At 54.4% G+C, this 57,671-nt stretch carries 51 protein-coding genes, 1 tRNA gene and 1 pseudogene (2 of these 53 only partly in view); 18 read left to right on the top strand and 35 right to left on the bottom strand.

The genetic code is table 11. The features are described from left to right. The 18 genes from H8696_RS09005 to spoVT form a co-directional block, all read right to left on the bottom strand. Window positions 1-302, bottom strand: partial view of a metal-dependent hydrolase family protein gene (locus H8696_RS09005; protein ID WP_249316869.1) — the 5' portion only. 988 nt of this gene lie to the left of the window's left edge; 302 of the gene's 1,290 nt are visible here — the first part of the coding sequence; the start codon lies at window positions 300-302; its stop codon lies beyond the left edge, outside the window. A 70-nt stretch (window positions 303-372) separates the two neighbouring features. Continuing rightward, entirely contained in the window at window positions 373-1,344 is a 972-nt protein-coding gene (locus H8696_RS09000; RefSeq protein ID WP_249316867.1) for a sugar phosphate isomerase/epimerase family protein, read from the bottom strand. Window positions 1,345-1,489: 145 nt separating this feature from the next. Next, complete coding sequence (purD, locus tag H8696_RS08995) at window positions 1,490-2,752, bottom strand: phosphoribosylamine--glycine ligase (RefSeq protein WP_249316865.1); 1,263 nt, start codon at window positions 2,750-2,752, stop codon at window positions 1,490-1,492. Window positions 2,753-2,806: 54 nt separating this feature from the next. After that, window positions 2,807-4,351 (bottom strand): bifunctional phosphoribosylaminoimidazolecarboxamide formyltransferase/IMP cyclohydrolase, encoded by a 1,545-nt coding sequence (gene purH, locus H8696_RS08990; protein WP_249316862.1) that lies wholly within the window; start codon window positions 4,349-4,351, stop codon window positions 2,807-2,809. After that, a complete protein-coding gene (gene purN, locus H8696_RS08985) occupies window positions 4,344-4,982 on the bottom strand; it encodes a phosphoribosylglycinamide formyltransferase (protein WP_249316891.1) in 639 nt (212 codons plus the stop codon). The genes purH and purN overlap by 8 nt, the downstream gene beginning before the upstream one ends. Next, window positions 4,979-5,998 (bottom strand): phosphoribosylformylglycinamidine cyclo-ligase, encoded by a 1,020-nt coding sequence (purM, locus tag H8696_RS08980; protein ID WP_249316859.1) that lies wholly within the window; start codon window positions 5,996-5,998, stop codon window positions 4,979-4,981. Before purM ends, purN begins: the two co-directional genes overlap by 4 nt. Window positions 5,999-6,009: 11 nt before the next feature. Next, complete coding sequence (gene purE / locus H8696_RS08975; protein ID WP_249316856.1) at window positions 6,010-6,507, bottom strand: 5-(carboxyamino)imidazole ribonucleotide mutase; 498 nt, start codon at window positions 6,505-6,507, stop codon at window positions 6,010-6,012. Between the two features lie 72 nt (window positions 6,508-6,579). Further along, window positions 6,580-7,896: an NCS2 family permease gene (locus H8696_RS08970; RefSeq protein ID WP_249316853.1), complete on the bottom strand. Its 1,317-nt coding sequence runs from the start codon at window positions 7,894-7,896 to the stop codon at window positions 6,580-6,582. A 98-nt stretch (window positions 7,897-7,994) separates the two neighbouring features. Beyond that, the gene (larC, locus tag H8696_RS08965) at window positions 7,995-9,287 is read right to left on the bottom strand and encodes a nickel pincer cofactor biosynthesis protein LarC (protein WP_249316850.1); all 1,293 of its coding nucleotides are present in this window, start codon (window positions 9,285-9,287) and stop codon (window positions 7,995-7,997) included. Window positions 9,288-9,301: 14 nt separating this feature from the next. After that, entirely contained in the window at window positions 9,302-10,063 is a 762-nt protein-coding gene (gene larB / locus H8696_RS08960; RefSeq protein WP_249316848.1) for a nickel pincer cofactor biosynthesis protein LarB, read from the bottom strand. Further along, the gene (gene larE / locus H8696_RS08955) at window positions 10,060-10,881 is read right to left on the bottom strand and encodes an ATP-dependent sacrificial sulfur transferase LarE (protein WP_249316834.1); all 822 of its coding nucleotides are present in this window, start codon (window positions 10,879-10,881) and stop codon (window positions 10,060-10,062) included. The genes larB and larE overlap by 4 nt, the downstream gene beginning before the upstream one ends. Window positions 10,882-10,976: 95 nt before the next feature. Then, window positions 10,977-12,347, bottom strand: coding sequence for a DNA repair protein RadA (gene radA / locus H8696_RS08950; RefSeq protein ID WP_249316833.1), 1,371 nt, complete (start codon window positions 12,345-12,347; stop codon window positions 10,977-10,979). Next, window positions 12,347-13,597: a 2-C-methyl-D-erythritol 4-phosphate cytidylyltransferase gene (ispD, locus tag H8696_RS08945; RefSeq protein WP_249316832.1), complete on the bottom strand. Its 1,251-nt coding sequence runs from the start codon at window positions 13,595-13,597 to the stop codon at window positions 12,347-12,349. Before ispD ends, radA begins: the two co-directional genes overlap by 1 nt. Continuing rightward, window positions 13,594-13,836: an RNA-binding S4 domain-containing protein gene (locus H8696_RS08940; protein ID WP_249316831.1), complete on the bottom strand. Its 243-nt coding sequence runs from the start codon at window positions 13,834-13,836 to the stop codon at window positions 13,594-13,596. Before H8696_RS08940 ends, ispD begins: the two co-directional genes overlap by 4 nt. A 56-nt stretch (window positions 13,837-13,892) precedes the next feature. Beyond that, window positions 13,893-14,165, bottom strand: a complete 273-nt coding sequence (locus H8696_RS08935; protein ID WP_249316830.1) for an HU family DNA-binding protein — start codon at window positions 14,163-14,165, stop codon at window positions 13,893-13,895. 112 nt (window positions 14,166-14,277) lie between these two features. Next, entirely contained in the window at window positions 14,278-15,723 is a 1,446-nt protein-coding gene (gene mazG / locus H8696_RS08930; RefSeq protein ID WP_249316828.1) for a nucleoside triphosphate pyrophosphohydrolase, read from the bottom strand. Between the two features lie 13 nt (window positions 15,724-15,736). After that, complete coding sequence (locus H8696_RS08925; RefSeq protein WP_249316826.1) at window positions 15,737-17,356, bottom strand: putative polysaccharide biosynthesis protein; 1,620 nt, start codon at window positions 17,354-17,356, stop codon at window positions 15,737-15,739. A 139-nt stretch (window positions 17,357-17,495) separates the two neighbouring features. Beyond that, complete coding sequence (spoVT, locus tag H8696_RS08920; RefSeq protein WP_283244954.1) at window positions 17,496-18,050, bottom strand: stage V sporulation protein T; 555 nt, start codon at window positions 18,048-18,050, stop codon at window positions 17,496-17,498. Window positions 18,051-18,259: 209 nt separating this feature from the next. Between spoVT and H8696_RS08915 the strand changes: the two genes are divergently transcribed. Further along, a complete protein-coding gene (locus tag H8696_RS08915; protein WP_249316824.1) occupies window positions 18,260-19,735 on the top strand; it encodes an MBL fold metallo-hydrolase in 1,476 nt (491 codons plus the stop codon). On the opposite strand, the gene H8696_RS08910 is transcribed toward H8696_RS08915, so the two are convergent. Continuing rightward, the gene (locus H8696_RS08910) at window positions 19,732-20,184 is read right to left on the bottom strand and encodes an Lrp/AsnC family transcriptional regulator (protein ID WP_249316820.1); all 453 of its coding nucleotides are present in this window, start codon (window positions 20,182-20,184) and stop codon (window positions 19,732-19,734) included. The genes H8696_RS08915 and H8696_RS08910 overlap by 4 nt on opposite strands. A gap of 268 nt (window positions 20,185-20,452) precedes the next feature. On the opposite strand from H8696_RS08910, the gene H8696_RS08905 reads away from it, so the two are divergent. Beyond that, on the top strand, window positions 20,453-21,847 hold the full coding sequence (locus tag H8696_RS08905) for an aspartate ammonia-lyase (RefSeq protein ID WP_249316818.1): 1,395 nt from the start codon (window positions 20,453-20,455) through the stop codon (window positions 21,845-21,847). 61 nt (window positions 21,848-21,908) lie between these two features. Here H8696_RS08905 and H8696_RS08900 read toward each other — a convergent pair whose 3' ends face one another. From H8696_RS08900 to purR, 8 genes are all read right to left on the bottom strand, one after another. Then, window positions 21,909-23,141, bottom strand: coding sequence for a peptidylprolyl isomerase (locus H8696_RS08900; protein ID WP_249316816.1), 1,233 nt, complete (start codon window positions 23,139-23,141; stop codon window positions 21,909-21,911). Between the two features lie 74 nt (window positions 23,142-23,215). Further along, the gene (gene mfd, locus H8696_RS08895) at window positions 23,216-26,686 is read right to left on the bottom strand and encodes a transcription-repair coupling factor (protein WP_249316814.1); all 3,471 of its coding nucleotides are present in this window, start codon (window positions 26,684-26,686) and stop codon (window positions 23,216-23,218) included. Further along, complete coding sequence (gene pth / locus H8696_RS08890) at window positions 26,683-27,306, bottom strand: aminoacyl-tRNA hydrolase (protein ID WP_249316811.1); 624 nt, start codon at window positions 27,304-27,306, stop codon at window positions 26,683-26,685. The genes mfd and pth overlap by 4 nt, the downstream gene beginning before the upstream one ends. 79 nt (window positions 27,307-27,385) lie before the next feature. Then, complete coding sequence (locus tag H8696_RS08885) at window positions 27,386-28,096, bottom strand: HAD family hydrolase (protein WP_249316809.1); 711 nt, start codon at window positions 28,094-28,096, stop codon at window positions 27,386-27,388. Between the two features lie 9 nt (window positions 28,097-28,105). Beyond that, window positions 28,106-29,062, bottom strand: a complete 957-nt coding sequence (locus tag H8696_RS08880) for a ribose-phosphate diphosphokinase (protein ID WP_249316807.1) — start codon at window positions 29,060-29,062, stop codon at window positions 28,106-28,108. Continuing rightward, window positions 29,059-30,435: a bifunctional UDP-N-acetylglucosamine diphosphorylase/glucosamine-1-phosphate N-acetyltransferase GlmU gene (gene glmU / locus H8696_RS08875; RefSeq protein ID WP_249316805.1), complete on the bottom strand. Its 1,377-nt coding sequence runs from the start codon at window positions 30,433-30,435 to the stop codon at window positions 29,059-29,061. Before glmU ends, H8696_RS08880 begins: the two co-directional genes overlap by 4 nt. Before the next feature lie 184 nt (window positions 30,436-30,619). Next, window positions 30,620-30,892 (bottom strand): septation regulator SpoVG, encoded by a 273-nt coding sequence (gene spoVG / locus H8696_RS08870; protein WP_249316803.1) that lies wholly within the window; start codon window positions 30,890-30,892, stop codon window positions 30,620-30,622. Window positions 30,893-31,068: 176 nt separating this feature from the next. Then, complete coding sequence (gene purR, locus H8696_RS08865; RefSeq protein ID WP_249316797.1) at window positions 31,069-31,887, bottom strand: pur operon repressor; 819 nt, start codon at window positions 31,885-31,887, stop codon at window positions 31,069-31,071. A 144-nt stretch (window positions 31,888-32,031) separates the two neighbouring features. Here purR and murC point away from each other — a divergent pair, with 144 nt between their 5' ends. Both murC and H8696_RS08855 read left to right on the top strand, forming a co-directional pair. Then, window positions 32,032-33,420 carry a UDP-N-acetylmuramate--L-alanine ligase gene (gene murC / locus H8696_RS08860; protein ID WP_249316794.1) on the top strand — a complete coding sequence of 463 codons (1,389 nt, stop codon included), beginning with the start codon at window positions 32,032-32,034 and terminating at the stop codon, window positions 33,418-33,420. A 75-nt stretch (window positions 33,421-33,495) separates the two neighbouring features. Then, window positions 33,496-34,701: a CynX/NimT family MFS transporter gene (locus tag H8696_RS08855; protein WP_249316791.1), complete on the top strand. Its 1,206-nt coding sequence runs from the start codon at window positions 33,496-33,498 to the stop codon at window positions 34,699-34,701. 85 nt (window positions 34,702-34,786) lie between these two features. On the opposite strand, the gene H8696_RS08850 is transcribed toward H8696_RS08855, so the two are convergent. The 3 genes from H8696_RS08850 to H8696_RS08840 are packed head-to-tail and all read right to left on the bottom strand — an operon-like array spanning window position 34,787 to window position 37,783. Then, window positions 34,787-35,779, bottom strand: a complete 993-nt coding sequence (locus H8696_RS08850) for a ribose-phosphate diphosphokinase (RefSeq protein WP_249316788.1) — start codon at window positions 35,777-35,779, stop codon at window positions 34,787-34,789. Between the two features lie 26 nt (window positions 35,780-35,805). Then, window positions 35,806-37,188 carry a VanW family protein gene (locus H8696_RS08845; protein ID WP_249316786.1) on the bottom strand — a complete coding sequence of 461 codons (1,383 nt, stop codon included), beginning with the start codon at window positions 37,186-37,188 and terminating at the stop codon, window positions 35,806-35,808. Window positions 37,189-37,243: 55 nt separating this feature from the next. Then, window positions 37,244-37,783 (bottom strand): flavodoxin family protein, encoded by a 540-nt coding sequence (locus tag H8696_RS08840; protein WP_249316784.1) that lies wholly within the window; start codon window positions 37,781-37,783, stop codon window positions 37,244-37,246. Between the two features lie 150 nt (window positions 37,784-37,933). On the opposite strand from H8696_RS08840, the gene H8696_RS08835 reads away from it, so the two are divergent. From H8696_RS08835 to H8696_RS08800, 5 genes and pseudogenes are all read left to right on the top strand, one after another. Continuing rightward, window positions 37,934-38,009 (top strand) — tRNA-Arg (locus H8696_RS08835). 146 nt (window positions 38,010-38,155) lie between these two features. Further along, a pseudogene (locus tag H8696_RS11415) lies at window positions 38,156-40,563 on the top strand (response regulator). 265 nt (window positions 40,564-40,828) lie between these two features. After that, window positions 40,829-41,377, top strand: coding sequence for a hypothetical protein (locus tag H8696_RS08810; protein ID WP_249316770.1), 549 nt, complete (start codon window positions 40,829-40,831; stop codon window positions 41,375-41,377). Between the two features lie 304 nt (window positions 41,378-41,681). After that, complete coding sequence (locus tag H8696_RS08805; RefSeq protein WP_249316768.1) at window positions 41,682-43,223, top strand: ABC-F family ATP-binding cassette domain-containing protein; 1,542 nt, start codon at window positions 41,682-41,684, stop codon at window positions 43,221-43,223. Next, window positions 43,220-44,410, top strand: a complete 1,191-nt coding sequence (locus tag H8696_RS08800; protein WP_249316766.1) for an MFS transporter — start codon at window positions 43,220-43,222, stop codon at window positions 44,408-44,410. Before H8696_RS08805 ends, H8696_RS08800 begins: the two co-directional genes overlap by 4 nt. On the opposite strand, the gene H8696_RS08795 is transcribed toward H8696_RS08800, so the two are convergent. The 4 genes from H8696_RS08795 to H8696_RS08780 all read right to left on the bottom strand — a co-directional run bounded on the left by H8696_RS08795 (window position 44,352) and on the right by H8696_RS08780 (window position 46,937). Beyond that, window positions 44,352-45,104 (bottom strand): helix-turn-helix domain-containing protein, encoded by a 753-nt coding sequence (locus H8696_RS08795; RefSeq protein WP_249316765.1) that lies wholly within the window; start codon window positions 45,102-45,104, stop codon window positions 44,352-44,354. The genes H8696_RS08800 and H8696_RS08795 overlap by 59 nt on opposite strands. A 20-nt stretch (window positions 45,105-45,124) precedes the next feature. Next, the gene (locus H8696_RS08790) at window positions 45,125-45,298 is read right to left on the bottom strand and encodes a hypothetical protein (RefSeq protein ID WP_249316764.1); all 174 of its coding nucleotides are present in this window, start codon (window positions 45,296-45,298) and stop codon (window positions 45,125-45,127) included. A gap of 224 nt (window positions 45,299-45,522) precedes the next feature. Next, on the bottom strand, window positions 45,523-46,488 hold the full coding sequence (locus H8696_RS08785; protein WP_249316763.1) for a hypothetical protein: 966 nt from the start codon (window positions 46,486-46,488) through the stop codon (window positions 45,523-45,525). 62 nt (window positions 46,489-46,550) lie between these two features. Further along, entirely contained in the window at window positions 46,551-46,937 is a 387-nt protein-coding gene (locus H8696_RS08780) for a hypothetical protein (protein ID WP_249316762.1), read from the bottom strand. Between the two features lie 313 nt (window positions 46,938-47,250). Here H8696_RS08780 and H8696_RS08775 point away from each other — a divergent pair, with 313 nt between their 5' ends. The 8 genes from H8696_RS08775 to H8696_RS08740 all read left to right on the top strand — a co-directional run bounded on the left by H8696_RS08775 (window position 47,251) and on the right by H8696_RS08740 (window position 54,279). Next, window positions 47,251-47,622 (top strand): helix-turn-helix domain-containing protein, encoded by a 372-nt coding sequence (locus H8696_RS08775; RefSeq protein ID WP_249316760.1) that lies wholly within the window; start codon window positions 47,251-47,253, stop codon window positions 47,620-47,622. Between the two features lie 472 nt (window positions 47,623-48,094). After that, the gene (locus H8696_RS08770; RefSeq protein ID WP_249316758.1) at window positions 48,095-50,608 is read left to right on the top strand and encodes an RNA dependent RNA polymerase; all 2,514 of its coding nucleotides are present in this window, start codon (window positions 48,095-48,097) and stop codon (window positions 50,606-50,608) included. Next, window positions 50,598-51,203, top strand: coding sequence for a hypothetical protein (locus tag H8696_RS08765; RefSeq protein ID WP_249316756.1), 606 nt, complete (start codon window positions 50,598-50,600; stop codon window positions 51,201-51,203). Before H8696_RS08770 ends, H8696_RS08765 begins: the two co-directional genes overlap by 11 nt. Window positions 51,204-51,398: 195 nt before the next feature. Continuing rightward, on the top strand, window positions 51,399-51,854 hold the full coding sequence (locus H8696_RS08760) for a beta/alpha barrel domain-containing protein (protein WP_249316754.1): 456 nt from the start codon (window positions 51,399-51,401) through the stop codon (window positions 51,852-51,854). Next, complete coding sequence (locus H8696_RS08755; protein ID WP_249316752.1) at window positions 51,851-52,564, top strand: hypothetical protein; 714 nt, start codon at window positions 51,851-51,853, stop codon at window positions 52,562-52,564. The genes H8696_RS08760 and H8696_RS08755 overlap by 4 nt, the downstream gene beginning before the upstream one ends. 21 nt (window positions 52,565-52,585) lie before the next feature. Continuing rightward, a complete protein-coding gene (locus tag H8696_RS08750; RefSeq protein WP_249316750.1) occupies window positions 52,586-53,311 on the top strand; it encodes a hypothetical protein in 726 nt (241 codons plus the stop codon). Between the two features lie 63 nt (window positions 53,312-53,374). Next, window positions 53,375-53,950, top strand: coding sequence for a hypothetical protein (locus H8696_RS08745; protein WP_249316747.1), 576 nt, complete (start codon window positions 53,375-53,377; stop codon window positions 53,948-53,950). Window positions 53,951-54,009: 59 nt separating this feature from the next. Continuing rightward, a complete protein-coding gene (locus H8696_RS08740) occupies window positions 54,010-54,279 on the top strand; it encodes a hypothetical protein (RefSeq protein WP_249316745.1) in 270 nt (89 codons plus the stop codon). A 447-nt stretch (window positions 54,280-54,726) separates the two neighbouring features. On the opposite strand, the gene H8696_RS08735 is transcribed toward H8696_RS08740, so the two are convergent. Then, a complete protein-coding gene (locus tag H8696_RS08735; protein WP_249316744.1) occupies window positions 54,727-54,996 on the bottom strand; it encodes a hypothetical protein in 270 nt (89 codons plus the stop codon). Between the two features lie 164 nt (window positions 54,997-55,160). On the opposite strand from H8696_RS08735, the gene H8696_RS08730 reads away from it, so the two are divergent. Further along, window positions 55,161-57,671, top strand: partial view of a peptidoglycan-binding domain-containing protein gene (locus H8696_RS08730; RefSeq protein WP_249316741.1) — the beginning only. It continues 3,021 nt past the right edge of the window; 2,511 of the gene's 5,532 nt are visible here — the first part of the coding sequence; the start codon lies at window positions 55,161-55,163; the stop codon falls past the right edge of the window.

Here is a 57,671-nt window from a genome sequence, read left to right as displayed (position 1 = left end):
GCGGCACGCCGATAGGACACCATCGCCCGGTAGGCGGGCCCGAATTCATCCACCTTGTAATCCTTGTAGGGCAAGTTTAGATCAAGATGAGCATGGCAGTTGAAGAGCCCCGGCAGAAGCGTCAATCCACTGACATCCACCACTGAATCCTCCGCCGCTGGCTCCGGCGCCCCTTCTGCCGTCCCCGCATAGAGAATTCTGCCCTCCCTTACGGCCAGCACCCCGTTCTCCACGGCTTTTCTGCCGGTGCCATCCACCAGTCGTCCGCCCCGATAATAGGTTGTCTTTGCGATCCGTTCCATAGCCTTCTCCTTCCTAATAAAAAGGGCAGGAAATGCAAGCGCATTTCCTGCCCACGGGTCCTGAGGTAAATTAGGCCCAGAAAGCTACGCCGCGATCCTCGTAGATCAGGCACTGTTTCATGAAGGCCACAGCCTTTTCGAGACCCTCGGTGGGGCTCATCAGGGCATCCTCGTGCTCAATGGAGATCACATCGTCATAGCCGACCATGCGCAGGTTGGAAATGATATCCCTCCAAATCTGCATGTCGTGGCCATAACCGATGGTCCGGAAGATCCAGGAACGATGACGCTCGTCAGCCAGGTTCTTCGTATCCAGTACGCCATTCTGCGCGCAGTTGATGGCGTCGATCTTGGTGTCCTTGGCATGGAAATGATACAGCGCGCCGGCATCGCCCAGGGTGCGGATGGCCGCCAGAATATCGATGCCCTGCCAGAACAGATGGCTGGGATCCAGGTTGGCGCCCAGGATCGGGCCCACGGCGTCACGGAGTCTCAAGCAGGTCTCAGGATTGTACACACAGAAACCGGGATGCATTTCAAAGGCGATCTGCTCGATACCATGATCCATGGCGTACTTGCCCATCTTCTCCCAGTAGGGGATCAGCACGTCGTTCCACTGATACTCAAGAACCTTGGGATAGTCGTCCGGCCAGGCGCAGACCACCCAGCTGGGCATTTTGCCGTCGGGATCGGTGCCGGGGCAGCCGGAGAAACCGACGATACGCTTGATACCCAAGCGCTCAGCCACCAGGATAGCCTCTTCCATGTCGCGGTGATAGGCCTCGGCAATTTCCTTGGTGGGATGCACCGGGTTGCCGTGGCAGGCCAGCGCCGCAATATGGATGTTGTATTTCTTGGCCAGTTCACCGATCTTATCGATGTCGCTGGGGTTTTTGAGCAGTTCAGCAGGATTCACGTGGGCCTTGCCCGGGAAACCGCCGGAACCAAGCTCCACAGCGTCAACGCCGATCTTATTGAAGTACTGGAACATTTCTTCCATGGTCATGTCAGCCAAAGCGGCCGAGAGAACACCTAGTTTCATTGCACATTCCTCCTTCGATTCTTGTCCCCACTATTATATACCACCCCGGTCCATTTTCAAAGCCTTTTCTTGTTTCGAAAACCATAGAAAAAGAGCGAGGGCGGCTTCTCAAAAAAAACGAACATTTTTGCCCAATCATTCCCTTTTAGGCCTTGGCCCCGATATCCCGGCGGCAGAAGGCGCCCTCAAAACGGATGCGGTCCGCGGCCTCATAGGCCCGCCCGATGGCGTCCGCCATGGTTCTGCCCCGGGCCGTAACGCCCAGGACCCGGCCGCCGGAGGTCAAAATCTTTCCGCCGTCCAGCTTCGTTCCGGCATGGAAGACGATCACACCCTCCATCGCCATCGCCTCCTCAAGGCCTTCGATGGGATAGCCGGTCTTGTAGCTGACCGGGTACCCGCCGGAAGCCATCACCACGCACACCGCGGGTTTTTCCTCCCAGTCGATCTCGGCCTCGTCCAATCTGCCCTCCGTGATCTTCCAGAAGATATCAAAGAGATCGCCTTTCAGCCTTGGCAGCACCACCTGGGTCTCGGGATCACCGAACCGGGCGTTGTATTCCAGGACCTTGGGACCATCCTTTGTCAGCATAAGGCCAAAGAACAGAATGCCCTTGAAGGGGCAGCCTTCCGACTCCATGGCTCTCAGGGTGGGCAGAAAAATCTTTTCCATAGCCTCGTCGGCCAATGCCCTGGTATAGTGGCGGGTGGGGGAGAAAGTACCCATGCCGCCGGTATTGGGGCCCTTATCTCCATCCATTGCCCGTTTGTGGTCCTGGGCGCTGACCATGGGCACCAAATGCTTGCCGTCGGCAAAGGCCAAAACGGAAACCTCCGGCCCTTCCATGAACTCCTCCACGATCATGCGGTTCCCCGCCGCGCCAAAGGCCTTGTCCACCATCAGGCTTTGGACGCCGGCCTTGGCCTCCTCATAATCCTGGCAGATGAGAACCCCCTTGCCAAGGGCCAGGCCATCCGCCTTGAGGACCGTAGGATAGCTCGCACTTTTCAGATACTCCACCGCTGCATCGGGGTCCTCAAAAACCTCGTAGGCCGCCGTGGGGATGTGATATTTTTTCATGAGCTCTTTGGAGAACACCTTGGAGGCCTCAATTTGAGCTGCCGCCTTGTTCGGTCCAAAGGCGCGAAATCCCGCCGCCTCGATGGCGTCCACCATGCCAAGGGCCAGCGGATCGTCGGGTGCGACCACCGTGAGATCAAATTTTTCCCGCTTCACCAGCTCCACCATGCCCTCGATATCCGTGGCCTTCACGTCCACGCAGGTGGCCAAGGAAGCGATGCCGCCGTTACCCGGCGCACAGTAGATCTCATTCACCCGAGGGCTTTGGGCCAGCTTCCATACGATGGCGTGCTCCCGGCCGCCGGAGCCCACAACTAAAACCTTCATGTTTTTTCCCTCCTCAGAAATAAAGGGCTTCATTCGAAGCCCTTTTGCATGAACTCAGTGTTTGAAGTGCCGCATGCCGGTGAAGACCATGGCGATACCCGCCTCGTCGCAGGCATCGATGGAATCCTGATCCCTGATGGATCCGCCGGGCTGGATGATGCAGGTGATGCCCGCCTTGGCCGCCGCCTTGGCACAGTCATCGAAGGGGAAGAACGCGTCGGAGGCCAGCGCCGCGCCCACGACCCGCTCGCCGCTGCGCTCAATGGCCGATTCAGTGGCCCAGATCCGGTTCACCTGACCCGGCCCGATGCCCAGAGACTGACCGTCCTTGGCGATGGCAATGCCGTTGGACTTGGTGTGCTTGACGATCTTCATGGCGAAAAGCATGTCCGCCATCTGTTTTTCCGTGGGCTGGGTCTTGGTGACCACCTTGAGATCGTCCTCATTCAAAAGCACCCGATCCCGCTCCTGGACCAAAAGCCCGCCGGAGACCTTCTTCATATCGTAGCCTTCGGGCTGACGCTCGCCTATGGACGCGAGCTGCAAAACCCGAAGATTCTTCTTCTTTTTGAGGACCGCCAGTGCCTCCTCGGTGTAGGAGGGCGCCACGATGATTTCAAGGAAAATTTCCGCCATCTTCTTTGCCGTGGGTTCATCCACCTCGGTGTTGGTCACCACGATGCCGCCAAAGATGGATACGGGATCCGCTTCATAAGCCTTGGTGTAGGCCTCAAAAACCGTGTCCGCAACGCCCACGCCGCAGGGATTGGCGTGCTTGCAGCCCACCACGGCGATCTCGCCATCGAATTCCTTCAAAAGATCCAGCGCGCCGTTGGTGTCGTTGATGTTGTTGTAGGAAAGCTCCTTGCCATTCAGCTGCACTGCATCAGGCAAACAGGCGGGAAGCTTTCCGATTTCCTTATAAAAAGCTGCCTTCTGGTGAGGATTCTCACCGTAGCGCATGCCCTGTGCCAGCTTATAGGTGAGGGTGAGCCGCTCGGGGAAGGAGTCGTCGCCCCGCACCTTCTTCAGATAATCGGCGATCATGGCGTCATAGGCCGCCGTGGTCTCAAAGACCTTGTAGCAAAGATCCAGCTTGGTCTTGGCGGAAACATCGCCGGTCTGTTTGATCTCCTGGAGCACCACTTCGTAGTCCGCCGGGTCCACCACCACCGCCACATCCTGATGATTTTTGGCCGCAGCACGGATCATGGTCGGCCCGCCAATGTCAATGTTTTCGATGGCCTCCGCAAAGCTCACGCCTTCCTTCATGATGGTGGCCTCAAAGGGATAGAGGTTGACGACCACAAGATCGATGGGCGTGATGCCAAGTTCCTCAATACGCTTCATGTGCTCCGGATTGCCGCGCATGGCAAGAAGGCCGCCGTGAATGGCGGGATGGAGGGTCTTCACCCGTCCATCCAGGCATTCGGGGAAGCCGGTCACCTCGCTGATGCCGATCACCGGAATACCCGCGTCCTTTAAAGCCTTCGCCGTTCCGCCGGTGGAGACGATTTCAATGCCAAGACCCGAGAGTTCCCCGGCCAATTCAACAATGCCCGTTTTGTCCGAAACGCTGATGAGTGCTCTTTTAACCATGATGTTCCTCCTTTGGTAATACCGTCACTTTCCGGCCCTCCACATGGAGCCGGTCCTCACAAAACAGTCTGACTGCCCTGGGCAGCAGGCGGTGTTCCACGCCCATAACACGCTCCTGCAGGCTTTCCGCAGTGTCTTCATCCGCCACGGGCACCACGCCCTGGAAGATAATGGGGCCCGTATCGGTGCCCGTATCCACAAAGTGGATGGTGCATCCCGACACCTTGCAGCCGTAATCCAGTACCGACTGATGCACCTTCAGGCCGTAAAACCCTTTTCCGCAGAAGCTGGGAATGAGTGCGGGATGGGTATTGATGATGGCGTTCGGATATTGGGCCACCGTAACCCCCGGCACGATCCCAAGATAGCCCGCCAGCACAATAAGATCGGGCTTCAGCCGGGTCAGCGCCTCGTGACGGGCAGCCTGACATTCCGCCATCGACGCAAAGTCCGCTTTGGGAATGGCCTCCCCCGCTATGCCGTGCTTTTTCGCCCGTTCCAGCGCGTAGGCCCTGCGGCTTGAAGAAATGACGCCCACGATCTCGCCGGGGATTTCTCCTTTCTCACAGCCATCGATCAACGTCTGCAGATTGGTTCCGCCGCCGGAGACCATCACCGCAATTCGTTTCATGCCCATATTACTTCTCCATCACCGCAAACCACATCGCCGATGATATAATTTTTGAGATTCAGTTCGCTGAGCGCCTCGCAGATGCCGTCCACATCCCGGGGCGCCACCGCGGCAACCATACCGATACCCATGTTGAAGGTATTGTACAGCACATCGTCCGTCAGATCCCCGGCCTTTTTGAGCACATCGAAGATGGGCAGAATATCCCAGCTGCCCTTTTTGATCCGAGGCGACAAGCCCTGCGGAATCATCCGGGGAATATTTTCAATAAAACCGCCGCCGGTGATATGGGCGAGACCCTTCACCTCCGCCGCAGCCATCATGGCGGTCACAGCGTCCACATAGATGCGGGTGGGCGTGAGCAGCGCCTCCCCTACGGTGCAGCCCAGCTCATCCACTTTTTTAAAGAGGTCCTTATCCTCCTTCATCATGAGCTTTCGCACCAGGGAAAAACCGTTGGAATGGACGCCCGTGGATGCGATGCCGACGAGCACGTCCCCTTCCCGGATATTTTTGCCGGTGACGGCGCGGGGCACATCCACTAGACCCACTGCAAATCCGGCAAGATCGTATTCACCTTCGGGGTAGAAGCCGGGCATTTCCGCCGTCTCCCCGCCGATGAGGGCACAATGGGCTTCGCGGCAGCCTTCCGCCACGCCCTTCACGATGTCTGCCGCCTTGGCAGGCTCCAGTTTGCCCGTAGCTAAATAATCGAGGAAAAACAGCGGCCTCGCACCCTGGCAGGCCACATCGTTCACGCACATGGCCACACAGTCGATGCCCACCGTGTCATGCTTATCCATCACGAAAGCCAGCTTCAGCTTGGTTCCCACACCGTCGGTGCCCGCAACCAGCGCCGGTTCCGATCCGAGTCCGTCCAGGCGATAGATGCCGCCAAAGCCGCCAAGATCGGTGAGCACATTGTCATTCAGCGTTTTTTTCACATGCTCCTTCATGAGCCGAACCGCTTCGTATCCCGCGTGGACGTCCACGCCCGCGTCCTTATAGGTTATCATGGAAATCCTCCTTACAGTTCGCTGATGCGGCGGTCCACAGACTCCTGCGCCGTGACCATGGCCTTTTTCATGGAGGCCCGATGCTCGGCCAGTTTGCCCGCCAATTTTTCATCCCGGATGGCCAACATTTCAATGGCCAAAAGCGCCGCGTTCTCCGCACCGTTGATACCCACCGTCGCAACGGGAATTCCGGTCGGCATCTGCACGATGGAAAAAAGTGCATCCATGCCGTCCAGTACCGACGCCTTGACGGGAATACCAATGACGGGCAGCGTGGTGTGGGCGGCCAGAACGCCGGGCAGATGGGCAGCCTTGCCGGCGGCCGCAATGATCACGTCGATTCCATTCTCCCGAGCACTCTTGGCATAGGCCGCCGCCTCATCGGGCGTGCGGTGGGCCGAAAGCACCTTCACCTCAAAATCGAGCTCAAACTTTTTCAGCAGCCGAATCATGCCTTCCAGCGTTGTCAGGTCACTTTGCGAACCCATAACCACAGCAATTTTGGACATTGAATCATTTCCTCCTTTAAGGCTGAAAAGCCCGGCGGCTTGTCCCACCGCCGAGCTTCTCGCCATTATTCATTACACATTGATCAAAATATACCGCAGGATAAAGATTGCTGAGAGGATATACATCAGCACGGGAATCTCCTTGAACTTGCCGCGGCACATCTTCACCACGGTGTAGGAGATGAAACCAAAGCCGATACCTTCGGCGATGGAGTAGGCCAAAGGCATGATCGCGATGGTCATGAAGGCCGGGAATGCATCCTCAAAATTGTGCCAGTCAATGTTCTTCACTACAGCCAGCATCAGCACACCCACGATGATGAGGGCGGGAGCGGTGGCGGCGGAAGGAATGATGCCCGCGATGGGAGCCAGCAAAATGGCTACCAGGAACAGCACACCCACGATTACGGAAGTAAGGCCCGTGCGGCCGCCTTCACTGATGCCGGTGGAGGATTCCACAAAGGTGGTCACCGTGGAGGTGCCCAGGCAGGCGCCGGCCATGGTGGCGATGGCGTCAGCGATAAGCGCACGGTCACCGCGGGGCAGGTTGCCGTCCTTATCCAGCATACCGTTGCGGTTGGCGGTGCCGATGAGCGTGCCCACCGTATCAAACATATCCACAACCGTGAAGGAGATAATGACCGTGATCAGCGCGAGCAGACCTTGGCTCATCAGGCCGCCGAAATCAAACTGGAAGAAGGTGGGGGCCAGCGAAATATCCGTCATCGTCAAAGAATCCGGGAAAACCGTAACCCCAAGAGGAATACCAATGATAGTGGATGCAACGATGCCAATGAAGATGGCACCCTTCACCTTAAAGGCCATCAAGACGCCGGTGATCAGAAGGCCGATCACCGCAAGCAGGGGTCCGCCGGCGGTGATGTTGCCAAGACCGGGCGTGGCGCTGGCGGCATCCGCACCGCTAAAGGCGATGATGCCCGCGTTTTTAAGACCGACATATGCGATAAATAGTCCAATACCGGCGCCAATCGCGTTCTTCAAAACCATGGGGATGGAACGGATCAAAGCCTTGCGGAAGGGGCTTACGCTCAGAACGAAGAACAATGCGCCGGAAATGAGCACCAGCGTCAACGCCTGCTGCCAGGTATAGCCCATACCCAGGCACACCGTATACGTAAAGAACGCGTTGAGGCCCATGCCAGGCGCCTGTGCGAAGGGAAGGTTGGCCATGAATGCCGTCAGGAAACAGCCGATGGCAGCGCCGATACAGGTCGCCACCATGACAGACGAAGCACTCATACCCGTGGCTTCAAGCATACTGGGGTTGACGAAGATGATGTACGCCATTGCAAAGAAGATCGTGACGCCGGCCAAGATCTCTTTGCGTACCGTGGTGTTGTTTTCTTTGAGTCGAAACAATTTTTCCACCGCAATTTGCCTCCCTTTTTATATAGTGTAGAACATAGATTTATGATAACAAAACCCGCCGCCGTTGGCAACAGGTTTTGCTAACTTTTTATGAATTTCTACAATGAATGTTCGTCTTTACCCAGCGTTTTTTCTCCATAAGCGTAGAGCCTGCGGTAAATTTCCGGCAAAGGCAGATTTTTCTCCTGCGCGATGCGTTTAAGGTCCTCGTATTCCAAAGTGAATCCGTCCTTGGCCAGCTTGGCCCGGACCATACCCCAGGGCGTATCCAATTCCTTGAAACTTCGGGGAGCCACCTCCCGTTCCCATATGGAACTACGCACGCCCAGAGTGGTGCTCTCCTCCATCAAAATTTTTGTCAGATAAATCCTTTGCCCGGGCTCACAAACCACCGAGACCAGTACCCCAGGCCGGTTCTTCTTCATCATGACCTGCTGAAAGGTCACGTCGAGGGCGCCCTCCTCCATCAGCCGGTCCATCAAAAAGCCGAACATTTCGCCGGTCATATCGTCCAAATTGGCTTCCAGTACGGCCACCGTGCGGCCGGGAACCTCCTCTGTCTCCTCCGCCAGGGCAACCCGAAGGCAGTTCGCCACCTCAAAATCCTTGTGTCCGATACCGTATCCAAAGGCCTTCACCTGCATCACCGGCATGGATTCAAACTTGCCACAGTAGTGGGTCAGGATGGCCGCGCCGGTAGGTGTGGTCCGTTCACCCCTGCCTCCGGCATAGGTGGGCACGCCGATAAGAAGCTCCGCCGTGGCCGGCGCCGGAACAGGCATGATGCCATGGGCGCACTTCACGGTACCGCTGCCCACATTGACCGGTCCCGAGATCACACGCTCAATGCCAAGCATATCCATTAAAATAGCGCTGCCCACAATGTCCACCAGGGCGTCCACCGCACCCACCTCATGGAAATGCACCTCCTCGGGCGTGGTTCCATGGACATGCGCTTCGGCGTGCGCAAGTCTAAGAAAGATCGCGGAAGCGTGAACCTTTACCGGTCCGGGCAGACCGCTGTTCTCAAGAATCCGCAGGATATCGCTTAGGCCGCGATGCTGATGGTGATGATGGCCTCCATGCTCATGAGCATGCTCGTGCTCGTGTTCATGGCTGTGCGCATGCCCATGGTGGTGTTCTTCATCATGTTTTGCAATATCCACGTCCACACCGCCGTTCACCTGGCCGTCCAGAAGATCCACCCGCACCTTGGTGCCGGTAATGCCCATCTTCACATCCTTGCGGATGGTGATGCGGTATTCGTCCTCCAGCCCCAGCTGGGAAAGCCGCTTTAAGAACTCAGCCTGATCCGCGCCCAGGTCCAGCAGTGCGCCCAAGGTCATATCCCCGCTGATCCCGGAGTAGCAATCCATATATAGTGTTCTCACCCTCAAACCTCCTTTTATTTGGGTTCCGCCATTCGTCCTATGAGAGCCGCCTGATAGCCGCCTCCAAAGCCGTTGTCGATGTTGACCACACTGATGCCCGAAGCACAGCTGTTGATCATCGTAAGCAGGGCGGAAAGCCCGCCGAAATTTGCGCCATAGCCCACACTGGTGGGCACGGCGATTACCGGCGCCTCCACCAGGCCCGCAACCACCGAGGGGAGCGCTCCCTCCATGCCGGCCACCACCACCAGGCACTTGGCCTCCCGAAGCTTAGGCATTTGGGCCAGCAGACGGTGCAGACCCGCTACACCCACGTCGTAAATCCGTTCCACCTTCTGACCCATCGCCCAGGCCGTCACCGCCGCCTCCTCGGCCACGGGAAGATCGCTGGTGCCCGCCGCCACCACGGCAATAGGTCGCTCTGATTCCGCGATCTTGCCCTTCAGCACATGACAGATGCGTGCGGCTTCATGATAATGGGCCCAGGGATACAAAGCAGCCACCGCGTCATAGACTTCCCGGGAAGCGCGGGTCATCAAAATATTGTCCGTTCCTCCGGCCACCATATGAGAAGCGATGGCCGCACACTGCTCCACCGTCTTGCCCGCGCAGTAGATCACTTCGGGAAAGCCTACCCGAAGGCCTCGGTGGTGATCGATCTTGGCAAAGCCCAAATCCTCATAGGGCATGTTCCTGATTCGTTTCACCGCCTGGTCCAGGCTCACATGGCCCTCCTGATAGTCCTTCAGAAATTTCTTAAGCTCCTGTTCCGTCATGAACGTTCCTCCTTTGCCAAAGCGCTATTGAGGCTGCCCATGCGGTAACCCAATAGGTCCAGTGCTCCATATTTAAATCCAAGGCTTTTAAGGTAAGCGCCCGTTTCGTCAAGGAACTGCTCATTGAAGAAACGTCTGCGATCCCCCGGGTCCACCTCGATGCGGGCAATGGTGCCGTGATGGCGCACCCGTACATTGGAAAAGCCCTTCTTGAAAAAGTAGGCTTCCGCTCTCTCCACCTGCTCCAGGTTCTCCCTTGTCAGCGCTGTTCCATAGGGAATGCGGGAAGCGAGGCAGGCAAAAGCAGGCCTGTCCCAGGTTGGAAGATTCAGCCGTTTCGAGTTTGCCCGGATCTCCTCTTTGGACATGCCCACGGCTTCAAGAGGACTAAACACCGCCAGCTCCCGCACGGCTTGTCTGCCCGGCCGGTAATCGGACAAATCGTCCACATTACCGCCGTCCAAAAGATGGGAAAAGCCCGCCTTCCGGGCCTCCTCCCACAGGCGGGAGAAGATGGCCTTCTTGCAGTGATAGCAGCGGTCCGCTGGATTGGATGCGACCGCGTCCCTATCCAGCACGTCCAAATCCACTCTTTGGTGCTTTACGCCCAAGCGTCCGGCCAGTTCGCAGGCATCCCGCCGCTCCCATGCAGGCTGCAGCGGCGTCACCGCGCTCAGCGCCAGCGTCTTCTCCCCCAGCGCTTCCTTGCAGGCCGCAAGAAGATAGGTGCTGTCCACCCCGCCGGAGAAGGCTACCGCCGCATCGCCCAATTCTCTCAAATAGGTGATCAATTTCCCATGTTTATCCCATGCTTCCAAGTTCAAACCCTCCCTGAACAAGCATACCACAATCCCAGCCTTTTGCGTAGAGGGGAAACCAAAAAGAGGAGGCTTCCGCCTCCTCCGATAAAGCTCTATTTTTTAAAGATTGTGGCAAAGGCCTGGGCCACATGGCGTACCGAGAAAAGTTCCACGCCCTCCACCTTTTGGCTTGCGTGATGATGGGGCAGATAAATACGGTTGTAGCCCATCTTCCTGCATTCCATCACCCGCTTGTCCCCGTTCGGCACACCCCGGATCTCGCCGGTGAGGCCGACTTCGCCCAAAAACACCGTATCGTCGGGCAGCGGCTGATCCTTGAGGCTGGAAGCGATGGCCGCCAGGATGGCGAGATCCGCCGCCGGCTCGGTGAGCCGCATGCCGCCTGCCACGTTGATGTAAACATCCTGGCTGTTGAGCGGATAGAGGAGTTTTTTCTCCAGCACCGCCATCAACAGCATGGCACGATTGTAGTCCACGCCGTTTACCGTCCGCCGGGGCGCGGGGAACGCGGTCTTTGCCACCAGCGCCTGGACCTCCACCAGCATAGGCCGTGTGCCCTCCAGTGCGCAGAACACCGCCGAACCCGATGCCCCCCGGGTATGACGGGATAGCATCATGGCCGAGGGATTTTTGACCTCCACCATGCCCGTATCTACCATCTCAAAGACGCCGATCTCATTGGTGGACCCAAAGCGGTTCTTAACGCTGCGCAGGATGCGGTAGAGCTGGTGCCGCTCGCCTTCAAAGTAGAGCACCGTATCCACCATATGCTCAAGGACTCTGGGGCCGGCAATTGCACCCTCCTTGGTCACATGGCCCACCAAAAACACCGTGATCCCCTCGCCCTTCGCAATCCGAAGGAAGAAGGAGGTCACCGCCTTCACCTGGGACACACTGCCCGGTGCCGAGGTGAGGTTTGGGTCGTACAGAGTCTGAATGGAGTCGGCCACCACATAGTCGGGTTTCATGGAGGCGATGGCCGCTTCCAGCACGGTGATGTCCGTCTCAGGGAGGACATAGATCTTTTCGGCGTCGGCGCCCAGCCGTTCCGCCCGAAGCTTCACCTGGCGGGGTGATTCCTCGCCGGTGATATAGAGCACCGTTTTGCCCTGATTGGCAAGATTATGGGAGACCTGAAGCAGCAGCGTGGACTTGCCGATGCCGGGGTCGCCGCCCACTAGGACCAGCGAGCCGGCCACCGCACCGCCGCCCAGCACCCGGTCCAGTTCTCCAATCCCGGTGGATGTGCGGATCTGTTCCCCTGTTTCCACCTGGCTGAGACGCTGAGGCGCGGTGAAATTGACCGGCAGAGGACTCCTCTTTCCCGCACCGGATGGTGCCTCCGGCGCCCGAACCTCCTCTTCCAGCGTATTCCAGGCGCCGCAGTCCGGACATTTGCCCATCCACCTTGGCGTCTCGTAACCGCAGGCATTGCAAACAAAAACGGTCTTGGCCTTGGCCATCAGCTTTTTCCTCCCGTAATCAGGGCCGCAGCCTCCGCAGCGATGCCTTCCTCCCGGCCGGCAAAGCCCATTTTTTCCGTGGTGGTAGCCTTGACCGAGATGCGATTTTCGTCCACGTCCAAGGCCTCCGCCATATTTTTTTCCATAGCCTCCCGATAGGGCGCAAGTTTGGGCCGTTGCGCAATGATGGTCGCGTCCACATTGCCAATCTCATATCCAGCCCTCCGAAGCAGCTCACCCACTTCCCGCATCAGCTTAAGGGAGGATATGCCTCGATACCGTTCATCGCTATCAGGAAAAAGCTTGCCAATATCGCCAAGCTTGGCGGCGCCAAGCAGCGCATCCATCACCGCATGAGCCAGGACATCCGCATCGGAATGGCCCAAAAGGCCCCACTCATGAGGAACCTCCACGCCACCCAAAATAAGCTTCCGCCCTTCCGTCAGCTTATGGGCATCATAACCCAAACCAATCCGCATTCTGGCCCCCCCCAGCAAGCCTTCCGCCCGGAGCAGGTCCTCCGGCGTGGTCAGCTTAAAATTGTTTTCATCTCCAGCACAAAGGCGCACCCTGTGACCTGCCTTTTCCATGACGGCCGCATCATCAGTGGTCTGCCATCCCTCCCGCTCCGCTCTTTCATAAGCAGCAGCAAGCTCGCTGTATCGGAAGGCCTGAGGCGTCTGCATTGCCCAAAGAGCTGTGCGGTCCAGCGTTTCCGTCACCTGTCCGTCGGCCACCATTTTCACCGTGTCTTTAACGGGCACTGCGGCCACCGCGGATCCGTGATCCGCCACACCGTCAATACAGCGGCTGATCACCTCCGGAGTTACCATGCACCGGGCGCCGTCATGCACCAGAACACCCCGCACCCGCGGCATGATCCCAAGCCCGCGTGCCACCGACTGTTGGCGAGTAGCGCCTCCTTCGGCCATAATCTCCACCTTGCTGATACCGAATTCACGCAGAAAACGTTGACAGATCTCCGCTTCTCCCGGCCCATAAACTAACGCGATACCATGGATCCCCGGATGTCTCTCAAAAGCCAGCAGGGTGCGCACCAGCACCGGGACTCCCGCAACACCCAAAAAAACCTTGTTGACCGGCGCACCCATGCGTTCGCCCCGGCCTGCAGCTACCACCAGCGCCCAGATCTCCCGCTCATAATCCCGACAAAAGGCCCCATGTCCCTGAGGCCCATGGGCTTCAGCATTTCTGGCGCTGTCAGAGGCTATAGCTTCGTTAAAAATCATGACAGCACCCGATAAAGATCGGCGGCCTGGGCCTTGCCAGCGTTTTCTATCACCTGCAAAATTTCATAGCGGGTGGTGCGCTCTCCCAGGGTAATCTCCAAAATATCACCCGGTTTGACTGCGGTCGACGCCTTGGCGGACCGACCGTTCAGCGAAACCTTGCCTGCATCACAAGCTTCGTTCGCTACGGTTCTTCGCTTAATGATTCTAGAAACCTTCAAAAATTTATCCAGCCGCATGTGAACCTCCTCGAAAAAAAAGGCCAGGCAATGCCTGACCTTTTATTCTGCACAAATTATTGTACGGAATCCTTCAGCACCTTGCCTGCCTTGAAAACGGGAGACTTGGAAGCAGGGATGATGATCTCTTCCTTGGTAGCGGGGTTACGGCCCTTGCGCTCGGCACGCTCACGCACTTCGAAGGTACCAAAACCCACCAGGGATACTTTTTCCTGCTTGGCCAGCGCTTCGGTTACAACAGAAACAAAAGAGCTAACAGCCTTTTCAGCATCCTTTTTGGACATACCGGCCTTCTCAGCGACGGCCACAACCAGTTCAGCTTTGTTCATTCGTTTGCCCTCCTTAAACTACTATCAGAAATGGTGAATCATTTATGATTCTTTCATAGAATGAGGTTATTATACACCATGGAACTCCCTTTGTACAAGCATTTTTAGCCATTTAGTGTTCAAATTCCTTGATCTTGTCCCAATAACCATCCAATTCCTCCAAAGAGCAGGCTTCCATGGCCTTTCCATCAGCTAAAACGGCCTTTTCCACGGCCTCAAAGCGGCGGATAAATTTGGCTACCGCCCCATCCAATGCCAATTCCGGCTCAATCTTCAGTTTTCTAAATACATTGACCACCGCAAACAGCAGATCCCCCAGTTCCTCCGTCAGGCGATTCCGATGCTTTGCGGCTTCCGGCAAAAGCTCAGCAACCTCAGACAGCTCCTCTTCGATTTTGGGGAAGGCCCCCTCCACATCCTGCCAATCAAAACCCGCCTGGGCCGCCTTTTTCTGCACCTTGTAGGCATACATGAGGGCGGGGAGATTCTTTGGAACCGATTCGATCACCTCGCTGTGCGTACGATGCCCGTAGCTCGTTTTCTTAATTTCTTCCCAGTTTTTAAGCACCGCATCCGCCGTCTCAGCGGTGACGCTACCAAAGATATGGGGGTGGCGTTCGATCATCTTCTTGCAGACCGCCGTGGTCACGTCACCAATATCAAAACCCTCCCGCTCCCGGCCGATCTCAGCATGGAATACCGCTTGAAGCAGCACGTCACCCAGTTCGTCAGCCAGCTTCATGTCATCCTTGCGGTCGATGGCATCCAGGGCCTCGTAGCACTCCTCAATCATGCAGGGCTTCAAGCTCTCGTGGGTCTGTTCCCGATCCCATGGACAGCCGCCCGGAGCTCGGAGCTTGGCAATAATGGCAACCAGATCGTAGAAATCATAACGCTGCCTTTCCCCTTCACTAAGTTTGGGTACGCCGATATGGGCGGTATGATCCAAATCCTTCTGCCGGTCCAAATCCTCAAGAGCGATGAGCCTAAGCTGATAACCGGACCCGTAAGCGATCCTGTGGCCTGCAGGATAGGTCTCCAGCAACTTCACCTTCACATCCCCCGCCAAAAGGGGGTTGTCCAGTTCGCGCACGAACAGTGTCTCCCGGCCGTCCAAAATGGCGTCCTTCACGTCCATGGCATTCATCACCCGATAAGCCCCCGAGCACCCGGCAAGAGCGCCAGCCCCAGCCAAACTGTCCACACCGGCCACAATGCCCACCGGAATGTCCCGCCGGCGAGCCACCTCAAGAAGGCGTTCAGCCACACCGTCTCCGTAGACGCCGCTTCCCAGCGCCCCGTACACCACGTCGCCATCCTCCACCGCTTCCATCACCCGAAGCGCTCCATTTTCCGCCAGAGTATCAAAATCTTCCGAGTCTCGATAGAGATCATCCAACGTCTCAAAGCCGATCCCCCGGGTGATGAGAGCCGCCGCTACAGGCAGCCTTCCGCTGTGCAGGATAATCCGCTTGTCCGTCTTCAAAACATCCAGCGCGCCCATCGTCAAACTGTCGCGGTCTCCCGCACCCAAACCCACAATCACAATCTTACCCACGGCTTCTACCCCCTTATTCTTTACGCAATAGATGGGTCTTTTCCAGAACCCTCGCCAGCTTGCCGCCGCCGGGCATGGCTTTCAAATCTCTGCGATTCACACCACCGGTGACCAGCAGCAAAAAACCATAGACAACGATGCCCACACAGATAGCCGCAGACGTGGCAACAGCGTTCCCCAAGGAGCCAACCAAAAGCTTATGGCATAACCACACCACCAGCCCCATACCCGCGGAAGCCAACAGCGGTCTCAGCAGCACTCGCTTCAGCCGAAAACGGGTGCGGGTTGCACTTTTTACGGCATACACGTTCAAAAGACCGGCTACACCATAGCATGCCGTGGAACTGATAGCAGCGCCCAAAATATTGATCTGCGGAATGCCAATTAAAATAAAGCTTAAAATGACCTTGACGATGCCTCCCATCAACAGATTCCTTAGGGGCACTCTCACCCTGCCCAGGCCCTGCAGAAAACCGGTCATCGTATGAAGCAGCGCCAAGAAAATGGTGCCTAGAGACATGATCTTAAGAAGATTGGCCGCCGTTTGATCCATCACCGGATCACTGGCACCAAACAGCAGCAGCATGATGGGCTCCGCCAGCACGAAAAATCCCATGGCTACCGGCAAAGAGATCATCATCGCAAGGCGCACACCCTGAATGGCGTTGCGCCGAATACCCTTAATGTTGCCCTGGGCCCGGTATGCGGAAATCGCGGGAACAAGGCTCATGGAGAGCGAGGTGGTCACCACAGCGGGGATGTTCACCAAAACATTGACCTTGTTGCCCATCAGCCCGTTCAGCGTGGTAGCCTGTTCGGCGCTGTAGCCCAAAAGATTCACCAGGCGGTTGGCCACGATACCCCCGTCGATCATGGTCACCAGCGGCATGATCACACTGGCCACAGTGGCCGGTATGGCCAATTTGGCCAGCCGGATAGCGATGCTTTTGGTGGATTCCTGACTCCTTCTTGGCATGGGCTTGGCCAGTTCATGAATGATGGAATGGCGCTGCTTAGCTTGTACCAGCATAAGATATAAAAGAGCCACCACCTCGCTCAGGGTGACGCCCACAAAGGCGCCGGCCACACCGTACTCCACACCCTTCGTCTGCCAGGCCGTGGCGAGCACCATGCCCATGCCCAGCTTGACCACCTGCTCCACCAGCTGGGAGATGGCCGTGGGCGCCATGTGCTGCCGGCCTTGAAAATAGCCTCGGTAGGCCGAGATGAGGGATACAAAAAACAAAGACGGTGCTAAAGTGATCAGCGAAAGGACCACATCCGGGTCCTTGTAGATGGTGGCAATGGTGTTTCGGAAGACCACGAGCAGTACGGTGGTGATCACACCGATCCAGAAAAGCAGATGGAAAGAAATCCGGAAGACGCGCCAGGCGCCCCGCTCATCATCCTTGGTGAGATGCTCCGCCACCAAAAAGGCGATGGCGGTAGGAATACCGCTGGAGGAAAGACCCAGCAAGATAGCATAGATGGGCGTGGCATGCTGATAAACTCCCATGCCGTAGTTGCCCAGAATCTGGGTCATGGGTATGCGGTAGAACATGCCGATGAACTTGCAGATGATGCCCGCGACGGCCAAAACGGCGGCGCCTCGGACAAAGGACTTTTTACTCATACGCACCTCACAAATCCATTGTATTATACCAAAGTTTAACGGGAAGCCAAAGCTTTTTTATGGGAAACTTGTCCTTTCCTAAGAAAAAGAGCCGACGGAAGAGTTATTCTCCTCCGTCAGCCCCCTTATCAAGCGGTCTTCAGCTCTCCATTTGACGGCCCATAAAACCCGCGGCTGTCTCCGCCACCTTCTGCTCCATGCTGCCCAGCTTGGTGCCGGAATCCTTCGTCAAAAGGACGACCGAACCGATGGCTTCGCCCTCGGCGATGATGGGCACGATCACTTCACCCTGGTAAGCCGCGTTCTCGTCCTCATCGCTGGTAATGTCATGAAAAGTACCTTCGTTGCGGTTGACAACGATGCTTTTGCGGCCCTCCATGATCTGTTCAAGATCGGTGGAGATGGCTTTGTCCCAAAGCTCCCGTTTGGGGGCGCCGGAAACGGCGATAACCACGTCCTTGTCGGTAATGACGGCAATATGCCCCATCGCCTGGTACAGCGACGCCGTGTACTCCTTGGCGAAATCAGCCAATTCCCCAATGGGCGAGTACTTCTTTAAAATAACCTCGCCGTCCCGATCGGTGAAGATCTCCAGCGGGTCGCCCTCGCGAATGCGCAGGGTGCGGCGGATCTCCTTGGGAATCACCACCCGGCCCAGTTCATCGATTCTGCGTACAATTCCTGTTGCTTTCAAATTTACGCCTCCTATTGCAAGTTCATCATGCACTTAGTATTGGACCAGCCCGGCATTTTATGCGCCTGAATCTTGAAGTTTTACCATGGGCTCATGGGCCAGCTCAACCTTATTATGGCGCGGCCTTCCAGATTTTATTGAGCCAAATCCTAGCAAAAAGTTGCCAATAAACGGATCTTTGCCTATGATGAGGAAAGGAGGGATTGTCCATGACCGTCAAAACTTACATGACCACCATGCCCAACAAATCCGGCGCCTTTCTGCTCGCGTCCAGGATCATTTGGAAACAGGGCGGGAACATCGTTCGGGTGAGCTACAACAAGGCCGTGGACATGCATGCTCTTTTCCTGGATATCCGGGCGGAGGAAGCCGCCCACGCGGCCATCGAACGGGAGCTGAGAGCCGTTGGATATTTGAGTAAAGCCGCTTGTGATGCGCGGGTGGTGATGGTGGAGCTGACTATCCCCGACGTGCCCGGCGCCGTGCTGCCCGCCCTCAAGGTGCTGGATCGTTACGACATCAATATCTCCTACATCAATTCCGAGGAAAACGGGACGGGCGTTCAGCATTTCCAAATGGGCCTTCTCATTGAAAATCCGGAGGTCATCAAAATGCTGCTGGACGATCTGGGCGAACTTTACCCCATCGATATCCTGGAATACGATGATGCAAAAATCCCACTGGACAACACCATCTTCTACATCCGGCTCGCCAGCGAAATGCGCACTCTTTTCGATCTTCCCCCCGCGGAGACCCAGGCATTCATCGCTGAAGCCAACCGTATTTTACAGCTGCTGCAAAAATCCGGTGAGAATCCTGGCAAGGTATTTGAATACATCCGCCGTTTTGCCCATTTCATAGCCGATCACCGCGGCCGTGCCTTTCAGCCTGAGATTGAGCGTATTCATCTTTCGCCCAAAGTCACCCTCCACAGCATCCAGCCGCCCTGCGGCAGCAATACCTATGTGCTGGAAACGGACAATGAGCTCGTGCTCATCGATACCGGCTATGCCCGCTTTTGGCCGGAAATGCAGGAGATCTTCCACACCCTTTTCGATAATTTTGAAAATCGGCTCTCACGCATTTATATCACCCATCCCGATGTGGACCACTGCGGACTTTTATCCATTCTGCCGGCACCCATTCATATCAATGAAAAAAGCGCCCGATTCTTCAGGCGCCAACGGCAGGGTCAACCCGATTACCGGGAGGCGAAAGGGTTTTGTTATGGATACACCAAACTGAACCGCATCATCTCCGGCTATGCTCCGCCGCCGGAGGAAAGAATGGTGCTGATGGATCAAAACACTCCGGAAGAGCACGGGGAACTCTATCCCCTTGGAAGTTTTGCCGTAGGAGATCTCATCTTCGACGTCCTTGAGGGCAGCGGCGGTCACGTTTATGGAGAAATGATCTTTTGGGAGCGGGAGGGCCGTGCCATTTTCACCGGAGACAATCTTGTAAATATCCAAGGGTTTTCCCCGGAACAGGCCGAATTTAACGCTCTTGCCCCCTATCTGATGACCAGTGTCAACGTGGATTCCCAAAAGGCCACCGCCATCCGCAGGGAGCTCATAACCCGCATCACCGCAATGGAGATTCGGACGGGAAAATCCTGCTTCATCTGCGGCGGGCATGGCCCGCTCTCCTTCCTGAAAGAAGGAAAACCGGTCAAGCTGGGTTAATTGGACAGCTCATGAGCCGGTTTTGCCAGCTCCCGCGGCTCCACCGCTGTTGAAAAAACGATCTGCGTCTCCGTGTCCCCAAAGCGCTGAAGAATACCAATAAAGGCGTCCAGCTCCTGGGTGCTCGGAAAGGCCACCTTGATCAGCATGGAATAGTGTCCCGTCACACAGCAGCATTCCAGCACATTGGGACAGGCTTCAATGAAAGGATAAAATTCTGGCTTCTGATCAGGCCGCACTCTGAGGTTGATGAAGGCCTTGACCGGATAATCCAGCTTCTGCAAATCCACCGAGGCATGGTAGCCGGTGATCACTCCCTCCTTCTCCAGCCGTGCGACCCGTGCCGCCGCGGCCGGTGAGGACAGGCAAACCTCCTGGGCCAACTGCTTCAAGGGCATGCGCCCATTTTGTACCAACAATGCTAAAATATCATAATCAATGGCGTCCATGAGGCACCTCCTTGGTTTCACTATAAAGGAAAAACAGGGAAATGTAAATGGATGGCCTTTTATTTTTTGTTCAGATCCGACACCTGGGCCCCTTTGTTCGGAACCCCACCTTATTTATTTAAGTATTTTTGCACATTTTTCACGATTCCTAACGCCTTCATCACAATTTTTGCATCTTTCTTTTAAAGTGCGCTGCAGCTCTTTACTTCCCGCTTCTTCCAGCGTATGCTAAGACAAAATCAGAACATTGCATGGGAGGCGCATCAAGATGAAACTCAGATCAGAACGGGACTCCATCGGCTCCATGGCCGTGCCCGAAGACGCCTATTACGGCGTACAGACGCTCCGCGCCGTCACCAATTTTCCCATTACCGGCCGCAGAATGTGCCGGGAAATGATCGTGAGCCTGGCTCAGGTGAAGCTGGCAGCCGCGTTGGTCCACCGGGAAGCGGGCAGGGTTGAGCCTGAAGCTGCCCACGCCATTGTTGCAGCCTGCCGCGAAATCATTGCCGGCGGACTTATGGACGCCTTCATTGTGGATCCCATACAGGGCGGAGCCGGTACTTCCGCCAACATGAATATGAACGAAGTGGTGGCCAACCGCGCCATTGAGCTTATGGGCGGACGGAAGGGCGATTACGCTCTCGTCCATCCAAACGATCTCGTGAACATGGCCCAGTCCACCAACGACGTATTTCCCACCGCGGGCAAGCTGGCGGCATTGAAACTGCTGGCTCCCGCCTTGGATGCACTGAACGAACTGTGTGCCGCACTGGAAGACAAGGGCGAGGAATTCGACGATGTCATCAAGATGGGCCGGACCCAGCTTCAGGATGCCGTACCCATGAATCTGGGGCAGTCCTTCCGCGCCTGGGCCTCGGCGGTGCGAAGGGATGTGGAACGGCTGAGCGTGGCCGGCGAAGGGCTTCTCACCATCAATCTTGGCGGTACAGCCATCGGTACCGCCGTCAACACCTACCCCGCCTATCGCGCTCGGGTCATCCGCAAGCTCTCCGAGATCACCGGTGAGCCTTTGGTACAGGCTGCCGACCTGATGGACGCCACCCAAAATCTCGATAGTTATGTTAACTTATCCGCGGCTTTAAAAACCTCGGCTGTGAACCTATCCAAAATAGCCAATGATCTTCGGCTGCTGTCCAGCGGGCCCCGCACCGGCCTTGGGGAGATCAATCTGCCCGCACGGCAGAACGGTTCCTCCATCATGCCCGGTAAGGTTAATCCCGTGATCCCCGAGGTCGTCTCCCAAGTGGCCTTCAATATCATCGGCAATGACTTCACCATCACCATGGCCGCCGAAGCGGGGCAGTTGGAGCTCAACGCCTTTGAGCCCGTGCTCTTTGACAATCTTTTTGAATCCCTGCGCACCCTGACCGCGGCCTGCACCACCTTTCGAAAGAACTGCATCGAGGGTATTACGGCCAATCGGGAGCGCTGCAGAAAATTGGTGATGGAAAGCACCGGCGTCGCCACTGCGCTATGCCCCTACATCGGCTACCAGAAGGCGGCGGAGCTGGCCAAGAAATCCCTGAAAACCGGGGTTCCGCTTCCCAAGCTCGCACTCGAGGAACACATCATGAATGCCGAGAAACTGGAAAAAGTGCTCGATCCCTCGGCCATGACCCACCCCCTGGCTGCCGATTAAGGATTACTGCGGCAAAAAAGCGGCGGAGCTCAAAGCTCTGCCGCTTATTCTTTTCTATCGATTACAGGCGCTTGGGATAGGTCTTGATCTCAGCGTTGCGTTCGTATTCGGCCAAAATGGTGTTCCACTCGGCGGTAGCCTTGGTGGAACGGATGGCCGCCTCCAGGGAAGCGCGGGTTTCGTCGTTCATCTCCACGGGACCCTCTTCGTACACCTTGACAAGCTGCATCACATGATAACCGTAGTCCGTGGCCACCATAGTGATGTCGCCCACGTTCTTCATGGACAGTGCGCCTTCCTCAAATTCCGCCATGTAGCCCGTGTCCTTACCGACGATGTAGCCCTCATCCTTGACCACATTGGCCTTCATGCCCGGATCCTCGCCGTACTCCTCAATAAGCTTATCGAAATCCTCGCCGTCCTGCGCCTTCTTCAAAACATCATCAGCCTTGGCCTTAATGGCAGCGAGCCCCTCTTCACGCTTGGCGTCCGCTTCCTCATCCTTGCCCTCGTTGCGCAAAGTGGTGATCGCCTCCTTCGTCTCATCGTCCATAGAAATGAGCACGTGCTTCACGTTCACATAGCCGCTCACCTGGTAGACAACAGGATCACTGGTGGATGCAGTAGCGGATTGGGCCTGCTTCAATTGATTGTAAAACTTGGTGGGATCGGAGGTGAACTCCTCCTTCTGGCTCTCCAGCAGCTTATCATATTCCGTCTGGACTTCCTCATCGGTTACTTCCGCCGCCTCGCCGAGTTCATCCAAAATCTTGAGACGTGCCTGCTCCAAATACTGTTCCTCATAGGCCTGCTCGCGGGTGATCCCGTATTGCTCCTGGATCATCTTGTCCGCTTCTTCCCGGGCCTTGGCCTCAGGGTCGATGGAGGGGTCCTCCTTGGCCTCTTCTTCATATTTGGTAAGAAGACTGGTGTAGCCGGTGGCGTTGTTGATCGTCTCGTCCGCCGTCGCCTCGGCCTCAGCCTTCTCTTCATCAGTCAGCTTGTCCACGGCCTTCTCATTTTTGAGATACTGGCTGGTGAGCTTTTGCTTGACCACCGCGTCCAGCACCTCCGCCTTGAGGTCGTTGGATTCCTCCGTGCCGTCCTCAAAGTTGTAATAGGAATTGTAGCTATTGTACTGTTCCAAAACCTCGCCTTTGTAAACTTCCTCGCCGTTCACCACGGCCACCACGGTTTTGGCATCCTTTTCAGCATCGATCTCAATCAAGCTGCACGCGCTGGTCAACAGCGCAATGGCGCTTACAAGGCCGATCGCTTTCACCCATCTATTCAATGTTCGATCCATCCTTTCGATGTCATTAACCTCTATATTATACAAAATACCATCGCGAATTGCAATGGCCTAAATCATTGGGCCGCCTCCAGAAAACGCTGTACTGTGTCGAGGAGCTTATCGGAATCCTTCATCACGAAATGGATCTTGACCTTCTCCCCGTTGATGAGCCTGGCTTCGGGAAAAGCCGTCAGCGCAGTGAAGAGTTTCGCCGGATCGGCAGCGGCCTCCGGAAGGAACCGCAGGGTTACCTCATCCTCCCGCTGCACGAAGGATGCGATGCCAAGTTTCTGGCTGAGCGATTTGAGATAAGCGATGGTGATCAGATTCATCACCGGCTGAGGCACATCTCCAAAGCGGTCGATGATTTCCTCCAACACATCCCCCTTGTCCGCCTCGCTTTCGATGGCGGCAATCCGCTTATAAATCTCAATCTTCTGACTTCCATCAGGAATAAATTCATCGGGCAGATAGGCGTCCAGTCGCACGTCCATCAGCGTATCCGCTTCCTCCTTCACCTCCTCACCCTTCACCCTGCGCATGGCTTTTTCCATCATGCGGCAGTACATATCATAACCCACCGCCGACATGTGGCCATGCTGCTGGGTACCCAGAAGGTTGCCTGCGCCACGGATTTGAAGATCCCGAAGGGCCACCCGAAAGCCACTGCCAAACTCGGTGAATTCTCGAATCGCCACCAGCCGCTTTTGTGCCACCTCGCTTAAAACCTTGTCCCGACGGTAGGTTAGATAGGCATAGGCTTGGCGGTTGGACCGTCCCACGCGGCCCCGAAGCTGATAGAGCTGGGAAAGACCAAAGCGGTCCGCGTCAGAAACGATGAGGGTGTTGACATTGGGGATGTCCATACCCGTTTCGATGATGGTGGTGCATAACAGGATATCCCCCTCATGCTCCATGAAATCCATGGTCACCTTCTCCAGTGCTTTTTCCGGCATCTGGCCATGGGCCATGAGGATGCGGGCTTCAGGAACGAGTTCCTGTAAGCGCTTAAACATCGTTGGCATGGACTCCACACGGTTGTATATAAAATATACCTGACCACCCCGCCCGATCTCCCGCATGATGGCCTCCCGCACCACGCCAGCATCGTATTCCATAACATAAGTCTGCACGGGATAACGTTCTTCCGGAGGCGTCTCCAGTACAGAGATATCCCGAATGCCCACCATGGACATATGAAGGGTCCGGGGAATGGGGGTGGCCGTAAGCGTCAAAACATCCACGTTTTTACGCAGCATTTTAATCCGCTCCTTGTGGGCAACGCCAAATCTCTGCTCCTCGTCCACAATCAACAGTCCAAGATCCTTGAACTTTACGTCCTTTCCCAGAAGCCGGTGAGTCCCCACGATGATGTCCACATTGCCTTCCGCAAGCCGTTTCAGCGTCTTCCTCTGTTCCGCAGCGGTTAAAAACCGGGACAGCTCCGCCACCTTGACGGCAAAGTTTGCAAAACGCTGGCACATGGTGTTGTAGTGCTGGTGCGCCAAAATGGTGGTGGGCGCCAGGAACGCCACCTGCTTGCCGTCCATCACCGCCTTCATGGCCGCCCGCAGGGCCACCTCCGTCTTGCCGTAACCCACGTCCCCGCACAGAAGCCGGTCCATCACTTTTCCCTGTTCCATGTCCGCCTTGATCTCCGCAAGACAGGTGATCTGGTCCGGTGTCTCCTGATAGGGAAAGTTCTCCTCGAACTGACGCTGCCAGGGCGTATCCGGAGCATAGGCGTGCCCATAACCAGCCTGCCGGGTGGCGTAAAGGGCGACCAGCTGCTCGGTCATCTCCTCAATGGAAGCTTCCACCTTTTTCTTGGTGCGGCTCCAGTCAGCGCCCCCAAGCTTGTTGAGCCGGGGAAGCCCCTCCTCGGACCCGATGTACTTTTGTACCCGGTCCATCTGTTCGGTGGGCACATTAAGCTTGCCGCCCTGATAGCGAATGACCAGGCAGTCCTTGTATTTGCCGTCGGAGAGGATGCGCTGGATGCCTTCATAGACGCCGATGCCATGGGCCTCATGCACCACTGCCTCCCCGACCTCGAGATCGGTGTAGGCTGTGATCTTTGCACCCGCGGGGCTGCCCTTCTTCACCGTGCGCCGGCGGCTGGCCTTCTTGTTGCCATAGATATCCAGCTCGGAAAGCACCGCCAGCTTCCCCTCCGGCCATACGTAGCCCGCAGAAAGGCTGCCGGGATCCACCACCACGTCGCCGGAAAGGAGTTTTTCCTTTGCCTTAACGAGATGGGCGGAGATATCCCGCCGCTGAAGTTCCTGTACAAGGCCTCGGGCTCGGTCACTGCTGCCCGCGGCCAGCACCACCCGCCATCCATCCTTCACCTTTGCAGCGATTTCATCGCCCAGTTGATCCATATGCCCGAGGAAGGACAGCGGCGAACGCCCCTCCACCTTGCAGAGCTCAGAGGGCTGAAATCCCTCCACCCGGGAAAGGATCTGGGCATAGGCCACATAACCATTTTGCATGAGCTGGGCCAAAAGCGTCTCAAAGGGAACCCGGCAGTGGATTTGATCCGGCAGGTAACGGCCCGATTCCAAATCGTACTTGAAGGTCTCCGCCAGAGTGGCGTTGAGATCCGACGCCCGCTGCCGGATGCGGGAGGGCTCATCCAGATAGACCCGACCGTTTTGAATATAATCCAGCAATGTGGCGCTTCTGGGGTAGAAATATGGCAAGAAGTTGTCCATTCCCTCGAAACGCCCGGTTCTTTCAAGATCGGCAATGCCGATGGAAAGCCGTTCCTCCATACGCTCCACGATCTTTGGATCCGCATAGCGGCGGCGCAGCTTCTTTTGTTCATCCCTGAGACCCTTGATGGCAAGCGTCCGGCTTTCCTCCGTCACCACGACTTCACCGGCAGGCCAAAGGACGGCTTCCTTCACACTCTCGATGGAGCGCTGGGTCTCCGCATTGAAACTTCGAATGGAATCGATCTCATCCCCGAAGAATTCCATCCGGACGGGATTGTCACAGCGGATGGAGTAGACATCCATTATACCGCCCCGCATGGCCACCTGGCCTGGACCCTCCACCATATCCACCCGTTCATAGCCCATGGCCATCAACTGACCGATAAGGCCGTAAGGATCCAGCTCATCGCCGGGTTTTAGGGTTTTGCAGCTCCCCGCAAAAATTTCCTGCGGAGTGAGCGCCAGCATGACCGCTTCAAGCGGCGCCACGATCACCTTGGCCGAGCCATCCACAAGACGGCTGAGCACCTCGAGGCGGGACAGAGTGCGGCTGCGACTGGCAGCCTCCACCTGAAAGCCGGTGATCTCCCGGGAGTCAAAATAAAAGGCCGCATCCTCCCCCAAATAGAACCGGAAATCCTCCGCCAGGTGGCGGGCCCTGCCATCGTCAGCCGTCACAAAAAGAGCCGGAAAAGCGCAAAGTCCCGCCGTCAGCTGGACCTTTTGCCCATCGGCCATTCCGCTGATCCATATCTCTCCCCTGGCATCCTTCAGTTCCGCCGTTTCCGGCACCGCCATCACCGGTTTAAGCAGCCAGTCCCTCACCCGTTCACCTCTCCATTCATTGGCTTATCCAAAGCCTCCTTTTGGGGCTTCGGGGGCTTTCTGGTATTGTATTCCCGCATGGCATCCTCGATGCCCCGGGTCACGAACACTTCCGCAGCCCTGGCCGCGTTTGTATACGCCTCGGAGATGGTTTCCTGTTCCTCCTTGGGATAGTGGGACAAGACATAATCTGCCAAATCCCAGCCCTGGGGCTTCCCCCCCACGCCCACGCGAATTCTGGGGAACCCATCCTCCCCCCACAATCCGATCACAGACTTCATACCGTTGTGGGTGCCTGCACTGCCGTTTTTTCGAATGCGCACATGGCCGAGGGGCAGATCCACATCGTCATAGATGACAAGCACATCCTGCGGCTCCATCTTGTACCAGTTCACCAGCTGCACCACCGCTTCACCGGAGAGGTTCATAAAGGTCTGGGGCTGGGCCAGCACCACCCGTTCCGCGCCCAGCCTCCCCTCGCCCAAAAGGCACTTCAGGCGGACGCGGCCAAGAGGGATGCGGTTTCGCTCGCTTAAAATTTCCACCACATCAAAACCCACATTGTGACGGGTTCTCGCATATTTCTCCCCAGGGTTGCCCAGACCAACGATGATTTTCATGTCTCCTCCAAACCAGTTATGGCCGGGAGGCTCTCGCCCCCCGGCATACTGTTATCCAATATTCCCACAGCCGGGCGAATCAATCCGCCATCGGCAGTGCTTCAATAAAAGCGACCAGCTCTTCGCGGCTGCCTTCATGGTCCGCCCGGATGGGCTCGCCATGGGTGATCGCGTTATTGGTCACAAAGTAGGTCTTCATGCCCAGCTTGGAGGCCACCATGTCCTCACGATTGTCGTTGCCAATCATCATGCAATCAGCCGGGCAAAGCCCCGTCATGCTGGCAATCTCCTCATAGTAGGCCAAATGGGGCTTACAAAAGTGCATGACCTCATAGGTCGTCACCAGAAGGAAGTCGGCGGGATCAAGTCCCACCCAGTGGAGCCGCGCCTCGATGGCATCCCGCGGAAACAGGGGATTGGTCGCCACCACCAGCTTGTATCCCTTGGCCTTGGCCGCCGCCACAATTCTCTCTGCCCAGCCGTCCATCTCGATCCGCGTGCCCAGTTTGGGGAACTCGTCCCGATAATAGACATCAAAAAGCGGTTTCAGCCGGGTCCAGGCACAGCCGCTGCGCTTCTCAAAATCCGCAGCAAAAGCCGCCTCATTGGTTACGGCAGGGTCCATATTGCCAATCATGGCATAGGTGGACCTCATGATCATCTCAGGAGCGGCCTTTGGATCCACCAGATCCTTGGCATAGGCGCTGATGTCATGCAGGTAGTGCTCCATGAAGAAGTCCAGGTCCACTGGCAGCAGCGTTCCATCCAAATCAAACCAAAGTGCTTTCATAAATATCCCTTACGCGTACAACGTGCTCACCGGCAGATCCTTATAGATGCGCTGGATGGCCGTGGCCAGTACGGGCGCGATGGAAAGGACCTTGATCTTGTCGAGCTTTTTCTCCGGCGGAAGAACGATGGTGTCGGTAACCACCAGTTCCTTGATGCAGCTGTTCTCAATGCGTTCGATGGCGGGGCCGGACAGCACCGGATGGGTGCAGCAGGCGTAAACCTCGGTGGCACCATTTTTCTTCAGCGCCTCGGCGCCCTTGACGATGGTGCCCGCGGTATCGATCATGTCGTCGAGAAGGATGCAACGCTTGCCCTTAATCTCTCCGATGATGTTCATAACCTCCGCCTGATTGGCACGGGGCCGGCGCTTATCGATGATAGCAAGGGGCGCCGCATTGAGACGGCCCGCAAAATCCCTGGCCCTGGTCACGCTGCCAAGATCCGGAGAGACGACCACAAGATCGTCACCAGCAAAGTTCCGCTCCTTATAATGGGCGGCCAATACGGGAACGCCCCGCAAATGGTCCACCGGAATGTTGAAGAATCCCTGGATCTGGGCAGCGTGCAAATCCACTGTCAGCACACGGTCGGCGCCGGCGGCCTGCAGCAGATCGGCCACCAGTTTCGCCGTGATGGGATCTCGGGGCGCCGCTTTGCGGTCCTGCCTGGCATAGCCGTAATAAGGAATAACCGCCGTGATGCGGCCCGCGGAAGCCCGCTTCATCGCATCGATCATGATGAGCAGTTCCATCAGGTGATCGTTCACCGGCGTATTGGTGGACTGCACCACGAACACGTCGCAGCCGCGAACCGTCTCCCGAATGTTTACGCTGATCTCCCCATCACTAAAACAGGTCACCACGCTGTGTCCCATGGGTACGCCCAGAATGTCCGCTACCTGCCGAGCCAGTGCGGGATTGGAGTTGCCGCTGAAAATCTTGATGTTTCCAATGTGCTCTCTCATACTTCCTCCTTCTGGTCCTTCTGTTTGTATTTATCCACCCAGCCCTCTTTGATGGTAGGCCGGGATCTGGCGATGTAAAGGGCTCCGCCCGGAGCATCGGTGGTCACGGTGGAACCGGCAGCGATGTAGGCGCCGTCGCCCACCTGCACGGGAGCCACCAAATTGACATTGCAGCCGATAAAAACGTCGTCGCCCACGGTGGAGACGTATTTTTTCTTGCCGTCATAATTGGAGAACACCACGCCGCAGCCCACGTTTACCCGCTCTCCCACCACACCGTCACCGATGTAAGTGAGATGGGATACTTTGGAGCCGTCTCCAATCCTGGCGTTTTTAAGCTCAACAAAATCCCCGATCCGGCATCCCTTGCCCACGAAGCTGTTGGGCCTAAGATAAGCGAAGGGACCCACCGTAGTATTTTCAGCCACCGATGCGCCCTCCATTACGGCACTTTGCACGGTGCAGCCATCGCCCACCTCGCTACTAAGAATACGGCTTCCGGGGTAAAGAATGCAATTCGCCCCTATGCGGGTTCTGCCCTCGAGATGATTGCCGGGATAGATCACCGTATCCCGGCCGACAACGACTTCCGGCCCGATGTAGGTGTTCTCAGGATTCATTATGGTCACGCCTTCACGCATGAGTCTTTCGTTGATGCGGCGGCGCAGAACGGCCTCAGCCGCGGCCAATTGGACGCGGTCATTGATTCCCTGGCATTCATCACTGTCCACCACCAGGGCCTCCACCCGTTCACCGCCTTCAGCCATCATCTGAATCACGTCGGTGAGATAATATTGATTTTGTGCATTGTCATTCGTAAGTTTAGGAAGTTTCTCCAATAGGCTTTCAATATGAAAACAGTAAACCGCACTGTTGATCTCACAGATTTGCTTTTGGACTTCATTGGCATCGCGGTCTTCGACGATCCGGGTAATCCGGCCCTCGCCATCCCGCACGATTCTTCCGTAGCCGGCAGGGTTCTCCAAAAGAGTGGTCATCACCACACAGGATGCGTTCTTCGCCTTGGCAAGGTCCACCATTTTTTCATAGGTTTCGGCTCGAATGAGAGGCATATCCCCAGCGGCGGCCAGTACATAGCCTTTTTTATCGGCCAGTTTCGGCATGGCGGCCATCATGGCGTGTCCCGTTCCCAGAAGAGGCTCCTGGAGTGCAAACAGCGCGCCCTTTGCCGCATCCATCACCGATTCCTTCTTGTGTCCCACCACCACAACGGGCTTATCGCTGACCCCCCGGGTCGCCTCCATCACCCACTGAATCATGGGCCTACCCACCAGGGGATGCAGCACCTTGTGCAGGGCGCTCTTCATGCGGGTGCCTTCGCCCGCTGCCAAAATCACAACGCTGGTATCCATGAATCTATCCTCTCCATTCGATGTTGATGCCTAGACCGGACAAAAGCGCATAAATTAAGTCATACACTCAAATTGTAGGCGATGCCACCCGGCCTGTCAAGCAGCCCTGGAGCCGGCACAAAAAAAGACGGCCCGAAGGCCGTCCAGGCATCGTTTCCTCTTTTCCTCAGAAAACGTTAACCGTCTAATCCGGATTGACTGGGTCCACCATTTCATGGTAAACGCTTAAAATTCTGTCCTGCAGTTTTGTCCGGGCTGCCGTGTTAATGGGATGGACGATATCTTTATACTCCCCATCCGGTGTTTTGCGGCAGGGCATAACGATAATCAGACCATTTTGGCCCTCCACGATCCGTATCCCATGGACGGCAATTTCATCGTCCAGGGTCACGGCAACAAATGCCCGCAATTTTCCATCGCTTTTGACTGGAGTTACGCGGATATCTGTAATGATCATGATCAACCCTCCCTTAAACGTTTACGATTCTATTCTTCATTTGGGAATTCAATTCCTGCTGGTAAGAAAATTTTTTCTTGACATTTTTCTGCAAAATTTAATCCCTTTCACCTCTAAAAAGCGTTCAAAAAGAGTCAATGGTATAAATGAAGCCGCGGAAAATCCGCGGCCTATTTCTAAATGTTCCAAGCTGGTATGATATGTACAGCGCTGTGCTCCTCGTCCACGCTTTTAAGCTTGAGCAGTGCCCGGCAGCCGGTAACCAGCTTTTGAGCCGGCTCCTCCGTTTCAATGATGACCGCTGTGCCCACCACTTCAATGCCGCATTCCGCCATCAGCTCATGCATACCCTTGGCCGTGCCGCCGCCCCGCATAAAGTCGTCCACGATAAGGGCTTTGTCCACACCGCTCACCAGGCGTTTTGCCAGCGACATCGTACGGATGGTCCGGTCACTGGAGCCGGACACATAGTTGATGGTCAAAACGGCGCCTTCCGTGATCTTGTTGTCACGGCGGCAGATGATAAGGGGGACATTGAGGAACCTTGCCGTCATCATGGCAACCGGAATGCCCTTGGTCTCCATGGTCACCACGGCGCCCGGCTCCACATGGGCGTATCCGGCGGCAATGATCTCGCCCATGGTCTGGGTATCCACAGGGTTGAACAAAAAATCCATCATATAGAGCAGACCGCCGGGAAGAATGCGGGAGGGCTCATTGATCCTTCGGCATAGTCCGGCAAGGTAATCCTCCACCGCTTCCTTTTTGGGCTTGGGGCGGTAGAATACGCCTCCCGCCGCTCCGGCCACCGTGGATATCTCCCCAAGGCCGTAGCGCTCGAAGGTGGCCTGGGCAAGATCGATATCCTCACTCACCGAGGATTTGGCGACCCCAAAAAGTTCACAAAAATAGGACAAGGGGACAACCTGGCTGGGTTTTCTGGACAGCGTCTGCATGATCACACCGATCCGCTCGTTACGTTTGACCCTTTCCATGGCAACTCCTTTTCCGAATGTTCTTTTCCTTTTTTCTATTATAATTCATCTTTCCTAAAAAGCCAATGTCTACAAAAAAAATTGTAAATTTTCCTGTCTGCGCGTATAATAACATATTGAGACAATGGGAAGGAAGGTTTCTTGATGATCAATCTTGAGGATTACAAGGGCCGCCGAGTTCATTTTGTGGGTATTGGCGGCATCAGCATGAGCGGTTTGGCGGAGATTCTGCTGCACCGCGGCTATAAAGTGACCGGCTCGGATATCAACCGCACCAATCTCACGGAAAGGCTGGAGGATCTTGGCGCCGTGATTCAGCAAGGCCACGAGCCCCAGCTGGTCAACGATGCCGATCTTTTGGTGTACACGGCAGCGGTCAAGCCCGACAATCCGGAACGAAAAAGGGCCGGGGAGCTGGGTATTCCCGAGATGGAACGCGCCGCTCTGCTGGGCGAGATTATGAAGCAGTACCCCGTTCGCATCGGCATTGCGGGAACTCACGGCAAGACCACGGCCACCTCCATGACGGCCTGCATCCTGGAGCTTGCAAACCTCCACCCCACCATCCATATCGGCGGGGAGCTCGATCTCATCGGAGGAAACACCAAGGCTGGCAACGGTGAAATCTTCATCTTTGAGGCCTGCGAATATGTGGACAGCTTTCTGCAGTTCCATCCCACCATTGCCGTGGTGCTCAATGTGGATCTCGATCATTTGGACCACTTCAAAAATATGGACCACATCAAGCGCTCCTTTGAGCGCTATCTGGCTCTTCTGCCCGAGGACGGCCTTGCCATTGGCCTGGCCGATGACGCCAACACCCTGGAGGTGCTCAAAAGCGCGCCGTCGGCCCAGGAAACCTTTGGGGTGGAAGGCGGCGATGATGTGCAGGCCAAAAACCTCGATTGCGATAACCGCGGTCATTTTTCCTTTGATCTTTTTGTTGAAGGCACATGCCTTGGCAGAATCGCCCTGGCCGTGCCCGGCCGCCACAACGTACTCAATGCCCTGGCCGCTTCGGCCGTTGCCCTCAAGATGGGGCTTGGCATCGAGGATATTCAGCGGGGTCTCGAGGCCTACACCGGCACCCACCGCCGTTTTGAGCTGGAGGGCGAACTGATGCCCGGCGTATCCGTCTATCACGATTACGCCCATCATCCCACCGAAGTAAAAGCGACGCTGGCTACCGCCCGGGCGCTTCATCCCAAACGTCTTTGGTGCGTATTTCAGCCCCACACCTACACCCGCACGGCGAAACTCTTTGAACTGTTCGTTGACGCCTTCAGCGACGCCGATGAGGTTATCGTGGCGCCCATTTATGCGGCGCGGGAGCCGAATGATGGTCAAAACAACGACGCACGGCTGGCACAAAGACTCAATGAAAAACAGTCAGCCATTTTCCTGAACAGTTTTGACACCATTTCCTGCCATCTGGCGGATCACTGCACGCCAGGCGATATGGTGCTGATTTTGGGCGCCGGCGACATTGAAAAGCTGGCCATTGCCATATCCCATTCGGCCGTCACCGCTTAGCCAAGTCAAGGCTTCCCTGCGAAGCCTTTTCTTCATCTCTTTTTTGGGACAAGCATATGTAAAGGAAGTGACCTCGTGAAAAACAAAAAAAATTGGCTGCTTCTCCTCGGTCTCATTTTGTTTTCCGCAAACCTACGTACACCCATCACTGCGGTGGGCTCGCTGGTCAGCTATATCGGCGCCGATCTCAATCTCTCCAGCGCAGTGAGCGGTTTTATCACCACCATTCCCCTGGTCGCCTTTGCTGTCGTCTCCTTTTTTGTGGGACGGATGAGCAAGCGTCTTGGAATGGAACGCACCATGTTCTATGGCATGCTTCTTATTCTGGGCGGTGAGATTCTTCGCTCCTACACAGGTGCTGTCGGCCTGTTCGCCGGTACGGCCATCATGGGCTGCGGCATCGCCGTGGGCAACGTGCTCATTCCCGGCATGATCAAATGGAAGTTCCCCACCAAGATCGGCCTTCTTACCGCCATCTATACCACAGCCATGGCGGTGTTCTCCGGCATTGGATCGGGTTTCAGCGTACCTTTGGCAGAGGCCCTGGGCAGCTGGCGCCATTCCCTTTGCTTTTGGGCAATTTTCGCGATTTTAGCCATCGTGATTTGGCTTCCCCAGATCACCAAAAAGAATAGTCAGTCCGCGGGACCTGCGGGGCATCCCTCGGGCAAGGATAAATCGGTTTACAAATCGCCGCTTTCCTGGAGCATTGCGCTCATGCTGGGCCTCCAGTCCTTCCTCTTTTACGCCTATGTGGCCTGGCTGCCCACCATCGCACAGAGCCGGGGTATGAGTGCAGAGGCAGGCGGTTATATCGGACTTATCTTCCAGTATATCAGTCTGCCCTCCTCCTTCATCATTCCCATTTTGGCCGGCCGTGCCAAGAACCAGAAGGGGCTGGTTATCGTATCCTATGCCTGCCATGTGGTGGGGCTTTTGGGTTTCCTGTTTGGACAGGGCGATATCATGCTCTATGCCAGCACCGTGTTCTCCGGGCTTGCCGCCGGCGCAACCATGGCTCTGGCCATGACCATCATCGGCCTTCGCGCCGCCAACCCCCGGCAGGCCGCGGAGCTTTCCGGCATGTCCCAGTCCATTGGATACGGCATCGCCGCCTTCTCCCCCATGCTGATCGGCGCCATCTACGATGCCACCGCCAGCTGGACGATTCCGCTCATCCTTCTTCTGGTGGCCGGTTTAGCGGCGGGATTCTTCGGGCTCAAATCCGGAGAGAACCGGCACCTTTTTTCAGAGGACGACCAAATCAAAGAGGCCAGCTAAGCTGGCCTCTTTTTTTCATCTTTTTCGGACGCTCAGGCGGCCTATGGCCGCCCAGCGTCCTCTCCCTCTGCCTCTTACAGCCGGGTTACTCCTTGTCGTACTCGAAAACGCTCTTCAGGATACGTTCCGAGGCCTGCTCAAACAGTGGGCTCAAGGATTCCCGGTCGTGGGTACGCATAACCGCTTCCGCGAACAGCGGGGCCACCGTGATCGTTTTGAACTTTTTATGTCCCGCGATGTGGGGATTCTCCACGGTATCGGTGCTGATAATCGTATCGATGGGACTAGCTTCCAGCTTTTTGACGCCCTCCTCAGAAATGATGTTATGGGACAGGCAGGCGATGATCCGTTCCGCGCCCCGCCTTTTGAGTTCGACGGCAAGACTCACCAGCGTGCCGCCGGAGATGGTGAAGTCGTCCACGATAACGCAGTTCTTATCCTTCACTTCCCCCACCACATCCAACACTTCCGCCTTTTCGTCATGACCATAGCGCGTTTTGTCGCCAATGGCCACAGGAAGGCCCAAATGACTGGCAAACTTGCGGGCCTGCTTGGCATAGCCGGAATCCGGAGAGACGATCACGGCATTGTCAATGGCCAGACTGCGCACGTATTCCGTTAGAATGGGCATGGCATAGAGGTGATCAACCGGTTTTTTGAAGAAACCCTGAACCTGGGCGCTGTGCAGGTCCATGGTCACCACGCGGTCCGCACCAGCCAGTTCCAGGCACTCGGCGCACACCCGCGCTCGGATGGACACCCGCGGCTCATCCTTCTTGTCGCCTTTGGCGTAGGAAAAATAGGGAATGATTGCCGTCACCGACTGAGCGCTTGCCCGCTTGAAAGCATCCATAAAAAACAGAATCTCCACGAACTCATCGTTGGGATTCATCCCGATGGGCTGGAAGAAAAATACTTCCTTGTTTCTTATGGGCTCCAGAATGCGCACCATGGTGTTGCCCTCGGAGAACTTGATGACCTGAGATTTGCCCAAGGGCACCCCGATGTAATCACATACCCGCTGGGCAAAGCCCTTGCCGGAACTGCCGGCAAAAATCATACTTTCTTTGGTGTTCAAAAGCTCCACTCCTTTGTATCTTTGACCTACCGCGACTGAACGCCCACATATTTCATGCCCTGAACCGGTTCGTAAATATCCGTGTGCAGCAGTTCACGATGGGTTTCCCTTCCATTTTCCATGTAGATTCGCCAAGCCTCCACCGTCATGCCTTGACGGGCCTGAGTCACCGTATAGGTTTCATCGGTGTATTTCACGTAGGTGCCCTCGGTGTCTTTCAGTATCTTGGCAGCCGGTGGATCCTTGCGCTCAAGGACTTTCTGCTCCAAACGCACTTCGCTCTCCGGCCGCCCATAGAGCTCAACACAGGCGTTGCCGCCGCTGACATAGGCCTTGATGTATACGGTGACCTCGCTGTCGTTGGTAAATTTGAGATCCAGATTGGGATAATTTACGGTGGCATCAAAGCCCTCCGCCACGTAGGACAACGGAAACGCGTGATGCACCCTCTCCTTTACCTGAAGTCCCGCCTTCAGCCAAGCGTTGTACAAGGTGGAGGAGCTTTGGCATACGCCGCCGCCCGGGCCGTCCACCAGAGATTTATTGATGATAATGGGCGCATCCAGATAACCGTTCTCTGCGCTTCGTTCCCCGGTCGTCTCATTAAAGGAGACCGTTTCCCCCGGCCGTACTATCATCCCATGAAACTTTGCCAAGGACTGCTTGATATTGTGCACGCGATTGTCACTGCTTCCCCCAAGGGGTGTGAGCATGGCGGACAGTTTCTTGGTATCCTCCTGAAGCTGCCTCAGCGTGCCATCCGGCTGCAGGACGCTTACCGGAACCTCCACCTGGATCGTGCCCGTGATTCGCCCCTGCAGACCCTGCTCCACTCTGCCGAGCAGCTTGGACCAATCGATGGAAACCCCCGTCTCCTCCCTTGCATAGGTAAAAGGCTGGTCCGCATCGGGGTCAAAGAATGCCTCCGCATCCTTTGCCGCCTTCTCCCAGCTCCCAATAGCGCTTCTTAAAGCTTCTTCAAGGCCCGCTCGGTCCCAAATCAGGCTTGTGGTGTAGATAGCTCTGCCACTCCCAGCCTCCTCGAGCTGGTAAAGCCGCTCCAGCACAGTGCCCTTTCGGCCCCTATTCCAGGCGTCACCCAAAATCTCCTCCAAATTGTACCGCACACCCAGCTCGGCCGCTCCCAGCGTCTCCGCCCGGTCCTGCCAGGACAGAAGGACTTCCGTCTGTTTGAGATGGGGATCGCTTCTTTGATGCAGTTTCGTCAGGGCTTCCTCCCTGGACCAGCCGCCAATCGGAACCCCATCCACCTCGGTCCCCGGTGCAAATTCACCTTCCAGCCGGAAAAACCAGATTCCAATGAGGATTAGGCTCACGAGGCCCAATACCCAAAAGGCCGTTAAAAGCCATCTTTTCCATCCTTCGTAATCTTTGAGCTCCCAAAACATGGTTCATCCTCCCAGGCTTTTTAGTATTCTATGCTTGGGAGGATAAGCTTACGTCTTATTTATTGGGGCGTTTGATCACAAAAAATTCTTCCGCATCGTCCGGATAAAGCTTGGGTGAAAGATCGACCAAAATATCATCGATCTGCTGAGAACCTTCCAGGAAGGATTTCGCATTTTTTTCGCTGGTTGCTATGGTATAGACATCCTGAAGCTCGGCTCCCGCGTCCTCCAGCCATTGGTGAAACACCTCTTCCGCCGATCCCAGACCGCTGCGGCACAGGAAGAAGCCATAGACCTTGCTTCCCTTGAGATTGGCTTCATCAATAAAGGCATGCAGTGCCGGCGCCGGCATGGTGCCCCAAATGGGAGCCACCAAAAAAATCACGTCATACTGCTGAGGATCCACGCTCACCGGTTCAATCTGGCTTTTCTCTTCCCGGTTCGCCTGGGATGCGCCCTTGAAACGAACACCCATTCTCGAGCGTTTCTGCGTCTCATGAATGCAGTACAGATCGCCGTTATAATGCAGCTCAAGCTGCCGGGCAATCACTCTGGAATCCCCCGTATGGGAGTAATAGGCCACCAACAGTTTCAAGGTCTCACGTCCTCCTTAGTTCCGCAGTTTACGGATTCCTATATTAGATTCGCCCCTTTCCGTCAAACTCCTTTCAGAAATTCTCTATTTGCCTTTGAAAAAACACTTTGAAAAATAGGCTCACTGTGCTATAATAACTTTCGTATTCATGCGTCTGTAGCTCAGGGGATAGAGTGTTCGACTCCGACTCGAAAGGCCGTAGGTTCGAATCCTACCAGGCGCACCACGTCGGAGCAAGCAATACATAGCTTGCTCCGACTTTTTATTTAAAATATCGGTTTTACTGTCCCTTGCAGCGGTACACACCTCACAATGTGAGGTGTGTGTGCTTTTATGACCGTGTCAATATCACCATTCGCCCGTCACCGAGCTATGGATAAAAATCCGGTAGAAGAACTGATTGGCGGGGATGTGGCCGAGGACTACGAATTATTGATGAACACCATGCAGGTGAGCGTCAGCAAGCACATATTGGATGAACATTTTACCGCGGTGTGGAGCAATCCTTTTTATTATCAGCTGATCCGCTATCCTAAAGAGGGAATACGAAGCTCTTTTCCATAATCGTCCCGATCTTTACTATCCGTATCACCACTATGAGGATGAACTGAAAAAAATCCAGGATGTGGTTATGGACACGATTGAGACGGGCAAGACCAAATACAGCCTTTTGACCCGGATGCCCGTCAAGGGAGGCGGACATGTCTGGGTTCAGCTGCATGGGGTTATCACCAAGAATATATACGAGGGTTATCCCATCGCCTATTCGGTGCTGGTTAACGTCGATAACACCGTGAAGATGCAGCAGGCGCAATCCATTACCTACAACAATATCCCCGGCTTTGTGGCCAAATATTTGATCAAGGATTATCTGCATATCAAGCTTTTGGAGGCCAATCAACAGTTTGCTGAATTTTTTGGAACCATAAATCGCAATACCAATGATCCTCTTTTCCGCGAGAATGTGGAAGCCAACCGGGAACAGATCATTCCCCAGTTGGAACATGTCAAACAAGGTGAACACGTCCGCTTTTTGGCCCAGCTGCAAAACCGTGAGGGCCGGACCATTTTTATGCAGGCCAACGGCGATTGTGTGGATTGGATCGACGGTGCTCCGGTATATCTTCTGACCTACATTGATGTAACTGATCTCACCGAGCTTCGGGAAATGCAGGCAAAGCTGGAGGAACAAAAACAGCAGCTGCAGGATGCCCTGGCTGGTGCACGAAAAGCCAATGCCGCCAAACGGGACTTTTTGTCCCGAATGTCCCATGAGATCCGCACCCCCATGAACGCCATCATTGGCATGACCACCATCGCCGCCGCCCATCTGGACGACCGCGACCGTATCGAGGACTGTTTAGGAAAAACCAGTTTTTCATCCAAGCATCTGCTTTTCTTTGATCAATGACATTTTGGATATGTCCAAGATTGAAGATGGCAAACTGACGGTAAACCGAAATCCTTTCTTTCTAAAACAGATTCTGGACTCCGTCACCACGATCATCTACCCACAAGCTGCCGCTCAGGGTGTGGATTTCAAGGTATCCGTTCAGGACATGGCGGAGGAAGAGCTGATAGGCGACGCCACGCGAATTAACCAAGTCCTGATCAATCTCCTGTCCAATGCGGTTAAGTTTACCCCCGAACATGGGCATGTCCGCTTGGAGGTCAGGCGGCTTGTCCAGCAAGGCAGAAGCGTGAGACTGCGCTTCACGGTCAGTGATACCGGCCGAGGAATGAGCAAAGAATTTGTGGAACACGGCTTGTTTCAAGCTTTTGAGCAGGAAAATGGTGCTGGCGGAACCGGACTTGGGATGCCCATCACGAAAAATCTCGTCACCCTCCTGGACGGCGCCATCTCCATAACAAGCTGTCCAGGCGAGGGCACGACTTTCATGGTGGAACTGCCTTTTGAGCTGTCGAAGTGCCACAAGCCCTCGCAGTATCCGGCCATGGGAACGCTCCGTGTGCTGGTGAGCGACGATGATCCGGATGAATGCGCCTATGCCGCGCTGCTTCTTGAAAAGTTTGGTGTAAAAGCAAAATGGGTGCTCAGCGGCCATGAGGCCGTGGACGCGCTCCGCTGTGCCTACGCTATGGGCGAGAGCTATGATATCTGTCTTATTGACTGGCAGATGCCCGGTATGGACGGTATTGAGACCACTCGCCAAATCCGAAGCATCATCGGTCAGGATCCCCTAATTATTATCATCACAGCCTACGATTTTAGCGGGATTGAGAGGGCAGCCAAGGCGGCGGGTGCCAACCTTTTCCTCTCCAAACCGCTGTTTGCATCCACGCTCTACAACACCCTGCTCACTGCCACCGAAATGGGAGGTCCCCTTCCCAAGCCTAAAAATTTGGAAGAATCGGTCATCCTTGCGGGCAAGCACATCCTCGTTGCGGAAGATAATGATCTGAACCTGGAGATTGCTGTTGAGATTCTGAAAATGGTGGGAGCCAAAGTCAGCAGTGCATGCAATGGCAAAGAGGCGGTGAACTGGTTTGTTGGACCCAAGGGCAGAACCTGTGACGCCATCCTGATGGATATTTAAATGCCGGAGATGGACGGCTATCAGGCGACCAAGGCCATCCGCAGTTTCGCCTGTCCCAACGCCTCCACCATCCCCATTATCGCTATGACGGCGAATGCCTTTTTGGAGGATGTGGCGGCGGCTTTGGAGGCCGGCATGAATGCCCATGTGGCAAAGCCCATTGAAATTGATGAATTCTACAGAACACTGCAAAACGTTATGGCCCCCAACAATCAGACTTAAGCGAACGTCGTCTTTTGGGGACGTTGTTCGGGACTTAACCGGACTAAGTTTTCTATCATCCGTATAGGCCATGATGCATGGCGGCAATGTACAATAAAGGCTGCGAGCTGCGCTCCAGCCTTTTGTTGTGTCTTTAATAGAGGATCTCGCACCATTCATGAAAGCAGTAGATAATTGGTATATATTCCATATTTAGGAATTATCGCAATCATTTTTGCAGTGGGGTTCTTTTTTTGTTGGCAATGCTTTTGGTAGGCAGGCTCTTTTGGATGAAACGATTGTACAGCAATTTGTACAATTAAAAACTGAGCAGGACGAGGAATATCAAAATACACGTGAGCAGTTGGATTCTGCCAACAAAGAACTGGATGAAAAAGGGAAGGAAGTCAAGGAAAAGCAAAAAACCATTGATAAAGCAAACAAATTGCAGGGAGAGATCGACGGTTTGGAAAAGGAAAAAGACGGTCTTTCCGCCGAGCTTAAGACTCAACAAACCGAGCTGGACTCCATCAATACTCAAATCACTGACAGGCAGGCGGAATTGGATAGGCTAACGGGTCAGGTGGATGAAGAAAAGCAAAAGCCTATCACTTTAACTGCGGGAACCTATCATGTCGATCAGGATTTCCCCAGCGGCACCTATGATATTGAGCTGATTTCAGGGAGCGGCAATTTCTTCTCCGACGATCTCAATGAGATTTTTTCAACCAGGAGTATTGGAATCCAAACCAATAAGAACGCATACTTCGGTTACGGTGATGAACTCGAACTATCGGGCTCCTTAAAACTAAACTTCATTCGTAAGGGTGATTGACAGAACCCCTTATTTCTGTTAAAGTGCGTTTGGAATAAGGAGAATGGATCATGAGATTGGCTAGAAGAATTCGCTCCGAGCAAATGGATAACGATGAGACGTTGTTCGGAGCCTAATGAAGCGCAAGCTTCCTTTCATCGGTCATAGGCAGGCGTTAAGCATAGCGGTTATGCGTTTGTTTGTCTATTTCCGAAAATGTGCAATAAGGCTGCGAGCTACGCTCCAGCCTTTTGTTATGTCCTTTAAGAGGATTGTTGCGGAGGGCTTTATGCCTTCCGTTTTTTTATAGAAATGAGGAAACATCATGAGTCTATTGGAAATAAAGGATCTTTGCCACATGTATGGCGATAAAACACTTTATAAGAACGCCTCTTTGGAACTCTATAAAGGGGAACATCTTGGCGTTGTCGGCCAAAACGGTGTTGGAAAAAGCACATTGATCGGCATATTGACCGGGGAGGTCGTACCCGATGTGGGCGACGTGCGCTGGCAGTCCGGCGTTCGCATTGGCTATTTGGATCAGCATGCCCAAATCAATGGCAAAATTACGCTGCTCGATTATTTAAAGAGCGCTTTTGATCTTCTCTATTCCCTGGAAAGGGAGATGCATCATTTGTACGAGGCCTATGCCTCCACCGGAGAGGAACGGCTTTTGGATCGTGCCGCCCGGAGCCAGATTCAGCTGGAAAACGCGGACTTCTATGAGTTGGATGTAAAAATTGCCCGTGTGATGACGGGGCTTGGCCTTACCGCTTTAGGCGGTGAGAAGCCTCTTCGGGAGATGAGCGGCGGGCAGCGGGCCAAGGCCGTTCTGGCCAAGCTTCTGCTGGAGACCCCCGATGTCCTGCTGCTGGATGAGCCGACCAATTTCTTGGACAGCGAACATGTGGATTGGCTCTCCGATTATCTCGCCGCCTTCCCCAACGCCTTTGTAGTGGTCTCCCATGACCATGGATTTCTGGACCGGGTCACCACCTGCATCTGCGATATCGAAGGAGAAACTATGCGCAAATATCATGGCCGCTTCTCGGACTTCGTGGTACAAAAGCAGCACTTCCGGGAGGATTACATTCGCCAATACACGGCGCAGCAACGGAAGATCGAGCAAACCGAGGCTTATATCCAAAAGAATATCGCCGGCGTGAACAGCAAGATGGCCAAAGGCCGGCGAAAACAGCTGGAGCGTATGGAGCGCATGCCGCCTCCCAGCTTCACCGCCGCCCGGCCCACCTTCATCTTTCCCCATCTGCCCCTTTGTGCCGCTCACACTCTTGAGGTGCAGCGCCTTGTTGTTGGCTATGACTATCCCCTCCTGCCCGCACTCGGTTTCACGGTCGGATGCGGTGAGAAGCTGGTGATCACAGGATTCAACGGCATCGGTAAATCCACACTGCTGAAAACCCTGATGGGCGAAATTCCTGCACTGTCGGGCAGCTATCGCTTTGGTGAGCGTGTTGTGGTGGGCTACGGTGCACAGGATCTTCTTTGGGAAGAGCCCGGCCTCACGCCCATGGAGATTGTCATGGGACAGTTTGGTTTTACCATTAAGGAGGCCCGGAAGCATCTGGCTCTTTGCGGCGTGAAGCGGGATCACAGCATTCAGGCCGTGGGCACCCTGAGCGGCGGCGAGCAGTCCAAGGTGAAGCTCAGCCTCATCACTGCCAGGCCCCACAACTTTCTCATCCTAGACGAACCCACCAATCATTTGGATGTGGAGTCCAAGCAGGCTCTGCAGGAGGCTTTGACGGCTTTTCCAGGCAGCGTCATTCTGGTCTCTCACGAACCGGCCTTTTACAGATCCTGGGCGGACAGGGTATTTGATATTGAAAGGGAGTGCAAGCGATGACCTCGAATTGGAGAGCACAGATCAGGCGTTTCTTAACGGCGCAGACCATCTCCCTTCTTGGATCCTCACTGGTGCAGTACGCCATCGTATGGCATATCACTCTCACCACTTCCTCCGGCGCGATGATGACGCTGTCCACCCTCTGCGGCTTTCTGCCCCAGATTGCCATCTCCCTGTTTGCCGGTGTGTGGGTCGACCGCTACAACCGTAAAAAGCTGATCATGGCGTCCGACGGCCTCATCGCCGTGTCCACTTTGATTCTTGCCATCCTTTTCACGGCTGGATACCGTAAAGTCTGGCTGCTGTTTGCCGTCCTTTTGATCCGTTCAGCAGGCACGGGAATTCAAACCCCCGCCGTCCAGGCCATGGTGCCCGAGATCGTGCCGAAAGATGGGCTGATGAAGGTGAACGGCGCAGTGAGCACCCTGACCTCCCTCACCACCCTCATTGCACCGGCCCTCAGCGGTCTCATCCTCACCGTGGCCAACCTTGAGGCCACCCTTCTTATCGACGTGACCACGGCGGCCGTGGGCATAGCAATCACCGGCACCCTGCATCTTCCAGCCGGCACAAAGGCCGGCGCCGAACAATCCTCAATCGCGGATATCCGCCAGGGATTTCAATATTTGAAGAAGGATGGCTTTGTGCGGCGACTTTTGCTCTTTCAGGTGGTCATGCTCTTTCTTATCAGCCCTTCCGCCTTCCTGACGCCGCTTATGGTCAGCCGAACCTTCGGTGCAGAGGTGTGGCGGCTTACGGTGAGCGAGACGGTGTTCAGCGCCGGCGCGGTGGCGGGCGGTCTTCTCATAGCCCTCTGGGGCGGTTTCAGGAATCGGATGCGCACCACGCTGGCCGCGGGTTTGGCCTACGGTGTTTTGATGCTGGGTCTGGGTCTTGCTCCCAGCTTTGGCCTGTATCTTGCCTTCAACTGCCTGATCGGCATCACCATGCCCTGCTATAATGCTCCCATTATCGCATCCCTCCAGGAGCGGGTTCCCCCGAGGATGCAGGGCCGGGTATTCGGCTTCATGCAGATTGTGACCGCTTCCGCCCTGCCTCTTGGCATGGTGCTCTTTGGACCTCTGGCCGACGCCGTTAGCGTGCAAATACTGCTTATCCTATGCGGCGTCATTGCCAGCCTAACTGCGCTGGCCTCGCTGCTGCTAAAGATGCTGGAACCTCGCTAGATTCCATCAATCGATTTAGAGCCAGCGCTCGATACAGCAAAAGAGTGCCGGGCATCTGGCCCACCTCGAAGCCCAGCTTCTCGCCGGCCCGCCGCAGGCGATACTTTACCGTATTTTTGTGCACATACATCCGTATGGCAGTATCGGCGGCCCTCGCCTCGCCGTCCAATAAATGGACCGTCAGCGTTTGAATGAGTTCACAGCTGCGGCCTTTTGCACGCAGGGGTGCGAGCAAGCCAAGGGTTGAGCACAGCTGGGCCCCGTCCTTCAGCATTGAATCGCACTCCCGTGCAAAATCCAGCTCCCGTTTTGTAAAGATCCTTCTTTCTGGCTGAATCTGCTTGGCAGTATTCAGCCATTTTTTTTGCATCCCGAAAAGCTTCTCGAAGTCTTCAATGCCATTTACCTCCGAGACCACAACAACGCCGCCATATCCCAGGGAATCCGCCCGCGCCAAAAGCAGTCTGCTCCAAATCTCCACATCCTCCAGAAAAGGAACCCCTGCTAAAAGAATCAGATCCCCCTCCCAGGTATCCACGAAGGGGTGCTTGCCAAAGGGGGACAAGGTCTCCACCAAAGACGCCGCCCATTGTTCACAGGGTATGGGCGCCTCCAAAATCCAGGCGCATCTTGGATCCTTGCCTCTCTCAAACCAGTTTTGCATGGCTTCATTGCCGGAATGCTGCAATATCATTTTTCCATCCCCTTCCCTTCTCAACGGATCTTGCGAGCAAATGGGAGCGGGCGCGTCCCCGAATGATCCCATAACCTCTTCTTACGGGCACCGTCTGCCCTTCGAAACGCTTGTTGGAAACGTAAATCTTCCATAACGCCCAACGGATCATCATAGTCATCCTTTTCTCCTGACTTCGCCATTCTCTTGTCCATATTCTGCCTCCAAATGATAGTTGTTTTTATGAATTATAGAATCCAAATAAGCCATCGCTTCCGTTCGAGCGCTGCCCTGCCGTGAATCCAGCTGGGACGCCCATACGTAATCGCCGCCGCAATAGGGGCACGTTGAAAAGCCCGGGGACGCTTTCTCGTCCCTTAGGGGCTCTTCAAACAAGCAGCGGCAGTCCAAACACCAATACATGCTTTCACCCCTTTGTCTATTCGTAAAAATAGCGTTTAAAATTCTGATATTCATTGAACCGGGCATGGTAAGCCGTGGGATGATTGTAATGCTCGCCAAAGAGCTCCTCCGCCAGCGCCCGGTCCCCCGCCTGCAGCCGGCCGTTGGTCTGCTCATAGGCATAGGCTCTGCAGAAGATACCCGACCAATAGATGCGATTATAGGAAAAACGCTTGCCAGGGCCCGGACTTCGATTCAGATTCTTGATGAGGCCCAGAACCTCCGTCACCTTGGGGCTTTTGAAAGTCCGAAAAAGATAGGGTGAATCCTTATAATGAACCGTCATCACACCGCCATTTCCTGGGCGCTCCACAGTATCCGCGTCCCGATAGAGACGAATACGGGCGATCAGCTCCGCGGGCAGCACCAAAATACGTTTGGAAATGGGAAGATAGATCTCGTTTCGATCATCGGAAACGTCGCTTTTGCGGATCTCCGTGACCTCCTCCCGCTTCACGCCAAACCAGGCCAATGCGACCAAAAAACGGGTTGTATCCCAGGTTCGGGACCGCTCTTCATATCCCTGCGCCACCAGGGAGCGGCGAAACTGATCCCTAAGCTCCGAAAAGGAACCGAAGTACTTTTCCTGATACACCGCATCCCGGCTCAGCTGCTGAAAGGTGATTCCCTGCAAGGCCCGCAGAGGCGCCTCCGTATTCCAGCCTTTTTGCTGATTAAGCCACCTGAGGTAGGATGTCACGCTCCACTTGAAGGCATTAAAGCCAAGGCGGGTCATATAATTAAGACGAGTAAACATGTCAATGAAGTTTTCCTCGTTGAACTCCGTGATATCCCGCTCATACTCCCTTTCAAAATTGCCGATGCGGTTCCAGCGGTTCAATAGCTGCACAGCCGACCGCTCGTCATGGGTGCCGCCGAGCACATACTCCTCCTTGAGCGAGCGGTTGGATAGCTCCGGCCTCAGCACGTCCTGTAAATTCATCTCATCACCCCAATTTAAAGCTTACCAAGGAAACAAGATAAAGTCAATATGTTTTATGTTTTTTATGAATCATTGCCTTCGGTTTTTCCCCACAGTGCTTTCCACGCCCGATCAAAACGCTCCGGGTCATCGCAGCGTTCCAGCTTGTACACCGATAAAATCTCCAGCGTATCCGCACGCATCAGTCCATATTCCATCTCATCGGAATGCTGGGAACACTTGGAGTAGTAGGCGGTCCTGGGCAGCCCTGTGGTACGTATGTCCCGCCCCAAGTAGAATTCCAGATAGTTTTCCAGCAGTGCCGCGGTCTTTGCCGTACATCCAAGCTCCTCCAGCATCATCACTCCATAGACCCTGCCCTTCAATGTCACCCATCTTCTGGGCAGGTCCGATAAGGCCAGTTCGTAATCGTCCATTTCGCCTTTTCCCAAGCTTTCCAATACATTCATCTCAGCGCCTCCCATTTGATAAATAGATGGAAATATGCTAAGATATAATTGAAGTTTGTTAGTTCTTAGCATACTTCCAGACGGAGCAACCTTACGCTGTCAACGGGGAGGTTGCTCCGTTACCTGTTTTTTTAGGGGATTATTCTTTCTTTCCTGTATAATCGACGCTCACCATCAAGAGTGTATTACTAATTGTAATATGTGTATAACACAATAATTACCATATCACCATTTGGCTTTGGAATCAACCCTATTTGGTGAAAAATATCTCCATTTGGTGATAATAATAGTATTTTTTGAAGGATGGTGTCTCATGGGTTTCTCCAACCGGCTTCGGCAGTTGCGCGTCCAAAACGGCTGCACCCTCGAGGAATTTTCCAGAATTATCGGCATCTCCGCCCAATCCCTCAGCCGTTACGAGCTTGGCCAGCGGATCCCAAAGGTCGCCGTACTGGCGCAAATAGCGAAAAAGCTTGAGGTCAACCCGACCTGGCTGATGGACGGCAGCAACCTTGTCGTTGAGGAAGAGAAAGCCACCTACTCCACTTTGCCCGACGAGGATGAAAGCAACGCTGCACTGTGGGGATACGGCGAAAAGGGCGTGGAAGTCGTGGAACTATCTCTGGAAGAATACGAAGCTCTCAAACAGGTGCTGCAAGCTATGCGCAACAGGAACCAAGAATAACATTCACCGCCTCAAAATCAATTATGGAACATCTGTTCGTATATCCATTATAGGTCAACCCATTGATGCCGTCAAGATCCGTGACCATATTTTTCAAATTTGCCCAGTCGTCCCCACCATTTATTCATTTAAACAATTTAGATTTTTAGTATTGACATCTTTTTGTATGCAAATTATAATCGATCTATAATTCATTTAAACTATTTATTTGTTCAATAGATTCAAGTGATTCATAAAAACAATACGCGCAATGGAAGCACCTCTTTGCGCGGGAAAGGAGCGCTATGAGACCCAAGGACCCCCCCTGCAATCCTCCCTGTTCCTCCTGTATCTGGGTGGATATCTGCGACAAGAGCGATACCTGTGAATATTTCGATGGAACAGTTGAAGAAATGTACTCTCTTGATTCACAAGAATTTTTGGAACAATGGCAGGAATACACCGAACATTGGAATTGAAAGGAGAGTCGAGCTTGTTTGCACCTCCTCTTTACACCGTTCGCAAGTTCCCCCTGTCCTTGCTGGCCGATCATCATCTTCACCTGAACCTTGAACCGGCGGAGGAACAGAAGTACTACATTCAGCAGCAGGACAATTTGCTTTTTCGTCAGATTCGTCTGATCACCGGAGATGAACGCACCTTTAACTGTTACTTCCTTTTCGTGGACTGCCGTGGCTGGATGAGCCGGGAGCCCTTCCTGGACCAGCTCATCCTCTCCGGTTTCACCGCAGGCAAGCAGCATTTTGTGGTGAGTGAACGTTCCGGTTCCATGACGCGAAACGCCATCCTAAGCTTTGTGGACGAAACCATAGCGGATGCCCTCAATGAACGGATAACCATGGGCGCACAACCGGGCAGGACAGTCCTGTCCAAGCTGTACGCCTACCGGGGTTTGATGCTGAGCTCCTGTCACAGCCTGCCCGGCTTTTTGCCCAAGGTGGTGGTTGTGCCCGACTGTCACCGAACCATTTCAAAACAGGTGGTCAAGTACGCGGCCGATGAGATGGTCACCTTCCGGGATCGGGAAGGCTGTGAACAACGCCAAAAACAAAAGAAGATTAAAACGGCTGTAAAATCCATCGATATTAACGCCTTCGATGGCTGCGGCATTCATCATCCCGCCCTCTCCAGGCTCATCGGGGAACGGCTGGGGTCCCTGTCGCCTCCGACCTCCATTTTATGGCGCGCTCCCTACATCAAGGGCGTCACCCACGAAATGGATTACGAAAAGTTCTATCGGGAGCGGGGAGTGGACCACATCACTGACCTATGGGGAGTAAAGCACGATTTTAAGGAACCCATGCTGATTCTGACGGAGAGCATGTACAAAGGCAAGGCCTACTTCAGCCGTCACGGGGATGCCCGGGATTGGGATGACTATTGGCGGGAATTTTATCAATACAATCATTGTCTCGGCGTGGCGAAGTGGAATTTTACCGCCGAGGAGGAACCGGTCTATACCCGTTCCAGCTATCAAATCCTCCAGGATCTCCGCCTGCCCTTCGAGCGTTTTGCCCAGTTGGCCAAAGACAGTGTGGACTGGGTGGAACAAATTCTCTCCGGTGATCCGGTGCACACCTTCTGTTTCCTGGGGCTCACCCTGGATCAGCGTAAATCCCTGAATGATTACACCCGGGCCATCTTGAAAAACCCGGCCATGCTTCGCGAGCCCACGGTGCACAAATACCTGGTGGGGCTTCTTCGCAAATACCGGGATGAGATGAAATGCGGCAAGCTCTTTCTGAAGTCCTCCTTCAAGTTTCTGGCTCCCGATCTTGTCATGCTGATGGAGCATATCGGCGGCCTCCCCCTTCGCGGCTGTCTTCCTGCCGATCGCTTCTATGCCGCAAATCTTCCTCCAGGGGAATACCTGGTCGAACGCAATCCCCATATCTGCCGTTCGGAGCATGTGATCCTGAGGGCTTCGGAGGATCCCGCCGCCGAAAAGTATTTTGGTCATCTGGCCAATGTGTGCATGGTCAGCAGCCATTCCATCGTTCCCCAGCGTCTGAACGGCGCCGATTTCGACGGCGATTTGGTGCTGGTGGCCGACAGTCCCATCATGCTGGAAGGCGTGGACCGAAAGGCCATTGCCGTGCTGGATACCGAGGACAAGATCACCTCGGAAGCGGCAAAGGATACGGCGGAAAATAAGCTCACCATCATCAAACGCACCATGAAGAACATGATCGGTGAGAACAGCAACTGCGCCACAGCCTATCACAACAAGACGCCCAAGACCGCCATTCAGCGACAGCGCTATGAGTCCTACATCGACCTCATCAGCATCATCACCGGCAAATCCATCGACTACGCCAAAACCGGCGTACTCTTCCTGATTCCCCGGCACATCTCCAAGTTCGGCAAGCCTCTGCCCTATTTCATGAAATACGCGGGCCCCAGCTACAAGAATCAAAAGCTGTCCCGCAGCCTGAGCAATATGAACCGGCTGTGCTGGCAGCTGGAAAAATGGGACAAGGAGCTCCGCTTTTGCCCGCCCTCCGCTCCCTTTGACCATACCCTCATGCTGGACGAATCCGTTTCCATTTCCCCTGAACGCTTCGCAGCCGTGGAGGAAATTTATCTGGAGTTTTGCAAGGAGGTGCGCAGCCTGGGCCGGGAACAGGCTATGATTCAAAACTATGACCGCTACCAAAATGAGCTGGAAGGCCGCATCTCCCGGGAGGATGCCCGCAGCTTCTCCATGAACTGGAAATACTACTACGACCTCTATCGGACCCGCTGCGCCGCCGTGTGCCCCAATGAGCAGGAACTGGCCAACATCGCTGTCACCCTGTGCTACGACAAGTATCCAAAGCGCAACAAGCGCTTCCTGTGGGCTGTGGCCGGAAATGGTGTGGTCGAAAATATCAAACCCGTGTCCCTGGAGCTGCCCGAACGGGACCCCAACGGACCACATACCTATTTGGGCCGGCGTTATAAACTCATAAAAACATGTTGGGAGGAATTGAATCTTGATTCATGAACGTTTGGAAGTGGAAGCCTATCTGAACGGTGAAAATATCGTGAAAGACAACCTCTACCGCATCCTCACCCTCATTGCCAAGCACTGCAGGGAACAGCACCTCACACCCCTCCAAAGCCGGGAGGCCATCTTTTGCTGGGCCAACCGAAATCATATTCATATCCCCTACGAGGTCAATGCCATCATCACCAAGGTTCAGGCGGACCCCGTGTCCCTGCGGGAGACGGAGGTAGCCGTGGGAGAAGGTGACCTTGATGAGATTCGCCGCCGCTTCGACGGGCCGAAGACCCGCCTGGTGGCCTTAGCCGTTCTATGCTATGCCAAGGCCTGCGAGAATTGTGATTTCACGCTGTCCTCCGTGGCGCTCGGCGCGTGGCTTGGGATTCACGGCTCCAACATCCGCCGCAAATACCTGAAGGAACTCCTGGACTTTGGCTATATTGAGAAGCTGTCCACGCCCCAGAACAACTACAAGTGGACCGCTCGCGATGAGAACAAGAGCTGCCGCTATCGGCTGCAGGTCCCCCTGGATCCCCATCCCATCTATCCACTGATCGGAAACAACATTGAGGCGCTCTGCGACAAGGTGTTTTGATGGTCTTATGGATACTAGAAATACATGCGGCCTCCATGTGCATTCCAAATGTGCGGGGCTCATAGGCGGAGAGGAACCTCATCATCCCATCCTTTTGCCCTCTCCTCTCCGTTTATTTTTTATAGATCCACTTCATAGGAAAGGAGGTCGCCCATCCGATTGCATTTTTATCAATCAAGGGGGTGGTAGAAAACATTGGCCTATCTTGAGAAACTCACAAGCTATAAAACCCAGTTGCTGGACCTCATGTGGAACAGCGCCGAACTCAAAGCCCTCCTCGCCGAGGAGCCTCTCACCCGGGAACAGTTTGACAGCCAGGTCCATGGCTACGACAAGAACCCTGAAACCCTCGCCGGCGGAGGGGTCCATCTCATGGTGGAGATCAACCCCGTGAAGGCCGTGAACGCGACGGTAATGGACCAGCAGCTGGTCGTCCGGATCGTGGTCCCTGAAGCCAAAGTCAAGGCGGATACAGCCATCCGTACCGACGAGATCGCCCGGATCCTCGATGAACTGATCGCCGGAAACACCTTGTTCGGAGCCGGTGCACCCATCCTGGACAGCGCCGTCCACTACCAGCCCGCGCCAAACTGCGTTGGCCGGACTCTACTGTACACCTTCAAAGCGTGGAACCGGAGGCGGAAATCGTGAAGCTGGAGTACTTCGATCTCATCAGTCCCGAACCCATCCCCTATCCGGGTGTGGGCGGCCTCCGCTCCCCCTCCTTGGGGGAGGTCGCAAAGCTCGGGATCGCCCAATACTACGCCTACATTTACGTGTTCTCCCTGGATATGGAGCGGGTGTGCGAAGGGCTGAGCCTCCTTATCCCTGCGGAAAGCGGCGTCGAACTGTTCGATCTGCTCATCAGCGAGGAGGAGAACCGCACGCTCATCACGGACGCTCTCACCTTCTTCCTCTGCGGCGCGGCCGTCTTTGACAGGACCATCGCCGGATTCCGCATGATGGAAGGCGACAGTGAGCTTGGCCAGGTAACCCGGGAGAATTACCCTGAAGTGTCCGCAGCTATTCTGGAAGCCAATCATGTGTCCTCCGGTCTCCCCAGCGGCAAGCCCAAGAATAAGCGTGCCGCCGAGATCGCTGCGAAGCTCAAAAAAGCCAAGAAAGCACAGCAAAACGCTGGCAGCAGCCGGGATAATGACCTTGGCAACATTCTTTCCGCTCTATGCGTGCAGCACAACAGCTACAATCTGACCAACGTGTGGTCGCTAACCATCTACCAGCTCTATGATCAATTCATTCGTCAGAGCTACAAATGTCAAAATGACATTGCCTCCATGCGCTGGAGCGCGTGGGGACAAGAGCCCTTCGACATGTCGCAGTGGTTCAAGTCATTCAAATAAATTTTTTGGAGGTATTCTATCATGAGTGTAAACCCCAACATGTCCAACCGTGAAGTCGTGGATTTCGTCCTGTGTGACTACGCGAGCAAGGCGCCCTTCCTGAACCTGGATTTCGCCAACGTGTCGTCCACCGAGATGACCGCCACCCGTGTGATCGCTTACGGCGGCCGCGGCCGTGCTCCCCGGGTTCCCTTCGACGGTGAGCGCACTGCCACCATGACCGTGGAGACCCAGATCACGCCCATGAAGCTGTTCGCCATGCTGGCGGGCAACGACGTGAAGTCCACTGCCAAGGTGTTTACCCGCGAGGTGCTCACGCTGGCCGAGGGCAAGATCACCCTTTCGAAAGCTCCCGTCCAGGATTCCCTGGCCGTGTTCGCGGAAGGTGACGACTGCGGCACCAAGATCGAAGCTACTGCCAGCGGCGCGGAAGTGACCATCACCGGCGGCAGCGACGGCGCCAAGTACATTGCTTACTATCTGGAGGAGCGCACCACGGGTGTCCAGTCCGTATCCTTCAACAGCAAGAGCTTCCCCAAGGCTTACATCGCCTATGGCGAAACGCTTTACAAGACGGAGAGCGACGAACTGCTGCCTTACAAGATCACCGCTTACAAGGCGGTTCCCCAGGCCAACTTCTCCGCCTCCTGGTCCAACACCGGCGATCCCACCAGCCTGTCCATGGTCTTCGATCTGTTTGAGGATGAGGATGGCAACTTCTTCGATATGACTTTGATCGAGGAATAAGATTTCTGTGCGTATGCGGGGGCTTCGGCCCCCTCATGCGATAATTTGGAGAGGAGTGAACCTATGCACAACGATGTCTTTACCAAGCTGTACGAAACCCTGGATACCACGCCCTGTCTTCTGGAATACGGTGTGGACGAGGACAAGGTGACGCTGGAGGTCAAACGTCATCTTCCCTTCCAGGACGCCGCCAAGTTCGTTGCGGACGTTGTGGTGGAATGTGTGGATGAGGACAGCGAAAACTACTACGCCTTCCTGAAGGACTTCATGGTCCGCCGCAGCCTAATGACCTACTACACCGATTTCAAACTGTCCCGGGACGTGTCCAAACAGTATGATTTCCTTTATGGCTCCACCTTGTGCGAGGACGTGTTGGCGCTCATCGATAGATCCCAATACAACGTCCTTTGTGAAGCCATCGACAATCAGCTCGAGTTCAGCCGCCAGGCCCTGGTCTCCGCTCAGCATGCCAAGCTGGCTGAAATCGCCCAGCGTCTCACCGAGATTGCCGATCAGGTGAACGGCCTGTTCGATAACATCGATGCAGGAGAACTCTCCAGCGTCCTTGACCGGCTCAAGGATTTGGATGCTAACAAGATTATGGAAACAATTGCTGAACGGAAGGCCGAGACAATCTAACGACAACAAGAGAGGCTAACCCCTCTCTTTTTTATTCAATTGAAACGAGAGGTGGTTTCATGGACGATTTGAAAGTGAACGTTGTGGCCATGCTGGATCAAGCCAAAACCCAGCGCTCCATCAACGCTTCCCTGAAAAAAATGAAAATCGATCCTATCACAGTCAAAATAAAAATCGACGATAAGTCGATGCAGCAAGCTCTGGGGCAGATTCAAAAATCGGTCCAGCTGTCGTCCTCTCAGCAGGGCAATAAGAGCCCGTCCGTATCTTTATCCAATATCTTCGGTAGTTCAAGCGAATTTGCCCTCCCCTCTTTAGAAGCGGCGTAATCGTGCCAAGCTTCAAGGGACGGGATGTTTTACGGCGTCGGGCCGTAAAAGAAGAAGACCGGTAAACTGCTGGAAAGCACTCAGGGTCCTGTGACGAAATCGGAGCCGGAAACGGCAAACGCAACCGTGGGGAAACCCGGAAAAAACAACAGGACCGGCATAGGGCGAGAGCCTACGTGCCGCATGCCCATCCATACAAAAATTGGGTCAAGGTGCCATCAATAGTACACAGGTTATGTTAACCTATGGAAAGCAGCCAAGCCCCTAAGCTCTACTAGTAGTTTTTACGACAGGGTATAGGAAACGCACCGTTTCCTTCGGGGAAGGTTCAGAGACTGTAAACCGGCGGAGGGTTCATGACGATATATTGAACGCTCAAAAAAGACAGTCCAAGCCGCTCACAGATATGGATATGTGAGTTTCTCATCTATGGGATTTTTTATGACGCTAAGTACGATCTCTTCTAACCGTGCGGGTGCGCTTACTGTGGCTAAGAATATCCATCATCGCCCATTCCGCATCGGAATCGTACATTTTTGTTTTTCTAACCTTGGAACGAACCGCTGAAACACGATGCACGGATGCCACCAAATCATTATCGTAGTCGATGTATTCCCTCGTGCCATTCATTTGCGTTCCACAAAATCTGCACTTTTTAAAGACCTCGCCAAACTCCACCGACGTGCAGCACGGACAGACCCAAATCCTCTTTTTCATAATCCTCTTCTTCCTTCAATCGATTCCCAGCAAAAGCCCTGATCGGCTCCCTAAGGGTACCTGCAGCCGCTGCAGGCAAAGGTATGGATTTATGCAAGGATTTCCCTTACCTCCTTCTTATTATAACATGGAAATTTTTTCTTTCAATAGCGTCATAAAAAGGTTTGAAAGCCGAAAATTATAACTATTTAATCAAGGAAGGGCAGAAATATCAGCAAAAGTGGTCTGCCGAGGCTATGGGCCTTCCTTCGGACAAAGAACTGTCAAGTATTATAGAACAATACAATCAGGTTCAAGCTCACACAGAAAAACTAACAGATTTTTTTGCTTCCTCCAATCTCACGGCTCCCATACAGAATTATTTTAAAGAGCTCGGCGACGGCTCTGCTTCTTTGGATGGCCTGAAGAATAGCTTAACCGGAGCGGCCAACGCGTCCGGTGCGGTTTCCGCTGGCATGAAAGCCGCCTCCGTGGGTATGGGACTTCTCAAGGCCGCTGGCAAAGGGCTGGCTTTAGGGCTGGCCGAGCTTGCGCTCACTGCCGTCGTCAATTGGGTCGATGACCTTATCCATGCCGACGAACGAGCTATTGAAAAAGCCGATGCGCTTAAAAAGGCCTACGCCAACTTCAAACAGACCAGTGACGGCAACATTGCATCCCTTCAGGGGATGCGGACTCGCTTCGACGAATTGTCGAAAGGAGTCGGAACTTACGGTCAAAACATTTCATTAACCACTGCCGAATATGCTGAATATCAGAATATTGTCAACCAAATCGTCGGTCTGTCCCCTTCCCTTGCCGCCGGTTACGACGCCGAGGGCAACGCTATTGCCAATAAGAATGGACTTCTTGAAAAATCCATCAAGCTTCAAAAGGAGGAGGCACGGCAGCGTCAAGAACAACAGTATTCAGGAGATAATTTAGATTCGTTATTCGAAGGTGCTGAGAAATCCTTTGATAACGCAAATAACCAACTTAAGAATTCTGAATTTTCTGAATACTTCAAAAACAAATTACAGTTCAGTACGACCTCGGACTCTTTAGAGTATAGCAAGCATTTTGCTAAAATCTTTGGTGAGGACACGTTAAAGCCCTATAAACGCTCCAACGCCGAAGGATACCGTTTGGATGACTTTATTAACGAAAATCTAGATCTAATCTATGAGAAACGTGATAGTATTGTTGCTGATGATTTTTTTAAAGAAGACGCACAAATTATTCTCGATGCCAGTAAAGATTATGTGGCCGCTATCAACAATTTGAATAGAGCAAACGATCAATTTACTTCGACTGCCCAAGGGGTTTTCCAATCGGATGCCAATTACGGGAATCTTTCGCTGTCTCAACAGACTTTCCTCAACACCATCGCTGAGTCCTACACCAAGGATGATTTTAAAAATAGCGATGAAATGTCAAAGATACTTCACAATTTGGTAGGTTCCCTAGTTGTAAAAGATTCGGAAGAATTCGATGAACTGCTTAATCTGCAAAATGAAATTGAAGCGGGTTCTTTAACCAAAAACCAAGCTGCCGAACAGATGAATGGCTTGGCAGAGCGGATCTATGATATGGCCCAAGGGTCTCCCGCTATGCTAGAAGCTTTAAAAATCAACAATATGGATAAAGATGAGGCCATAGCACAACTCAGTATTACACTTGGTTTTGATGCCAATCTTGCAGAGCTTGAACAGTTAAAAGCGGATGTAGCAGCCAATTTAGGTGAATTACCTGCTGGAGTCTCGCTGGATGATGAAAGCATCAGTACCTTGCGTACCTATAGAGATACAATCGGAGGTCTGGACCTTAATGGTGAGCAAAAAGCTGAAGCTTTTAAAATCATAAGTTCTGGCAGCGAGGAAGCCCTACAAAGTTTGCATCGATTTTCCGCAGCAGTTAAAGAGTCCAGCTTGGAAGGACCTCAACTGCAAAATATCTTTGAAAAAATCAATAATCTTGGCTGGGAAAACGGCGAAAATGAAATCGAAAAGTTGGAGCAGTTCAATAAGCTTCTTTCCGCGGCAGGTATTAGCGACACCTCCACCATTCAAAATATTTATGAATCCTTTGATGGATCCGAACTGGTTGAAATCAATAATCAGCTGGAGAACGGTGCTCTATCCGCCGACGAGTATAATCAGAAAATCAAAAAAATTGCAGAAAGCATAGGCAACTTATCTCCGGAACAGATCGAAGCAATCAGTAATGCCTTTGAACAAGGCTTGGACGAAGAGGTCGTCAACGAAGCCATTGAAAACGCCGAGCAAAAACTATCCAATCTAAAAGGGGCCTCAGGCCTCGAACGCAATATAATTGCCAGCTATGTTGAAAGCGACATCGGCGCTCTACAAGAGCTGCAGCAGACCGCTTTGGCAACTCATGATTATGAAGCATACAATCAACTCGCAAACGTCATACAGAGACTGAAATCCGGCGTGGAGGGCTGCATCAATCCCTTCAATGCGCTGCAAAGCGAGCTTGATCTATGCAGCAGCGCCATGGAGGAGCAAGCCCAAAACGGCTTCCTCAGCGCTGAAACCTACCAGTCATTGATTGCTCTTAATCCAGAATACATGCGTTGCCTCGAAAGCGAGGGCGGCGTGCTGCGTTTGAATGAGGAGGCCATGACCAGCCTTGCCGAAGCCAGAAAAGAAGATACCTTGGCTCAGATCGAGGAA

Origin of the sequence: Gehongia tenuis (assembly GCF_014384795.1) — a bacterium.
Classification (GTDB): Bacteria; Bacillota; Clostridia; order Christensenellales; family NSJ-53; genus Gehongia; species Gehongia tenuis.
The sequence above is the reverse complement of the archived record's forward strand: the minus strand, read 5'-3'. Positions and strand labels throughout refer to the sequence as shown.

Coding starts and splice junctions, on each gene's coding strand:
- H8696_RS09000 (WP_249316867.1), bottom strand. CDS start 1,344: ATGAAACTAGGTGTTCTCTCGGCCGCTTTGGCTGACATGACCATGGAA.
- purD (WP_249316865.1), bottom strand. CDS start 2,752: ATGAAGGTTTTAGTTGTGGGCTCCGGCGGCCGGGAGCACGCCATCGTA.
- purH (WP_249316862.1), bottom strand. CDS start 4,351: ATGGTTAAAAGAGCACTCATCAGCGTTTCGGACAAAACGGGCATTGTT.
- purN (WP_249316891.1), bottom strand. CDS start 4,982: ATGAAACGAATTGCGGTGATGGTCTCCGGCGGCGGAACCAATCTGCAG.
- purM (WP_249316859.1), bottom strand. CDS start 5,998: ATGATAACCTATAAGGACGCGGGCGTGGACGTCCACGCGGGATACGAA.
- purE (WP_249316856.1), bottom strand. CDS start 6,507: ATGTCCAAAATTGCTGTGGTTATGGGTTCGCAAAGTGACCTGACAACG.
- larB (WP_249316848.1), bottom strand. CDS start 10,063: ATGACGGAACAGGAGCTTAAGAAATTTCTGAAGGACTATCAGGAGGGC.
- radA (WP_249316833.1), bottom strand. CDS start 12,347: ATGGCCAAGGCCAAGACCGTTTTTGTTTGCAATGCCTGCGGTTACGAG.
- ispD (WP_249316832.1), bottom strand. CDS start 13,597: ATGATTTTTAACGAAGCTATAGCCTCTGACAGCGCCAGAAATGCTGAA.
- H8696_RS08940 (WP_249316831.1), bottom strand. CDS start 13,836: ATGCGGCTGGATAAATTTTTGAAGGTTTCTAGAATCATTAAGCGAAGA.
- H8696_RS08935 (WP_249316830.1), bottom strand. CDS start 14,165: ATGAACAAAGCTGAACTGGTTGTGGCCGTCGCTGAGAAGGCCGGTATG.
- H8696_RS08925 (WP_249316826.1), bottom strand. CDS start 17,356: ATGAGTAAAAAGTCCTTTGTCCGAGGCGCCGCCGTTTTGGCCGTCGCG.
- H8696_RS08915 (WP_249316824.1), top strand. CDS start 18,260: ATGACCGTCAAAACTTACATGACCACCATGCCCAACAAATCCGGCGCC.
- H8696_RS08910 (WP_249316820.1), bottom strand. CDS start 20,184: ATGGACGCCATTGATTATGATATTTTAGCATTGTTGGTACAAAATGGG.
- H8696_RS08905 (WP_249316818.1), top strand. CDS start 20,453: ATGAAACTCAGATCAGAACGGGACTCCATCGGCTCCATGGCCGTGCCC.
- pth (WP_249316811.1), bottom strand. CDS start 27,306: ATGAAAATCATCGTTGGTCTGGGCAACCCTGGGGAGAAATATGCGAGA.
- H8696_RS08885 (WP_249316809.1), bottom strand. CDS start 28,096: ATGAAAGCACTTTGGTTTGATTTGGATGGAACGCTGCTGCCAGTGGAC.
- H8696_RS08880 (WP_249316807.1), bottom strand. CDS start 29,062: ATGAGAGAGCACATTGGAAACATCAAGATTTTCAGCGGCAACTCCAAT.
- glmU (WP_249316805.1), bottom strand. CDS start 30,435: ATGGATACCAGCGTTGTGATTTTGGCAGCGGGCGAAGGCACCCGCATG.
- spoVG (WP_249316803.1), bottom strand. CDS start 30,892: ATGATCATTACAGATATCCGCGTAACTCCAGTCAAAAGCGATGGAAAA.
- purR (WP_249316797.1), bottom strand. CDS start 31,887: ATGGAAAGGGTCAAACGTAACGAGCGGATCGGTGTGATCATGCAGACG.
- murC (WP_249316794.1), top strand. CDS start 32,032: ATGATCAATCTTGAGGATTACAAGGGCCGCCGAGTTCATTTTGTGGGT.
- H8696_RS08845 (WP_249316786.1), bottom strand. CDS start 37,188: ATGTTTTGGGAGCTCAAAGATTACGAAGGATGGAAAAGATGGCTTTTA.
- H8696_RS08805 (WP_249316768.1), top strand. CDS start 41,682: ATGAGTCTATTGGAAATAAAGGATCTTTGCCACATGTATGGCGATAAA.
- H8696_RS08800 (WP_249316766.1), top strand. CDS start 43,220: ATGACCTCGAATTGGAGAGCACAGATCAGGCGTTTCTTAACGGCGCAG.
- H8696_RS08795 (WP_249316765.1), bottom strand. CDS start 45,104: ATGATATTGCAGCATTCCGGCAATGAAGCCATGCAAAACTGGTTTGAG.
- H8696_RS08790 (WP_249316764.1), bottom strand. CDS start 45,298: ATGGACAAGAGAATGGCGAAGTCAGGAGAAAAGGATGACTATGATGAT.
- H8696_RS08785 (WP_249316763.1), bottom strand. CDS start 46,488: ATGAATTTACAGGACGTGCTGAGGCCGGAGCTATCCAACCGCTCGCTC.
- H8696_RS08780 (WP_249316762.1), bottom strand. CDS start 46,937: ATGAATGTATTGGAAAGCTTGGGAAAAGGCGAAATGGACGATTACGAA.
- H8696_RS08775 (WP_249316760.1), top strand. CDS start 47,251: ATGGGTTTCTCCAACCGGCTTCGGCAGTTGCGCGTCCAAAACGGCTGC.
- H8696_RS08750 (WP_249316750.1), top strand. CDS start 52,586: ATGAGTGTAAACCCCAACATGTCCAACCGTGAAGTCGTGGATTTCGTC.
- H8696_RS08745 (WP_249316747.1), top strand. CDS start 53,375: ATGCACAACGATGTCTTTACCAAGCTGTACGAAACCCTGGATACCACG.
- H8696_RS08740 (WP_249316745.1), top strand. CDS start 54,010: ATGGACGATTTGAAAGTGAACGTTGTGGCCATGCTGGATCAAGCCAAA.
- H8696_RS08735 (WP_249316744.1), bottom strand. CDS start 54,996: ATGAAAAAGAGGATTTGGGTCTGTCCGTGCTGCACGTCGGTGGAGTTT.